This is a genomic window from Enterobacter sp. BIDMC 30 (assembly GCF_000534355.1).
GTDB classification, from domain to species: Bacteria; Pseudomonadota; Gammaproteobacteria; order Enterobacterales; family Enterobacteriaceae; genus Enterobacter; species Enterobacter ludwigii.
The window spans coordinates 1,312,441-1,370,111 of the sequence record NZ_KI973169.1 but is presented as its reverse complement, the minus strand read 5'-3'; the positions used below and the strand labels follow the sequence as shown (position 1 = coordinate 1,370,111).

49 protein-coding genes and 1 tRNA gene (1 of these 50 running past the window's edge) are annotated in these 57,671 nt (G+C 56.9%); 26 read left to right on the top strand and 24 right to left on the bottom strand.

What is annotated here, in order from left to right; genetic code table 11:
• The 5 genes from L466_RS15730 to nudI form a co-directional block, all read left to right on the top strand.
• Positions 1–10,180 carry the 3' portion of a BapA/Bap/LapF family large adhesin gene (locus L466_RS15730; RefSeq protein ID WP_032680439.1) on the top strand. The gene continues 995 nt to the left of window position 1, outside the view, so only the last 10,180 of its 11,175 coding nucleotides appear in the window; the start codon falls outside the window, past its left edge; its stop codon occupies positions 10,178–10,180.
• Between the two features lie 79 nt (positions 10,181–10,259).
• Positions 10,260–11,663: a TolC family outer membrane protein gene (locus tag L466_RS15735; protein WP_014171284.1), complete on the top strand. Its 1,404-nt coding sequence runs from the start codon at positions 10,260–10,262 to the stop codon at positions 11,661–11,663.
• Positions 11,660–13,858, top strand: a complete 2,199-nt coding sequence (locus L466_RS15740; RefSeq protein WP_014171285.1) for a type I secretion system permease/ATPase — start codon at positions 11,660–11,662, stop codon at positions 13,856–13,858. Before L466_RS15735 ends, L466_RS15740 begins: the two co-directional genes overlap by 4 nt.
• A gap of 10 nt (positions 13,859–13,868) precedes the next feature.
• Positions 13,869–15,038, top strand: coding sequence for a putative HlyD family type I secretion protein (locus L466_RS15745; protein WP_086462978.1), 1,170 nt, complete (start codon positions 13,869–13,871; stop codon positions 15,036–15,038).
• A 171-nt stretch (positions 15,039–15,209) separates the two neighbouring features.
• Entirely contained in the window at positions 15,210–15,635 is a 426-nt protein-coding gene (nudI, locus tag L466_RS15750) for a nucleoside triphosphatase NudI (protein ID WP_032680438.1), read from the top strand.
• On the opposite strand, the gene L466_RS15755 is transcribed toward nudI, so the two are convergent.
• Positions 15,607–16,365, bottom strand: a complete 759-nt coding sequence (locus tag L466_RS15755) for an AraC family transcriptional regulator (protein WP_230941209.1) — start codon at positions 16,363–16,365, stop codon at positions 15,607–15,609. The two genes, nudI and L466_RS15755, sit on opposite strands and share 29 nt — an antisense overlap.
• A 69-nt stretch (positions 16,366–16,434) precedes the next feature.
• On the opposite strand from L466_RS15755, the gene L466_RS15760 reads away from it, so the two are divergent.
• A complete protein-coding gene (locus L466_RS15760; protein ID WP_032680437.1) occupies positions 16,435–16,854 on the top strand; it encodes a hypothetical protein in 420 nt (139 codons plus the stop codon).
• A gap of 2 nt (positions 16,855–16,856) precedes the next feature.
• On the opposite strand, the gene L466_RS15765 is transcribed toward L466_RS15760, so the two are convergent.
• The 3 genes from L466_RS15765 to L466_RS15775 form a co-directional block, all read right to left on the bottom strand.
• On the bottom strand, positions 16,857–17,375 hold the full coding sequence (locus L466_RS15765; RefSeq protein WP_032680436.1) for a DUF6622 family protein: 519 nt from the start codon (positions 17,373–17,375) through the stop codon (positions 16,857–16,859).
• 85 nt (positions 17,376–17,460) lie between these two features.
• On the bottom strand, positions 17,461–18,642 hold the full coding sequence (locus tag L466_RS15770) for an aminotransferase-like domain-containing protein (protein ID WP_032680435.1): 1,182 nt from the start codon (positions 18,640–18,642) through the stop codon (positions 17,461–17,463).
• Positions 18,643–18,707: 65 nt separating this feature from the next.
• Positions 18,708–19,616 carry a LysR family transcriptional regulator gene (locus L466_RS15775; protein ID WP_032680434.1) on the bottom strand — a complete coding sequence of 303 codons (909 nt, stop codon included), beginning with the start codon at positions 19,614–19,616 and terminating at the stop codon, positions 18,708–18,710.
• A 97-nt stretch (positions 19,617–19,713) separates the two neighbouring features.
• Here L466_RS15775 and L466_RS15780 point away from each other — a divergent pair, with 97 nt between their 5' ends.
• Positions 19,714–20,316 carry a short chain dehydrogenase gene (locus tag L466_RS15780; RefSeq protein WP_020883882.1) on the top strand — a complete coding sequence of 201 codons (603 nt, stop codon included), beginning with the start codon at positions 19,714–19,716 and terminating at the stop codon, positions 20,314–20,316.
• Here the strand turns inward: L466_RS15780 and L466_RS15785 are convergent.
• The 5 genes from L466_RS15785 to L466_RS15805 all read right to left on the bottom strand — a co-directional run bounded on the left by L466_RS15785 (position 20,310) and on the right by L466_RS15805 (position 25,091).
• Positions 20,310–21,044, bottom strand: a complete 735-nt coding sequence (locus L466_RS15785) for a class I SAM-dependent methyltransferase (RefSeq protein ID WP_032680433.1) — start codon at positions 21,042–21,044, stop codon at positions 20,310–20,312. The genes L466_RS15780 and L466_RS15785 overlap by 7 nt on opposite strands.
• A 73-nt stretch (positions 21,045–21,117) precedes the next feature.
• The gene (locus tag L466_RS15790) at positions 21,118–22,116 is read right to left on the bottom strand and encodes a transketolase family protein (protein WP_014171295.1); all 999 of its coding nucleotides are present in this window, start codon (positions 22,114–22,116) and stop codon (positions 21,118–21,120) included.
• A complete protein-coding gene (locus L466_RS15795; protein ID WP_020883879.1) occupies positions 22,116–22,961 on the bottom strand; it encodes a transketolase in 846 nt (281 codons plus the stop codon). Before L466_RS15795 ends, L466_RS15790 begins: the two co-directional genes overlap by 1 nt.
• 12 nt (positions 22,962–22,973) lie before the next feature.
• A complete protein-coding gene (locus tag L466_RS15800) occupies positions 22,974–23,723 on the bottom strand; it encodes an SDR family NAD(P)-dependent oxidoreductase (RefSeq protein WP_032680432.1) in 750 nt (249 codons plus the stop codon).
• A gap of 36 nt (positions 23,724–23,759) precedes the next feature.
• The gene (locus L466_RS15805; protein ID WP_032678819.1) at positions 23,760–25,091 is read right to left on the bottom strand and encodes an MFS transporter; all 1,332 of its coding nucleotides are present in this window, start codon (positions 25,089–25,091) and stop codon (positions 23,760–23,762) included.
• A gap of 281 nt (positions 25,092–25,372) precedes the next feature.
• Here L466_RS15805 and L466_RS15810 point away from each other — a divergent pair, with 281 nt between their 5' ends.
• A complete protein-coding gene (locus L466_RS15810; protein WP_032680431.1) occupies positions 25,373–26,293 on the top strand; it encodes a LysR substrate-binding domain-containing protein in 921 nt (306 codons plus the stop codon).
• 18 nt (positions 26,294–26,311) lie between these two features.
• On the opposite strand, the gene L466_RS15815 is transcribed toward L466_RS15810, so the two are convergent.
• From L466_RS15815 to L466_RS15840, 6 genes are all read right to left on the bottom strand, one after another.
• Positions 26,312–27,691: an amidohydrolase family protein gene (locus L466_RS15815; RefSeq protein WP_032680429.1), complete on the bottom strand. Its 1,380-nt coding sequence runs from the start codon at positions 27,689–27,691 to the stop codon at positions 26,312–26,314.
• Between the two features lie 16 nt (positions 27,692–27,707).
• On the bottom strand, positions 27,708–28,658 hold the full coding sequence (locus tag L466_RS15820; RefSeq protein ID WP_032680428.1) for a carbamate kinase family protein: 951 nt from the start codon (positions 28,656–28,658) through the stop codon (positions 27,708–27,710).
• Positions 28,659–28,702: 44 nt separating this feature from the next.
• The gene (locus tag L466_RS15825) at positions 28,703–30,247 is read right to left on the bottom strand and encodes a hypothetical protein (RefSeq protein WP_032680427.1); all 1,545 of its coding nucleotides are present in this window, start codon (positions 30,245–30,247) and stop codon (positions 28,703–28,705) included.
• A gap of 11 nt (positions 30,248–30,258) precedes the next feature.
• Positions 30,259–31,674 carry a YlbE family protein gene (locus L466_RS15830; RefSeq protein ID WP_032680426.1) on the bottom strand — a complete coding sequence of 472 codons (1,416 nt, stop codon included), beginning with the start codon at positions 31,672–31,674 and terminating at the stop codon, positions 30,259–30,261.
• On the bottom strand, positions 31,674–33,215 hold the full coding sequence (fdrA, locus tag L466_RS15835) for an acyl-CoA synthetase FdrA (RefSeq protein WP_032680425.1): 1,542 nt from the start codon (positions 33,213–33,215) through the stop codon (positions 31,674–31,676). The genes L466_RS15830 and fdrA overlap by 1 nt, the downstream gene beginning before the upstream one ends.
• 106 nt (positions 33,216–33,321) lie before the next feature.
• A complete protein-coding gene (locus tag L466_RS15840) occupies positions 33,322–33,927 on the bottom strand; it encodes an ankyrin repeat domain-containing protein (protein ID WP_020883872.1) in 606 nt (201 codons plus the stop codon).
• Between the two features lie 320 nt (positions 33,928–34,247).
• Here L466_RS15840 and L466_RS15845 point away from each other — a divergent pair, with 320 nt between their 5' ends.
• The gene (locus L466_RS15845; protein ID WP_020883871.1) at positions 34,248–35,177 is read left to right on the top strand and encodes a LysR substrate-binding domain-containing protein; all 930 of its coding nucleotides are present in this window, start codon (positions 34,248–34,250) and stop codon (positions 35,175–35,177) included.
• Here L466_RS15845 and L466_RS15850 read toward each other — a convergent pair.
• Positions 35,174–35,332 carry a YqaE/Pmp3 family membrane protein gene (locus L466_RS15850; protein ID WP_032678825.1) on the bottom strand — a complete coding sequence of 53 codons (159 nt, stop codon included), beginning with the start codon at positions 35,330–35,332 and terminating at the stop codon, positions 35,174–35,176. The genes L466_RS15845 and L466_RS15850 overlap by 4 nt on opposite strands.
• A gap of 179 nt (positions 35,333–35,511) precedes the next feature.
• Between L466_RS15850 and L466_RS15855 the strand changes: the two genes are divergently transcribed.
• The 3 genes from L466_RS15855 (at position 35,512) to L466_RS15865 (ending at position 36,601) form a co-directional block, all read left to right on the top strand.
• Positions 35,512–35,811 (top strand): ArsR/SmtB family transcription factor, encoded by a 300-nt coding sequence (locus L466_RS15855; RefSeq protein ID WP_032680424.1) that lies wholly within the window; start codon positions 35,512–35,514, stop codon positions 35,809–35,811.
• Between the two features lie 9 nt (positions 35,812–35,820).
• Positions 35,821–36,342: a rhodanese family protein gene (locus L466_RS15860; protein WP_032680423.1), complete on the top strand. Its 522-nt coding sequence runs from the start codon at positions 35,821–35,823 to the stop codon at positions 36,340–36,342.
• A 79-nt stretch (positions 36,343–36,421) separates the two neighbouring features.
• Entirely contained in the window at positions 36,422–36,601 is a 180-nt protein-coding gene (locus tag L466_RS15865; protein WP_014171310.1) for a YodC family protein, read from the top strand.
• A 38-nt stretch (positions 36,602–36,639) separates the two neighbouring features.
• Here L466_RS15865 and stpA read toward each other — a convergent pair whose 3' ends face one another.
• Complete coding sequence (gene stpA, locus L466_RS15870) at positions 36,640–37,044, bottom strand: DNA-binding protein StpA (protein WP_032681950.1); 405 nt, start codon at positions 37,042–37,044, stop codon at positions 36,640–36,642.
• 493 nt (positions 37,045–37,537) lie between these two features.
• On the opposite strand from stpA, the gene alaE reads away from it, so the two are divergent.
• Positions 37,538–37,987, top strand: coding sequence for an L-alanine exporter AlaE (gene alaE / locus L466_RS15875; protein WP_020883866.1), 450 nt, complete (start codon positions 37,538–37,540; stop codon positions 37,985–37,987).
• A 32-nt stretch (positions 37,988–38,019) separates the two neighbouring features.
• Here alaE and L466_RS15880 read toward each other — a convergent pair whose 3' ends face one another.
• Positions 38,020–38,364, bottom strand: a complete 345-nt coding sequence (locus tag L466_RS15880; protein ID WP_006811693.1) for a DUF2002 family protein — start codon at positions 38,362–38,364, stop codon at positions 38,020–38,022.
• Between the two features lie 160 nt (positions 38,365–38,524).
• Between L466_RS15880 and L466_RS15885 the strand changes: the two genes are divergently transcribed.
• The 13 genes from L466_RS15885 to leuA all read left to right on the top strand — a co-directional run bounded on the left by L466_RS15885 (position 38,525) and on the right by leuA (position 53,226).
• Positions 38,525–38,851 carry an ElaB/YgaM/YqjD family protein gene (locus tag L466_RS15885; protein ID WP_014171314.1) on the top strand — a complete coding sequence of 109 codons (327 nt, stop codon included), beginning with the start codon at positions 38,525–38,527 and terminating at the stop codon, positions 38,849–38,851.
• 252 nt (positions 38,852–39,103) lie between these two features.
• Positions 39,104–39,343: a glutaredoxin-like protein NrdH gene (gene nrdH / locus L466_RS15890; protein ID WP_020883865.1), complete on the top strand. Its 240-nt coding sequence runs from the start codon at positions 39,104–39,106 to the stop codon at positions 39,341–39,343.
• Positions 39,340–39,750 (top strand): class Ib ribonucleoside-diphosphate reductase assembly flavoprotein NrdI, encoded by a 411-nt coding sequence (nrdI, locus tag L466_RS15895; protein WP_032680422.1) that lies wholly within the window; start codon positions 39,340–39,342, stop codon positions 39,748–39,750. Before nrdH ends, nrdI begins: the two co-directional genes overlap by 4 nt.
• A complete protein-coding gene (gene nrdE, locus L466_RS15900) occupies positions 39,723–41,867 on the top strand; it encodes a class 1b ribonucleoside-diphosphate reductase subunit alpha (protein WP_032680421.1) in 2,145 nt (714 codons plus the stop codon). The genes nrdI and nrdE overlap by 28 nt, the downstream gene beginning before the upstream one ends.
• 9 nt (positions 41,868–41,876) lie before the next feature.
• Positions 41,877–42,836, top strand: a complete 960-nt coding sequence (gene nrdF / locus L466_RS15905) for a class 1b ribonucleoside-diphosphate reductase subunit beta (RefSeq protein ID WP_020883863.1) — start codon at positions 41,877–41,879, stop codon at positions 42,834–42,836.
• Positions 42,837–43,169: 333 nt separating this feature from the next.
• Positions 43,170–44,372 (top strand): glycine betaine/L-proline ABC transporter ATP-binding protein ProV, encoded by a 1,203-nt coding sequence (gene proV / locus L466_RS15910; RefSeq protein WP_020883862.1) that lies wholly within the window; start codon positions 43,170–43,172, stop codon positions 44,370–44,372.
• A complete protein-coding gene (gene proW / locus L466_RS15915; protein ID WP_014171320.1) occupies positions 44,365–45,429 on the top strand; it encodes a glycine betaine/L-proline ABC transporter permease ProW in 1,065 nt (354 codons plus the stop codon). Before proV ends, proW begins: the two co-directional genes overlap by 8 nt.
• Positions 45,430–45,438: 9 nt before the next feature.
• On the top strand, positions 45,439–46,437 hold the full coding sequence (gene proX / locus L466_RS15920; RefSeq protein WP_014171321.1) for a glycine betaine/L-proline ABC transporter substrate-binding protein ProX: 999 nt from the start codon (positions 45,439–45,441) through the stop codon (positions 46,435–46,437).
• A 149-nt stretch (positions 46,438–46,586) separates the two neighbouring features.
• Positions 46,587–47,771, top strand: coding sequence for an MFS transporter (locus tag L466_RS15925; RefSeq protein ID WP_014171322.1), 1,185 nt, complete (start codon positions 46,587–46,589; stop codon positions 47,769–47,771).
• Positions 47,772–48,085: 314 nt separating this feature from the next.
• Entirely contained in the window at positions 48,086–48,616 is a 531-nt protein-coding gene (gene emrR / locus L466_RS15930) for a multidrug efflux transporter EmrAB transcriptional repressor EmrR (protein ID WP_014171323.1), read from the top strand.
• 127 nt (positions 48,617–48,743) lie between these two features.
• Positions 48,744–49,916: a multidrug efflux MFS transporter periplasmic adaptor subunit EmrA gene (gene emrA / locus L466_RS15935; RefSeq protein ID WP_020883861.1), complete on the top strand. Its 1,173-nt coding sequence runs from the start codon at positions 48,744–48,746 to the stop codon at positions 49,914–49,916.
• 16 nt (positions 49,917–49,932) lie between these two features.
• The gene (emrB, locus tag L466_RS15940) at positions 49,933–51,480 is read left to right on the top strand and encodes a multidrug efflux MFS transporter permease subunit EmrB (protein WP_020883860.1); all 1,548 of its coding nucleotides are present in this window, start codon (positions 49,933–49,935) and stop codon (positions 51,478–51,480) included.
• A gap of 96 nt (positions 51,481–51,576) precedes the next feature.
• Complete coding sequence (gene leuA / locus L466_RS15945; RefSeq protein WP_032680420.1) at positions 51,577–53,226, top strand: 2-isopropylmalate synthase; 1,650 nt, start codon at positions 51,577–51,579, stop codon at positions 53,224–53,226.
• Here the strand turns inward: leuA and L466_RS15950 are convergent.
• The 6 genes from L466_RS15950 to L466_RS15975 form a co-directional block, all read right to left on the bottom strand.
• A complete protein-coding gene (locus L466_RS15950; protein WP_032680417.1) occupies positions 53,223–53,987 on the bottom strand; it encodes an AraC family transcriptional regulator in 765 nt (254 codons plus the stop codon). The genes leuA and L466_RS15950 overlap by 4 nt on opposite strands.
• Positions 53,988–54,041: 54 nt before the next feature.
• A complete protein-coding gene (luxS, locus tag L466_RS15955; protein ID WP_032680415.1) occupies positions 54,042–54,557 on the bottom strand; it encodes an S-ribosylhomocysteine lyase in 516 nt (171 codons plus the stop codon).
• Between the two features lie 152 nt (positions 54,558–54,709).
• Positions 54,710–56,254, bottom strand: a complete 1,545-nt coding sequence (gshA, locus tag L466_RS15960) for a glutamate--cysteine ligase (protein WP_014171329.1) — start codon at positions 56,252–56,254, stop codon at positions 54,710–54,712.
• Between the two features lie 83 nt (positions 56,255–56,337).
• On the bottom strand, positions 56,338–56,766 hold the full coding sequence (locus tag L466_RS15965) for a YqaA family protein (protein WP_032678833.1): 429 nt from the start codon (positions 56,764–56,766) through the stop codon (positions 56,338–56,340).
• Positions 56,763–57,329 carry a fructose-1-phosphate/6-phosphogluconate phosphatase gene (gene yqaB / locus L466_RS15970; protein ID WP_014171331.1) on the bottom strand — a complete coding sequence of 189 codons (567 nt, stop codon included), beginning with the start codon at positions 57,327–57,329 and terminating at the stop codon, positions 56,763–56,765. The genes L466_RS15965 and yqaB overlap by 4 nt, the downstream gene beginning before the upstream one ends.
• Positions 57,330–57,593: 264 nt before the next feature.
• Positions 57,594–57,670 (bottom strand) — tRNA-Arg (locus tag L466_RS15975).
• Between the last annotated feature and the right edge of the window lies 1 nt (position 57,671).

The window sequence follows — 57,671 nt, the reverse complement described above, 5'->3', positions numbered from 1 at the left end:
CGCGACCGACGCGGCAGGTAACACCAGCCCAGCCTCCGGCGCCGTGACCTTTGTGGTGGATACCGTCGCCCCCACAGCGCCGGCCATCACGCTCGTGTCAGACGATACCAATCCGGTCACCGGCTCGGTCAGTAACGGTGGTAGCACCAACGATCAGCGACCACAGCTTACCGGCACCGCGGAATCCGGATCTACGGTCACCATTTATGATGGCGGGATCGCGATTGGCGCCGCTGTCGTTGCCAGCAACGGCACCTGGACGTTTACCCCTTCGATCAATCTCAGCGAAAGCACGCATCAGCTCACCGTCCGGGCAACCGACGCCGCCGGTAACACCGGACCGGCTTCCCCGGTGTTCACCGTTACCGTCGATCTCACCGCACCAACTGCGCCAACCGCCATCGTGCTGAACGATGACACGGGTGCCATCAAAGGCGCAATTACCTCCGGCCTGTTCACTGATGCCGCTAAACCTGTTCTTGCAGGGAGAGGAGAGCCCGGTGGGACAATTACGATTTTTGATAACGGCGTGCCCATTGCGACCGTTAAAGTTCAGCCCAACGGCACCTGGAGCATCACACCGGACAAACCGCTTTCGGAGGGGGCTCACTCAATAACGGTGCAGGTCACCGACGCTGCCGGGAATCAGAGTGGGTTGTCGCAGCCAATCAACTTCATTGTCGATACCACGCCACCTGACACGCCCGACATCACGCTTAATCCGGCAGGCACGCAGATTACCGGCACTGCCGAGCCAAACAGCAGCATTGTCATCACCAGCAGCGACGGCACCATAATTGGCCGGACGACAACGGACGGCAACGGCAACTTCGTTGCCACGTTAACGCCGGCGCAAACTAACGGCCAGCAGATCTCCGTGGTGGCGTCTGATGCTGCAGGTAACCAGAGCACACCTGCGACCGTCACGGCTACGGACACAACCCCTCCTGTCGCCCCCGGCAACCTTCAGGTGGCAGAAAACGGCCAGAGCGTCAGCGGCACGGCGGAGCCAGGCAGCACCGTCACCATTAAAGATCCTAACGGCGCGGTCATCGGTGAAACCATCGCCAACAGCGATGGCACCTTTACGGCGGTTATTAGTCCTGCACAGACCAACGGTGAAGTGCTGACGGTCGTGGCAACCGACGGCAGCGGTAACGCCAGCCTGCCCGCTACAGCCGATGCACCAGATACCACGGCGCCACTGGCTCCGGATAACGTTGTTGTCTCAGATGACGGTACCAAAGTGACAGGTACCGCAGAGCCGGGCAGCACCGTGACCATCCGTGAAAATGGCGTCACGGTTGGCGAGGCGAAAGCCAATGACGACGGCAGCTTCACCGTCACGCTGACCCCACCAAAAGCCAACGGTGAAACCCTGACCGCAGATGCCACCGATCCCGCCGGCAATACCGGGCCAACAACCCCTGCCATTGCGCCGGATATTACCGCCGCGCAAACGCCGGTTATCGTTTCAGTGGACGACGATGCCTCTGCCACTACGGGCCCTGTCGCCCAGAACGGGCTCACTAATGACCGGACGCCAACCATAAACGGAACGGGCGAGCCTGGCACAACCATCACGCTCTCCAGCGGCGGCACGGTCATCGGCACGGTACTCGTTCCGGCATCTGGCGTATGGAGCATCACGCCATCCTCACCGCTTGCTGATGGCGGCCACGTGCTGACGGCAACGGCAGTTGACGCCGCCGGTAACCCAAGCGGGCCATCAAATGCCTGGAGTATCACTGTCGACGGTACCGCACCCGAAGTACCGGTAATTTCGCAAGTGGTGGACGATGTTCAGGGAAGTACAGGCGCGCTCACCGCTGGTGCCATCACGAACGATCCAACCCCGACACTCAACGGCACTGCCGAACCGGGCTCAACGGTCACCATTCGTCTGGACGGTGTTGATATCGGCACCGCGCTGGTCGGTAGCGGCGGCGCGTGGACATTTACGCCAGGCACACCGATTGGTAACGGTGAGCATACCCTGACTGCCGTCACCACCGACGCGGCAGGTAACATCAGCCTGCCGTCAGGCGGCTTCACCTTTACGGTCGATATCACCCCGCCACCGGCGGCGACCATCACAACCGTAACCGATGACGTCGGTGACGTTCAGGGCCCGCTCACCAGCGGCGACACCACGGATGACACGCAACCGTTGCTGCAGGGCAGCGCGCCGGCGGGTACGGTTATTACGCTTTATGATGGCAATACCCTGCTCGGTACCGCCACACTCGACGGTACCGGCGGCTGGAGCTTCACCCCTACCACCCCGCTCACCAACGGCTCGCACTCTCTGACAGTTCATGCGACCGATACCGCCGGGAATACGACCGTCTCCAGCCCGTTTGTGCTGGTGGTCGATACCGTGGCACCCGCCACGCCGGAGACGCCAGAAATCACCGTGAACCCTGACGGCGGCACAACAGAAACCCCGCTGAACCCGGGAGAAACCACCCGCGATACCACGCCGACGCTGAGCGGCACCGGCAATCCGGGCGATACCGTGACTATCTACAACGGCACCGACAAAATTGGTGACGCCGAGGTGGACAGCAACGGTAACTGGACATGGACACCGGATACCCCACTGGCCAACGGTACCTACGACATCACCCTGACCGTCACCAACAAGGACGGCGCGGGCAACGAAAGCGCCCCGTCCCAGCCGGTGACCATCACCATTGACACCGACCCGCCAGCTACGCCAGCAGCACCGGTGATTACGGACAGCGTCAGCCAGATAACCGGACCGGTTGCCGACGGGGAAACCACGAACGATCCGCGTCCGGTCCTGAGCGGCACCGGCACAGCGAACGATGTGGTTATTATTTATGACAGCATTAATGGTCAGCCTGCTACCGAAGTGGGTCGCGTCACCGTAGACAGCAACGGCAACTGGAGCTGGCGCCCTGACGCCAGCATTGATGAGGGAAGCCACGAATTTACCGCCACCGCCACCGACGAAGCCGGTAATGTTTCGGCGGCGTCACCGGGGATCACTATCACCGTTGATACCGTGGCACCTGATACGCCTGTCATTAGCGCCGTTGGCGGTAAGCCAGACGGTGGTGTTACCACGGATACTACCCCCGGTGTGGGCGGTACCGGCCCTGCGGGCGAAACGGTCATCGTTTATAACAATGGCGTTGAACTAGGACGCGTCGAAATCGGCAGCAATGGCGAGTGGTCTCTCGATCTTCCGACCCAGACTGATGGCCCACTCAACATCACCGTTGCGGCAGTCGATGCTGCGGGTAACGTCAGCGGCCTCAGCCCGGTCTTCACCGTCACCGTTGATACCACTGCGCCAGAAATCCCGCTGATTAATACGGTGTCTGACAGCCAGCTCACAAGTAATGTGCTTTATACCCGTGACGGCACGCCGACCCTCACGGGCACCGGCGAACCGGGTACCACCGTTATCGTCTCCGTAGACGGTACAGCATCCACAGTGCCGGTAACGGTACAGTCGGACGGCAACTGGAGCTGGACCGCCGACAGCACGCTGGCGGAAGGCCCGCATACCTTCACCGTCTCCGCGGTCGATCCGGCCGGCAATACGTCCGGTAGCTCTGCACCGCTTAGCGTTAACGTCGATACTCTGGATCCGGCTGCTCCCGCGGTTACTGGCATAGCCGCTCAAGGTACTCCATTGACCGGCACCGCCGAAGCGGGGGCTACCATCACTGTAACCGATAACAATGGTAATGTTCTCGGTACAGGCGTAGCCACCGGTGGCACCTTCTCCATCGCCCTCAGCCCAGCCCAAACGGATGGCGCTGTGCTGACGGTGACCGCGACCGATGCCGCGGGCAACCTCAGTCCTGAGGCATCCTACACCGTCACCGGTACGCTGCCGAATCTTCCGGATGTGCCCATCATTACGGCGATTAACGATGATGAAACGCCTGTCACCGGCGACGTGAAAGACAAAACCACCAACGACATCACCCCGACACTCGTGGGTACGGCCGAAGCGGGCAGCATTATCACCATCTACCAGGACGGCATCGCGGTTCCGCTGATCAACGTGATTGCTGATGCGGACGGTAACTGGAGCTATACCCCACTGATTGCGCTGGGTGAAGGGCTGCACACCTTTGAAGTGACCGCGACGGTCGGGCTCTCGACCAGCGGCCGCTCGCCGGTTGCAACCGTCACCGTTGACCTCACCGCACCGGACACGCCAACCATTGGCTCAGTGATTGATGATGTCGGCCCTGGCACTGGTCAACTCACCAACGGGCAGACCACCAACGACAACCAGCCTACCCTTACCGGCTCCGGCACGGTGGGCGATATCATCTCCGTTTACAGCAACGGAAACCTGCTGGGTACCGCAGAGGTCGGCAATACGGGGACCTGGGTCTTCACACCGCCTGCGCTGGCGGAGGGCAATAACGTTCTGACCATCCGCGAGACCGATCCCGCGGGCAATGAAAGTGGTCTGTCGACAGGCTTCACCATCGTCGTTGATACGGTTTCCACCACGCCAGCGATCACCAACGTAACGGATAATGTGGGCAATGCTGCCACCACGATTGTGAGCGGCGATCCGACTAATGACGCGACGCCAACCCTTTCGGGGACGGCGGAAGCGAACAGCGTGGTGAAAATTTTCGACGGCGGTACCCAGATTGCCGTGGTCACGGCTGACGGCACCGGTGCCTGGACGTTCACCCCTGACACCGCGCTCAGCGAAGGACCTCACGCCTTCACCGTTACCGCCACCGACCCACAGGGCAACGTCAGCCAGGTGTCTAACGGCTGGAACGTCGTGGTTGACCTGACGGCGCCAACGGTTCCAACGCTGGATACGGTTAACGACAATGCCCCTGGCGGCGTGACCGGCAACCTCACCAGCGGGCAAGTCACCAACGACACCACCCCGACGATCGGCGGCACCGGACAACCGGGTAGTACAATCCATATCATGAATAACGGTACGCAAATTGGCCTTGCGACCGTCGACGGAAGTGGTAACTGGACCTTTACCCCGAGCACGCCGCTGGGCGACGGCAACTATCTCCTTCGCGCCTACGCTACCGATGCGACAGGCAATGCGTCAGCAAACTCGTCGGTCTTTGCCTTTACCGTGGATGCAGCAGGCCCTGCTGCGCCACTGGTCAGCAGTGTGATTGACAACGTCGGCCCGGTCACCGGTACGCTCACTACCGGCAACAGCACCAACGACGCGCGTCCGACCTTCAACGGTACGGGCGAAGTGGGTGCCACTGTGCATATCATTGTGGATGGCAACGAGATTGGCACCGCGGTGGTTAATGCCCAGGGGAACTGGACCTACACGCCTGACACCGCCCTGAGTGACGGGCCTCATGCCATCACCTTCAATGCCACCGATGCGGCTGGCAACACCGGCAGCACGACGGCACCGTTTAACCTGACAGTGGATACGGCACCACCGGCGGCACCGGCCATCACGACCGCGGGAGACAACGCAGGCAGCATACAGACGCCGCTGACTTCCGGGCAAAGTACCGACGACACCACGCCAACGTTGACGGGCACCGCGGCAGCCAACGCCACGGTGACCATCTATGAGAACGGACAGCCGGTCGGCACCGCGCTGGCGGATGGCACCGGAGCATGGAGCTTTACGCCGTCATCAGCGCTGAGCAATGGCAGCCATACCTGGACCGCGACCGCGACCGACGCGGCGGGGAACGTCAGCCCGGCTTCGCCTGGCTTTACGCTGGTTGTTGATACCAGCGCCCCTAATGCGCCGGTTATCAGCCAGGCCGTTGACGATGCGGGCAGCATCACCGGCCCGCTCAGTTCAGGACAGACGACCGACGACACCGTGCCACGGCTTGTCGGGACCAGTGAGCCGTTTGCGACTGTGAATATCTACGAAGGCACAACGCTTGTCGGAACGGGCACCGCGGATGCCAGTGGCAACTGGAGTATCTTGCTCACGACCACCTTAGCCACGGGCGCGCATAGCTTCACGGCGCAGGCCACGGATGCAGCGGGTAATACCAGCGTTTCGTCAGCGGCCTTTAGCCTGACTATCGACACGACACCGCCTGCCCTGCCGGTGCTGAGCAGCATTGTGGATGATGTGGGCAATGCGGCTACGCCGATTGCCAATGGCGGATTGACTAACGACGCGCAGCCTACCCTCACGGGTACGGCGGAAGCGGGCGCCACGGTGAAAATTTTCGATAACGGCGTCCAGATTGGTAGCGCGGTCGCGACCGGCGGGGCATGGAGCTTTACCCCTTCTCCGGCGCTGAGCAACGGGTCACACAGCCTGACCTTTACCGCCACCGATGCCGCGGGCAATACCAGCGCCCCGACCACCGCCTATGTGATCAACGTGGATGCCGCCGCGCCAGCTGCGCCGGTCATCAGTGCGGTTGTCGATGATGTCGGCAGCATCACCGGACCGGTAACCGGCAATAACCCGACTAATGACGCGCGTCCAGCGCTGAACGGGACCGCCGAAGCCAACGCGACGGTGCGCATCTATGACGGCACGACGCTTGTCGGCACGGTCACCGCCGATGCGAACGGCAACTGGACGCTACCGCAAACCACCACCACACTGACGGAAGGCACGCATAACTTCACCGCCACCGCCACCGATGCCGCGGGCAACACCAGTACGCCATCGGCCACCACCACCATTACCGTGGATCTGACTGCACCGAACGTGCCGGCAAGCCTTGCCGTGATCACCAACGGTACGCACGTCACCGGGACCGCCGAAGCGGGTAGCACCGTTACCATCACCACCAGTACCGGAACAGTGCTCGGTACCGCGACGGCTGACGGCAGCGGAAACTTTAACGCGACAATCACGCCGGCCCAAACCAACGGTGAATCACTGCTGGTCTATGCCACCGATAAGGCGGGTAACGCCGGTGTCAGCACGTCGGTGATTGCCCCTGCGACGCCGGTGCCGAACGCACCGCTTATCACCACCATCAACGATAACGTCGGCACCGTCACCGGTAACCTGACCAACGGTAAAACCACTGACGACACCACGCCAACCCTGAGTGGTACGGCCCTGCCAGGCACCACCGTCACGCTGTATAACAACGGCGTGTCGATGGGAACGGCAGTGGCAGATAGTTCAGGCAACTGGACCTTCACCACCCCGGCGTTAAGCGAAGGCTCTCACGCCTTTACCGCCACGGCGACGAACAGTTCGGGCACCAGCCCGGTCTCTTCCGCCACCAGCGTGATTGTCGATCTGACGGCGCCAACGGCCCCAACCGGAACCTTTAACGCTGACGGTAGCGTATTGACCGGTAACGCGGAGGCAGGCAGCACCGTCTCTATCCGTCTTGGCGATGGCAGCACGGTGACCACAATCGCGGGCAGCAACGGCACCTACAGCTATACCTTCCTCAATAAACAGACGGAAGGTCAGACGCTGCAGATCACCGCCACCGATGCCGCAGGTAATACGTCGCAGCCAGGCTCAGCCCTCGCACCGGTCGTCCCGCTCTCCGCCAGCAATAACGTCGAAGAGCTGGATATCAGCACCACGGCCACCGTCACCAACAGCCAGTACAGTGATTATGGCTTCCTGCTGGTGGGTGCCGTAGGCAATGTTCTCACGTTGTTGGGTAATGATACTGCCCAGGTGGACTTCACGGTGGGCAGCGGCGGCAATGCGGATATTGTGGTGAACGCCAATGCCACGGGTGCGGTGCTTTCCCTGCTCAATACCCTTGAGCTGGTGGTACAGCGCTGGGACAGCGTCAACGGTACCTGGACTACCGTCGTGGATACCGGACAACCCCAGTTTGCCGATCTGCTGACCCTCGGGGCCACCGGCGTATCGCTGAACCTGACCGGGCTGGCGAACGGCGACTACCGGGTGCTGAGCTATAACACTAACCTGCTGGCGACCGGCTCCTACACCAGCCTTGATGTGGCGGTGAAAGAAACCAGCGCCGGTACCGTGACGGGCGACACCAGCCTGAACGGTAACGTAATTCTCGACGCCGACCCGACCGCGGGCAGCGACAACGCCCCGGCAGGGACCACGATCTCTGCTGTCACCAACGCACTGGGTGTCACCACCAGCGTGAACGCCGACGGCACGGTTGTTCAGGGCCAGTACGGTACGCTGACCATTAACCGCGATGGCAGCTACACCTACAACCTGACCGACACCAGCGCCTCGGTCGTAGGCCGGACGGAGAGTTTCACCTACACCATTACCCATAACGGCGTCAGCGCGTCGGCGAACCTGGTTCTGTCGCTGGGTGCCGGTACTACCGCTAACGGTATTGTGGCGGTAGATGACACGGCCTCGCTGACCTTTGACACCTCGGTCCATGAAATCAATAACGGCACCTCGTCGCAGGGCGGCTTTACCGTGGTGGGGATCAATCTCGGCAACACGCTGGGGCTGAACCTGCTGGACGATCTGAGCAATCCGATCATCTATAACGTGGAGGAAGGTACCACCCGCACCATGACCATTCAGGCTTCCGTGGGCGGTGTGGCGCTGGCGTCGGTATTCGACCTGTATGTCTACAAGTTCAATAACGCGACGCAGACCTTCGAGCAGATGCGCGTCGAACCGGGCTGGCTGCGTGCGCCGTTGCTGGGCGGTACCTCGTCTCAGCTGACGCTGAACCTGCCTGCCGGGGAGTACCTCTTCCTGCTGAATACGGCTGCAGGGATCACCGCCCTGACCGCCTACACGCTGAACGTGCTGGAAGATCATGTCTACAGCGTGTCGAGCGTGGGCGAGACCACCACCGGAGATGTGCTGGATAACGATGTCGCAACCGGCGCGGTGGTATCAGAAGTGAACGGCGTGGCGGTGAACAGCAGCGGCCTGACCGACATCCAGGGGGAATACGGCACGCTGAGCATCAATGCGTCCGGACAGTACACCTACACCCTGAAAGCCGGTGTGGGTGCTGACGCGATCAGTACGCCGGATACGTTTGTCTATACCATCACCGGACCAAACGGGGCGAAGGATACGGCATCGCTCAACATCACCCCAACCGCGCGGGCGATGGATGCGGTCAACGATGTCAGTACCGCGATGGACGTCACCTCGGTACATCACACGACGACCTACTCGGATACCACCGTCGGGACGGCCAGCTGGACAACCGCGCTGCTGTCATCAACCCAGGGCAGCGGGAGTGGAACCTTCGTGGTGGATCCGAACACCGCGCTGCATAACGTGTCGCTGCACTTTAACGTGGCATCGCTGCTGGCATTGGGCGGCCTGACGGTGAACTGGTCAATCAGTGACGGTTCGAATGTTGTTCGCAGCGGCTCCTTCAGCGGCGGTTCGCTGTTGGGTGGCAATATCGACATCGCGCTCTCCGGGCTGGACCTGAATGCCGGAACCTATACGCTGAGCTATACCGGTAGCGTACCGGGGCTCAGCGTGGGGAACATTACCATTACCCCAAGCGTGAACGGTACCACCTACTCGCTGACCCAGTTCGACTCTACCAGCGGCCACACCGTTGACGGCAACATCTTCGATGGCACCGACTCTGCCGGGGCGATGGATCAGTTGCATTCGGTGGATACCCGCCTCAGCGTGACCGGCTACAACGGCGTGACCACCACGCTGGATCCGTACACCGGCAGCGCAACGGTCAACGTCGTCGGCCATTACGGCACGCTGGCAATTGCTGCGGACGGCCACTACACCTACACCCTTAACACCGGGGTGTCGCTCTCAACCATCACCTCGAAGGAGACCTTCAACTACACCCTGACCGATGCCGACGGGAAAACAGACAGTGCCACGCTGACCATCAATATGGCGCCGCAGTTCATCAGTTCGGAACATAACGACGTCATTACCGGCACCGCCTACGGCGACACCCTGATTTACCAGGTGCTGAACGCCACCGCAGGCAACGCAACCGCGGGCAACGTCAGTAGCACTGCCGGCGATCACTGGACCAACTTCTCGCTCACGCAGGGGGACAAAATCGATATCGGCGATCTGCTGGTGGGCTGGAACGGGAGCAGCTCAACGCTCGGTAATTATCTGCATGTTACTAATAGTAATGGCAATACCGTGATCTCCATCGACCGTGATGGTTCAGGGAGCACCTACACTAATACGACGCTCGTGACGCTGGATAACGTCCAGACCACCTACGACGAGTTAGTGAACCAGCAACACATCGTTACCTGATAGCACCTGCACAAATGACCCGGGCGCACAGCGCCCGGGCATAAACAATAAAGCAGTACATTTTTATTAGGGATAAGACATGGGAATGAAGATGCCTTACTGGTGGCTCTCGTGCTGCCTGATATCTGTGCCCGCCCTCTCCGCGACGCCGGCGGCGATGATCAATACCGGACAACTCCGTGAAACGCAGGAACTCCCCTCTCTGAATGGCCGCGTGGCACCTGTCGTCGGCAAGGCTGCCCCCGGCACGCTGCAGCTTGGCGAAGCCGTCAACCGCGCCGTCACCTGGCACCCGGCCATCAGTGAAGCCGTGGGGAAACTCTACCAACAAAGCGAAGAGGTGGACGTCGCCAAATCGAAATACTATCCGCAAATTAATGCCGGCATGGATAACGGTTATACCCATGACGGCGACGATAATGGCTTTACCCCGTCGCTGGTACTCTCCCTCTCACAAATGCTGTACGACTTTGGCAAGGTGGCAAGCCAGGTGCGTGCAGAAAGTGCCGGCGTCGCCCAGCAGCAGGCCAACGTGCTGGTCAGCATCGACACCATCGCTCACGATACCGCCATCGCGATGGTGCAGGTGCAAACCTGGCAGCAAATGGTCGACACCGCCAAAGAGCAGCTTGAGGCGCTCTCTTCGATTGGTACCCTCACCCGCCAGCGTAATGACGAAGGCGCCACCTCACTCTCTGACGTGGTGCAGACCGATGCACGTATCGAAGGCGCGCGCGCCCAGTTGATGCAGTACCAGGCCAGCCTCGACAGCGCCCGTGCTACTTTGATGAGCTTCCTTGGCTGGAACACCCTCAACACGATCAGCAACGATTTTCCACAAAAGCTGGCCCGCAGCTGCGACATTGCCGAGCCGGACGATCGCCTGGTCCCGGCAGTATTAGCCGCCTGGGCGCAGGCTAACGTTGCCCAGGCCAATCTCGACTACGCCGACGCCCAGATGACACCGACCGTCTCGCTGGAGCCGGAGGTGCGCCACTACCTGAACGAACGCTATGCGGGTAATGAAACGCGGGATCGCACCCAATACTCCGCATGGGTGAAAGTGCAGATGCCGCTCTATCAGGGTGGCGGCCTCACCGCCCGGCGTAACGCCGCAGGCCACGCGGTAGAAGCCGCACAGTCCACCATTCAGCGTACCCGCCTCGAGGTACGCCAGAAGCTGCTGGAGTCGCGCAGCCAGGTATTAAGCCTGCTGAGCACGCTGCAGATTCAGGGCCGTCAGGAGGCGCTCAGCGCCCGCACCCGTGAACTCTATCAGCAGCAATATCTCGATCTGGGTTCACGCCCGCTGCTCGATGTGCTTAACGCCGAGCAGGAGGTCTATCAGGCGCGTTTTACCCAGCAGCAGACCCTCGGACAGTTGCACCAATTGCAGCTCAACTGCCTCTATAACACCGGGCAATTGCGTCACGCGTTCGATCTTGATAACCGCACCATCCAGACCGTGGAGATCCAGCCATGAAGCAACGCGATATCCCGCAAGGTGAGACCATGACGGATGAGGCCCTGGCGCAGTGGGCGCAGGCCTTTGGTTTTGTCGCCACGCGCTACCGCGTCGCCTGCTCCCCCGGTGCGCTGGTCGCGGGTGCGCCGTGGCTAAAAGGCAAACCGATGGTGCCCGCACTGACTCAACTGGCCCGTGAAGCAGGGCTGTCGTTTCAGCTGCTGACGGCGGATCAGCAAGCGATCAACAGCTGGCGTCTGCCGGTCGTGGCGGCAATGAACGACGGCAGGATCGGCGTGATCGAACATTTCGATGGCGACGATACGCTGGAGGTCAGCTTTTTCGACGATCAGACCTACACCAACCGGCTTTCGATGACCGCCATGCTGCCCGCCATCCGCCACGTCATTGCCCTGCGTCCACTGGCCGCGCTGAAAGACAGCCGCGTGGATGCCTATATTTCGAAATACCGTCCGGACTGGCTTTACCGGCTGGTGATGCGCGACTTGCGCCCCTACAGCTGGGTGATGCTCGCCGCGCTGTTCATTAACGTCCTGTCCCTGTCGGGGATTGTCTTTTCCATGCAGGTGTATGACCGGGTGATCCCCGCGCAGTCCTACCCGACGCTGTATGTCCTGACCATCGGCGTGCTGATCGCCACCCTGTTTGGCTTTGTGCTGCGCGTGGCACGCGGGCACATTATGGATCTGCTGGGCAAACGCTCCGATCTGCGCGTATCGGATCGGGTCTTCGGTCACGCCCTGCGGCTGCGCAACAGCGCCATCCCTCGCTCGACCGGCAGCTTTATCTCCCAGCTACGCGAGCTGGAGCAGATCCGCGAGATGGTCACCTCCTCCACCATCTCCACAATTGTCGATCTGCCCTTCTTTTTCCTGTTCGTGGTGGTGCTGGCGATCATCGCTCCCCAACTGGCGTGGATCGCACCGGTCGCCGCGGTGATCATGGTCCTGCCCGGTCTGCTGCTGCAGAAAAAGCTGGCAGAGCTCGCGAAGCAGTCGGCGCACGAATCCACCCTGCGCAACGCCGTGCTGGTGGAGAGCGTGCAGGGGCTGGAGGACATAAAGCTGATGCAGGCGGAAAACCGCTTTTTGCAGCAGTGGAACAGCTACATCCAGATCACCGCTGAATCTGGCTTGCGCACCCGTGAACTGACCCAGAACCTGATCAGCTGGGGAATGACTATTCAGAGCCTGGTCTATGCCGGGGTGATCGTGGTCGGTGCGCCGATGGTGATCGACGGTACGCTGACGACCGGTTCGGTGGTCGCCGCCTCGATGCTGGCCTCGCGCATGATCGCTCCGATGGCCACGCTGTGCGGCGTGCTGGCGCGCTGGCAGCAGGTCAAAGCGGCGAAAGAGGGACTGGACAGCATCATGCAACTCCCCACAGAAAACCAGCGTGAGGAGACGCCGATCCGCCAGGATGTACTGCGCGGTCACTATCTTTTCGAGCAGGCACAGTTTCGCTATCACCCGGAAGATCCGCGCATGGCCCTGCGCATTAACCGTCTGGAGATTAAGCCAGGTGAAAAAGTGGCGATCCTCGGGCGTAACGGCGCCGGAAAATCGACCCTGCTGCAGGCGATGGCGGGCGGAATGGATCTTGCCGGCGGTGAATTGCGGCTCGATAACTTCAGCCTCCCGCACCTCGATGTCGCCGATGTCCGGCGTAACGTCGGCTTTATGACCCAGAACGCCCGGCTCTTTTATGGCACCCTGCGCGAAAACATCACCCTCGGCATGCCGCGCGCCACCGATGAGGAGATTTTCGAGGTGCTGGAGTTAACCGGCGCTGCGGGCTTTGTGCAGAAACTGCCGAAGGGTCTGGACTACCCAATTATGGAGAACGGCGTGGGGTTATCCGGCGGCCAGCGGCAATCCATTCTGCTGGCGCGCATGCTGCTTCGCGACCCCAATATTGTGCTGATGGATGAACCGACTGCGTCGCTCGATGAGCACACCGAGCGGGAATTTATCCAGCGTCTGAGCGCCTGGCTTGGCAACCGCACCCTGATTGTCGCCACGCATCGCGTGCCGGTGCTGGAACTGGTGGAGCGCGTCGTGGTGCTCAAAGAGGGAATGCTGGTGATGGACGCGCCGAAAGCGCAGGCGCTGAACAACAGCCGCATGCAGCAACAGCAGCAGCAGGCAGCAACAGGACGGGAGTGGAAAAATGAAAATCAGTCAGCGTGACGTCGCCGCAATGGACGACCTGGACAATGCGCTCGACTCCGAAAGCGGCTACACCGGTGCGCGGCGGATTGTTATCTTCTCTTTACTGATGTTCGTGGTACTTGGCGTCTGGGCGTGGTTTGGCGTGCTGGATGAAGTCTCAACCGGCACGGGCAAAGTGATCCCCAGTTCGCGCGAGCAGGTTTTACAGTCGCTCGACGGGGGGATCCTTACCGAGCTGAACGTCCATGAGGGTGACCAGGTGCAGGCCGGACAAGTGCTGGCGCGGCTCGATCCCACGCGTTCAGAATCTAACGTTGGTGAAAGCGCGGCGCGCTACCGTGCCTCGCTGGCCTCCAGCGTGCGACTGTACGCCGAGGTAAACGATCTGCCGCTGAAATTTCCCCCTTCGCTGGCGAAGTGGACCGATCTGACCGCCGCCGAAACCCGGCTCTATAACTCACGCCGTGCGCAGCTGGAAGATACCCAGCGGGAGCTGCGTGCGGCATTGGATCTTGCGAATAAGGAGCTGGCGATCACTCAGCGTCTGGTGAAAACCGGCGCCGCCAGCCACGTGGAAGTACTGCGCCTGCAGCGGCAGAAAAGCGATCTGGAGCTGAAACTCACCGACGTGCGATCTCAGTACTATGTTCAGGCCCGCGAGGCGTTATCCAAGGCCAACGCTGAAGTGGATATGGTCTCGGCGATCCTCAAAGGCCGCGAGGATTCAGTGACCCGCTTAACGGTGAAATCTCCGGTGCGCGGGATCGTGAAAAACATCAAAGTCACCACCATCGGTGGCGTCATCCCGCCTAACGGCGAGCTGATGGAGATTGTGCCGGTGGACGATCACCTGCTGATCGAAACCCGTCTCTCCCCGCGCGATATCGCCTTTATCCACCCGAATCAGGAAGCGCTGGTAAAAATCACCGCCTACGATTACGCCATTTATGGCGGGCTGCACGGCGTGGTTGAAACCATTTCGCCGGACACCATTCAGGACGAAGCCAAGCCGGAGGTGTTCTATTACCGGGTATTTATCCGCACCAGCCAGGATTACCTGGTGAATAAAGCAGGCAGGCACTTCTCAATCGTGCCGGGGATGATCGCGACGGTGGACATTAAAACCGGTGAGAAAACGGTGCTGGATTACATGATCAAGCCGTTCAACCGGGCGAAAGAGGCGCTGCGAGAGCGCTAATCACTGGCTGTTTGTTTCTCCGGCCCTCTCCTCGTGGAAGAGGGCCGGAGTCATGGCATCCATAACCCGCAACAATACCGCTTAAGCCAGCGGCAAAAGTCTGACCTCGTTTACCTTTTCCCTTTCCGCCTTCTGTTAAAATAGCCCAAACTCATTTTTCAGGAAGAAACCATGCGTCAACGAACTATTGTCTGCCCCATCATTCAGAACGACGGGGCGTATCTGCTGTGCAAAATGGCCGATGACCGCGGCGTATTTCCCGGCCAGTGGGCATTATCGGGCGGCGGGATGGAGCCGGGAGAAACCATGGAGCAGGCGCTGCGCCGTGAAATTCGCGAAGAGCTGGGCGACGCGCTGGAGATCACGGAGGTCAAACCCTGGGCGTTTCGCGACGACATTCGGGTGAAAACCTATGCCGATGGCACCACGGAAGAGATTTATATGATTTACCTGATTTTCGACTGCATCAGCGCAAATCGGCAGGTGACGTTTAACGACGAGTTTCAGGAGGTTGCCTGGGTTCGCCCGGAAGCGATCAAAGCACTGGATCTGAACGAAGCCACACGCATTACCTTCGCACAGAAGGGGCTTCTTTAAGCGCCCACTGCCCGGGCGTTTTGCCGGTAAAGGCCCTGAAAACCTCAATAAACGCGCTGATACTGTTGTAGCCGCACGACAGCGCGATCCAGCCAACCGGTTTACCTGCTGCCAGCCACTCCATTGCCCGCATTACGCGGGCAAGTTGCCGCCAGTTAACAACGTTCATTCCCGTTTCCGCGCTAAACCGACGGTGGAATGTCCGCACGCTCATTCCCGCAAGGGAGGCATAGTGCTCAACCGTCTGGTTGTCGTCCACACGTAGCATCAGATGGCTGGCTACCTTCTTTAATCGGGGATCGGCTGGCATGGGCAGCAGATAGCGCACCTGACGGCCCCGCGCCAGTTCATCCAGCAGCAGGGTGAGCTTTCGCGTATCGTACCCGCTTCCTTCAGCGTTTAAGCGTGAAAACAGCGCGCTGGTGAGCTCGTCGGGTTCGAAAAGCGTCGTTTCACCGGGCAGCGCTTCACACCCTGCGGGATCCAGATAGATCGCATGACCGTCAATCGCACTTCCGGAAAAGGCAGCATGCTCCTGACCAGGCGGGATCCAGCCGATATGTTGCGCCGGTACAACCGAACGCCCAGACGCTGTTTCGACAACCAGCAGACCCGTCGTAATCCGCCAGAGCTGACCGGCCTGATGGCTATGCCACGGCGTATGGTATCCACCTGGATGCAAAAGTGTCTCAAAGCTGACCACGTTATTTGGCCGAAAATCGGTATTCATTGGCTTATTACAGAAACTACGTCTCTGTCTGTCAAGGATAATGGCGGCTCAACGCAACGAGGAGTCATCATGAACATCATCACCCGCCTGCTTACCCAGTCTGACAATGCTATTTTGCGTGAGGAAATGTCCCGTTTGCTGACCGGCCTGTTTAAAGGCGAGATTGATCCGAAAGACGTTTTTTCGCCAGCGTATCAGCAGATCACGGACGGTCATTTGCTTGATTATTCTGGCTTTATTCAGCACCTGGCGCACGTGCGTTCGCAGATCCGCGATATCGCCTTCCGCGTGGAACAGATAGGGTGTCATGACACACTGCTGGCTGACCGGCATATCGTGACCGTCACGTATCCCGAAGGCCATCAGGCTGAAATAGAGGTTTATATGTTTGCCACGCTATGCGCAGGAAAAATCTGCCGGATCCACGAAGTCACGCGAGTAGCCAACGGTGAAGCTTCTGCTCGCGCGCTGGCCCATGCAACGGGCTAACGTTACTCAGCCGGTTGCGGTGCGCTGCTGAGATATACCCCTACATAGCGCGTAAACTTCCCGATAAAGACCCCGGCAAATACCCCGCCGGAGACTATCGCCAGCGCGCTCATGGCGGGCTGTTGCAACGCCTGGGGAGAGAGGGCGTTCATCACCCCCAGCACGTATTTCACCCCAAATGCCAGCATCATAAACGGCAGTGCCGTGTAGTCAGGCTGGCGATAAAGGGTGCGCGGCGCGTCGGTGCGGGTGATGACCGTCTGCTTAATCAGCACATACCCCAGCGCCGCGCCCGCCACAATCCCCGCAACCCAAAGGGCCACCGTCGCGAGAGTAAGATCGCGATAGACCACCAGATCGTAGATATCCCAGATAAGAAAGATGGCAGGAATGATGGCCAGCCTTTCCAGCGTAACGGTGGCAGGCTTACGGGCATTGAGGCCGCGTGAGATAAGAAAGATAAACAGAACCCACACCCAGACGGGGGTGTGCGTGAGGATACCGATCAGAAATTCAAACATGGGATTCACCATGAACGCTTGCGGCGCTGGCCGCACTGCACAAGTAATGCGCATAACAGCACAGGTGCCATTATGCGCAGGTCTGTTACAGCGATTTTTTCAGGCGACGAACCGCCTCTTTCAGCTCTTCATCGGTTGGCGTGACAAACGACATGCGCAGCGTCGTATGGTCTGGCTCATTGCAATAGAAGAACTCACCCGGCACAAAAACCACGCCGTTGCTTAACGTTTTTTCCAGCCAGCGCGTGGTGTTGATGCCATTGTTCATTTTGGCCCACAGGAACATTCCGCCCTTCGGCTTATGGAACGACATGACATCACCCAGTTCCGCCTCCAGCTCATTTGCAAAGGTCTGGTATTTCTGGCGGTAGGCTTCACGGATCATTTTAATCTGATCGGCCAGACGACCGGTTTTCAGGTACTCGTAGGTCATCAGCTGTGACAGCGTGCTGGTGTGCAGATCGGTGGTTTGCTTGAGATTAACCACCGCGCGTTTCAGCCACTCCGGTACCAGCACCCAGCCCACACGAGTGCCCGGCGCGAGGATTTTGGAGAAGGTCGAGGTATAGACGACGTTCTCTTCATTGCCGATATCTTTGGCATGGGCAATTAACGGGCGGAACACTTCATCGGTATAATTAATTTCGCTGTACGGATCGTCTTCGATAATAACGAAGTCATAGCGCTTCGATAATTCCACCAGCTGTTTACGACGCACTTCAGAAAGCGTTACCCCACCCGGGTTACCAAATGTCGGAACAATATAAACCGCCTTGATGGCTTTATTCGCCACCAGCGCTTCAAGTTCATCCACTTTCATTCCGTCGCCATCGGTGCCCACGGATTCAAATTTGGCCTGTGCCAGACCAAATACCTGCAGTGCCGCGAGATACGTTGGACGTTCGACGACGACGGTATCGCCCGGGTTAATTAACGCCCGCGCCAGCACGTCGAGAGATTGTTGCGAACCGGACGTAATGACCACGTCATCGGCCTTGCAGGAGATCCCGCGGCCTTCACAGATGAGCTTAATTTCTTCACGCAGCCCCGGGATGCCTTCGGTCAGACCGTACTGAAAAGCTTCACCAAAATGCTGTGATAATACGGCATCAGCGGCAATTTTCAGGCCTTCATGATCGAACAGTGCAGGGTTAGGAATACCGCCACCCAGCGAAATCACCCCGGCCATTTTGCTATGTTTTAATAATTCACGGATGGCAGATGATTGCAGGCCCTGTGCGCTGCTGGCGAGTTTATTCACAGACATTCTTTGCTTACCTTCTTTTTTATAATGTGCCTAATCTTAGTAGCATAAGTCTGCGGCTTTGATAATTACTTTTCTTCAACTGCATGGCCGAAATATTCCGCGCCCTGCAGAATATGCGCGACAAATTGCGTGAGCTTGGGTAGCGGACGTAAATCCTGGCGCCACAGCAAATGTACCGGTCGTGGCGCAGGCGTGTAGTTCTCCAGCACCTGCACCAGCCTGCCGCTCGCCAGCTCTTCTGCCACCAGCACTTCGGGTTGCAGTAATAATCCCGCCCCCGCTCTCGCTGCCATCCGTAGCCCATAGCCATCGTTGCAGCGCAGAATGGCATCGCGCTTCCAGCGCATCTCGCCTTCAACCCCCGGCAGCCGCCATTCGTTACGTGCGGTCCACACCGTGTGTGACAGGCAGAGATGATCCGCCAGATCGGCAGGCGTTCGCGGCATGCCGTAACGCGCCAGATACGCCGGGGCCGCGCAGATCACCATTCGGTACGGGCAGAGGTATTTCGCCACCAGATCGTCGTTATGAATGTCACCAATTCGAATGGCCAGATCGACCCCTTCATCCACCAGATCCACCATCCGGTTGGTCAGATCCAGCTCCACGCGCACGTCCGGGTAGCGCTGCAAAAAGGTCGCCGTGAGGGGGGCTATCACACAACCGCCAAACGAGGTGGGCGCCGTGACCCGCAAAGTCCCGGCTGGGGCGGCACGCAGTCGCTCAACCGCGCTTTCGGCGATAGAGACCTGCTCCAGCACCCGCTTTGCCTCGTCGAAATAGACCCGCCCGGCGTCCGTCAGACTTTGACGCCGCGTGTTTCGCTCCAGCAGCCGGGTGCCGAGCTGAGACTCCAGCAACGCAATGTACTTCCCCACCATCACCGCCGACATCTCCAGCCGGCCTGCCGCGCCGGTAAAACTGCCGCTCTCAACGACAGCAATGAAGGTCTCCATGCTGCGAAGCTTATCCATATTCCAAACCCCTGGTTAGCAATCCTCTAACTTTAGCCCAGTTTATCTGAGTTTTGATTTATTAAAGAATGAAGGCTCACAACCTAAGGAGTCAGCTATGAAAATCGTGATTATTGGTGCCAGCGGTACGGTCGGTCGTGCGGTAACAGAAGCGCTGAGCCGTCGCCACGACGTGATCCGCGTGGGTCGTACCCAGGGCGACTACCAGGTAGATATCACCTCTCAGGCCAGCGTGCAGGCATTGTTTGAAAACATCGGTGCGGTGGATGCGATTGTCTCTGCCAGTGGCGGCCTGCACTTCGGCCCGCTCGCGACCATGAAAGACAGCGATTTCAACCAGGGCTTGCAGGATAAGCTGCTGGGACAGGTTCGTCTGGCATTGACCGGCCAGCATTATCTCAACGAAGGCGGCTCCATCACCCTGATAAGCGGGATCGTGGCGCATGAGCCTATCGCTCAGGGGGTGAATGCCACCACGGTGAACGCCGCCCTGGAAGGGTTTGTCCGCGCCGCGGCCTGTGAACTGCCGCGCGGGATCCGCATCAACCTGATTAGCCCGACGGTACTTACCGAATCAGCGGAAGCGTACGAAGGCTTCTTCCCGGGCTTTGAAAGTGTTCCCGCCGCAACGGTGGCGCAGGCCTATCGTCGCAGCGTGGAAGGAGTGCAGAATGGACGAGTGTATAAAGTGGGTTACTGAGCCTTAGCGGCAGAAATCAGGACCAGCATCGGACGTTCCGCCTCTTCGGCCAGCGCGGGCCATGCATCAATTTGTGCCTGCGTTGGTCCCCATTCGTTCACTTCCGTTATTGTCAGCCCCGCCTTAATAAGCGCATTGAGCGTGGTACCGAGCGTACGGTGGTATTTGATCACCCCGTCTGCCAGCCAGTTGCTGACGCGCTCGCCCTCATCCTGATAGCGATTAACGCCCCAGAAACGCTCGCCGTTGTCGTCGGTCAGCCAGCCCTGACGTGAGGCGCAGGTGTAAATCGGATGTTCCATTGAAAAGACGAGGCTGCCACCGGGTTTAAGCGCCCGCCGGATTTTCTCAAACAGGGTCTCCAGCGCCGGCAGGTAGTGCAGCGCCAGTGAACTGTAGATCAAATCAACGCTGTGCTCAGGTAACGCCAGAGATGCCAGATCGCTGCGCTGATAGTGTATTTGCACGTCGTCCGTCAGTTCAGCCGCCCGGGCGAGCATCTTTTCGGAGAGATCAACGCCGGTCACTTCTGCCGCCCCCAGCGCGCGTGCAGCGCGACAGAACCAGCCGTAACCGCAGCCAAGATCGATAACTGACTTGCCGGATAACGGTGGCAGCATGCTTTTCAGCGCAGGCCATTCCGGTGCGCCGTCCAGACCCTGCACCGAACGCGGTAGCCGGGCATAGCCTTCAAAAAACGCCGGGTTGTCGTAGATGTTTTGTGCCATGACGGACTCCTTTATCGCAACAGAGGCGAGGGTAAAACACCCCTCGCCCGTTGACAACATACCCGTCTGAAAATCAGAGCCTGCGCCGGATCTTCTCCACCATGGCGGCAGTCGAAATCCCGTAACGCGCGTGAAGGGTCGGTAGCGCACCCGCATCAAGGAAAGCATCCGGCAACGCAACGGTGTCAAAGTCGACGTTAACGCGATGGCGCATCAACAGCGACGCCACGGCTTCACAAAGCCCGCCAACGCTACTGTGGTTTTCAGCCACAATAACCAGACGTCCGGGTTTCGCGGCTTGCGCCAGAATGGTCGCTTCATCCAGGGGCTTAATCGTGGGTGAGTGAAGTACCGCCACGCTGACATTATCCTTGCGCAACTGCTTTGCCGCCTCCAGTGCGCGCATGGTCATCAGCCCTGAGGCGATAATCAGCACATCACTGCCCTCTTCCAGCAGCGCGGCTTTGCCTATTTCAAACCGATAATTGTACTGATCCAGCACCACCGGAACCTTACCGCGTAACAAACGCATATAAACCGGCCCTTCGTGGCTGGCAATGGCAGGCACCGCCTGTTCGGTGTCAATCGCATCGCAAGGATCGATAATGGTCATGCCCGGAATGCCGCGCATGATCGCAATATCTTCCGTTGCCTGATGGCTTGGCCCGTAGCCGGTGGTCAACCCCGGCAGCGCGGCGCAAATCTTGACGTTGAGGTGTTCCTCAGCAATGACCTGATGAATAAAATCGTAGGCACGGCGGGTGGCGAACACGGCATAGGTGGTGGCAAAGGGAATAAAGCCCTCTTTGGCCATCCCACCTGCCGCCCCCATTAACAGCTGTTCCGCCATTCCCATCTGGAAGAAACGGTCAGGGTATGCCTGGGCAAAGATATGCAGGTCGGTATATTTCGACAAATCTGCCGTCATGCCGACAATGTTCTGACGCTGAGCCGCCAGTTTCACCAGCGCGTGGCCAAACGGCGCGGCCCGGGTTTCCTGCCCTTCCTCTGCAATCGAGGCAATCATGGCGGAGGTGGTTAAACGCGGTTTATTTTCGACGGGCTGGCTCATTACAGGACTCCTTCTGGTTTATTCGCATCGAGCACGGCGAGCGCCTGTTGCCACTCATCGGCATCCACGCGAATAAAATGGTTCTTGTCACGCTGCTCGAGGAAAGGCACGCCCTTGCCCATCAGCGTGTCGCACAAGATGACGCGCGGCTGTTGTTCGGGATAGCGTCTGGCATTATCAAACGCCGACACCAGCGCGGGGATATCGTTACCGTTAACGCGTTGTACATACCAGCCAAAGGAGGTCCACTTATCTTCCAGCGGCTCAAAACCGAGGATGTTATGTGAATTACCGTCCGCCTGTTGCCGGTTAATGTCCACCAGCACAATCAGATTCGAGAGCCCATGATGCGCGGCTGACATGGCGGCTTCCCAGGTTGAACCTTCGTCCAGCTCACCGTCAGACATGGAGTTAATTACCCACGCCGTGCTCTGTTTGTGTTTCAGCCCCAGCGCCATTCCCACACCAATGCTGAGTCCCTGCCCCAGAGAACCGCCGGAGATCTCCATGCCGGGTGTATACGTTGCCATGCCGGACATCGGCAGGCGGCTGTCATCCGAGCCGTAGGTTTCAAGTTCCTCTTCAGGAACGATCCCCGCCTCGATCAGCGCCGCATAATACGCAATGGCGTAATGTCCGTGGGAGAGCAGGAAGCGGTCGCGGCCTTCCCACTCCGGCTCCTGAGCCCTGAAGGTCATACCGTGCGCAAACGCAGTTGCCAGCACGTCGGCATAGCCCAGCGCCTGACCGATATAGCCCTGACCTTGTACTTCGCCCATTCGCAGCGCGTAGCGGCGAATGCGCCACGCGGCCGCGGCAACCTGTTGAACTGTCGTATTCGTCATTCTCGTCTCCCCTTAATGGATCAGCATGCCGCCGTTCACGTCGAGCGTGATACCGGTGGAATAAGAAGAGAGATCGCTGCCCAGGAACAGCGCGGCACGGGCAACATCCTGTGCATCACCAAGACGGTTGAGCGGAATACCCGCCAGAATGGCGGTTTTCATCTCATCGCTCAGCTTGCCAGCGGTGATGTCCGTCTGGATAAGCCCCGGGGTGATGCAGTTCACGCGCACGTTATCCGGCCCAAGCTCACGGGCCATGGCTTTGGCCAGCCCCAGCACGCCAGCTTTTGCAGCGCTGTAGTGCGGGCCGCCAAAAATACCGCCGCCGCGCTGTGCCGAAACTGAAGAGATACAGACAATGCTGCCGGACTTCTGCGCGCGCAGAGTGGGAATCACCGCCTGGGACATCAGCAGCGTACCGCGCAGGCTGACATCCAGTACGGCATCGTAATTGTCGCGCTTAATATCCATCAGTTTGAGCGGCTGGGTTATCCCGGCGTTATTCACCAGAATGTCGATGCGCCCATATTGACCCAGAACCTGCTCAATGGCTGCGTTCACCTGCAACTCGTTGCTGACGTTTGCCGCAAGCCCCAGATGCCCTTCACCCAGACATGCAGCCGCACGCTGGCTGGCCTCGGTATCTAAATCAATAATGACCACTTTCGCGCCCTGCTCGGCATATAATTTTGCCGTGGCGAAACCCAAACCGCGCACAGAAGCCGCGCCGGTAATCACGGCGACTTTATCTTTCAGAAGCATATATTTACTCCAGTATTGTAAGAGAGGTTTTATTTATTACTTCGGTTCTTCCAGCAAGATAATCATGACTAATCCAATTGCTGCGCAAATACCGAAATAAATAAAGACAGAATTAAAGCTTCCAGTTTTATCCAGCAGATAACCTGCCAGCATCGGCGAAACAAATCCGCCGAGATTACCGCCGCTATTAATAATTGATGCGGCGATGGGATACGTTTTGCTGTCCGCGACGGCCATTCCATAAGCGGTGAAGGCGGGCCAGCCTATATTCAGACAGAGACCAACAAAAAAGAGGCCGACACAAACCGCAACGGTGCTTTGCGGGATATTCAGCATGATGACCATCATCAGTACGGTGCTGATGGCTGTAAACATCATGGTCGGTTTACGCCTGCGCCCGAGCCATTTATCGGAGACATAGCCGCCAAAAATCGCGCCGATAAAACCGCCGATACACGGCATACTCGCGACGAGGCCCATGCTCATGAACGTAAAGCCTTTTTCTTTCACCAGATAAAGCGGTATCCAGGTCAACAGGCCATACAGCACGCTGACCATCATGAAGTAGGCCACACAGTCACCGAGAATATTTTTCGATGTGAACAGACCTTTTACCGTGCTGATGGGCGACAGATCCCGTACGCGGATCAGACGGTCAAGGCGGGAGAAGCCGGGGGAAATCACGATATTTTCCCGTCTGGCATCCGGTGTCGCCTGACCTGCGGTGATGGTCTCCAGTTCGGCCTTTGACACGAAAGGGCTCTCGGAAGGCCGGGTACGTACCAGTAAATACCACAGGACAGCAATGACCAGTCCCGGAATAGCAAAAGAGAAAAAGACCCAGCGCCAGCCCCATGTCATGGCAATCCACACTGCCAGCGGCGGCACCAGGATGGGGGCAAACATGGTGGCAGCAATATAGACGCCGGTCGCCGTGGCCTTCTCTTTTGGTGGAAACCAGTTATTGATCGTTGATGCCAACCCCACCGGGCATGGTCCCTCGGTTAACCCCAGCCCCAGGCGGATAAACTTCAGGCCCAGCACTGAGGTCGCAGTCCCCATCAACCAGGTAAACGCCGAGAAGCCAAATATCGACAGCGCCACCATCCCGCGAATGCCCTTTTTGGCGATAAAAAAGCCCGCCGGTATTTGGCTCAGGGCGTATCCCAAAAAGAACATACTGGCGATCGCACCGGCTTCGAAATTATTGATATGAAACTCGTCGATGATAAAAGGAAGTACAGCACCAATATTTGTTCGGTCGGCATAGTTAATGGCATACACAATAAATATTAATGCCAGCACAACGAAACGGTAATTGGTTTTCTTTGTCGCTATGTAGGGGGCAACTTGTTCTATACGAGACATGTTTTACCTCATTATTCGAACAACGTGAGTCGTTTTATTTATGCGTTCAACGTCAATATATCGGCTATCGAACGAAACACCATTCAATAAAACTCATTTATTGCTGAGATAAATTTGATACGCGATGCAGGTCATAAAAATAAAATGTAACTCTCATCAATATTCATCGATAAAACACTGTGAACAGGATCATGTTTAATCCATTCAGCCGGGTAAAAATTGCTGACGCGATGCCGCAATGTTATGTTTTTTAAAATTGTCTCGTTTAAAAGGAGTGAGCCATGCCCGCGCAGGATCGCCAGACCCTCCCCATACCCTCGCTGCGAAATATTCAGTCCTTTATCGCCGTGGCCAACTCTCTCAGTATCCATCTGGCAGCCGAACAGCTTAACGTCACCGCGTCAGCCGTCAGTCATCAGATCGCCTCGCTGGAATCCTGGATGGGGAAGAAGTTATTTATCCGCAGCGGCAAAGGCGTGACCTTGACCCCGACGGGGGAAAAATATCTGCGCGACGTCTCCGCAGCGATGAGCGCCATCGGCCGTGCAACCGAACAGGTGATGAAAGAGGCCGATAATCCGGTATTGCGCGTTCACTCTTCACCAACGTTTGGCCTGACGTGGTTATTGCGCCGGCTCGGCAAATTTCGCAGTGAATACCCGGATATTACGGTCAATCTTTCCTGCTCCTACGAGAACCTGCAGTTTGCACGCGATAACATCGATATTGATATTCGCCACGGCATCCCGGACTGGGACGCTTACAGGGTCATGACCATTAAAAACGATGCGCTGGTGGTGCTGGCCTCACCGGCATATCTGCACGCACATCCCGTCAACACGCCGCAGGACCTGCTTTCACAGGCGCTTATCTCGTCGACCAGCACCCTCGTCAACTGGGAAAAATGGTTTGCCTGGCACAATATCGACCGCCCCTGGCTCAACTTCAGCCTGAGTTTTGATCGTTCCTACATGAGCTTTGAAGCCGCGCGTATGGGGCTGGGATTTATTCTGGAAAGCAAGATGATGGCCACCGATCACCTGAACGATGGCTCCCTGGTGCAGGTGCTACCAGATGAAACGGGGATCGCCATTAATGCGCATCATCTGGTGATGCCGCACATGAACGAGCGCACCTGGAAGATCCAGCAGTTTGTTGAGTGGATTGATCGCGAGCTGCGTCTGTCGGGGTATCACCTGTAGCAATACCCCGACGTGGCGTCAGGAGACGGTGCCCCACACAAGATGGCCCTTATGGAAGGTCGCGGTACGCGGTGAAATCCGCGCCACGGCCTCGGCGGAACAGGAAGCGTCCACCAGCACAAAGCTGGCATCGTCCTGCGCTTTGGGCCACACGCGCTCGCCTTTGTCGTTCAACGGCAGCACATCACCGGTAGCGATACCCAGCGCGCGGGAGAGCGTCTGTTCATTCGGGCGAATATAGAGCTGGGCGTAAAGATTGGCTTTTTCCAGCATATCGCCCAGTCCATACGGCGACCAGTGGTCAATGACGCTGTCGGTGCCGGTCATGACGAACACCCCCTTGTCACGGAGTTGCTTCAGCGGCATATGCAGGGTGCCAATCGGCACCGTAGAGGCAATGGTCACCTGCTGCGCCGCCATGCGGGTGGCGATTTCATCGACCTGCTGCTCGTTGAGCGTGGCCAGCGCGAAGGCGTGGCTGATGGTCAGTTTCCCCTTCAGCGCGGGCGTTTTCTCCACGGTCTCTACCATGTAGTTCACCGCCGCGACGCCTGCCGGGCTGGTTTCATGCAGGTGGATGTCCACCCCTTTGTCATAATCCAGCGCAATCTGGAACATCGTGTCGAGGGATTTTTCCATCGCACCGTCCATGTTAGTCGGATCCAGACCGCCCACGTAGTGTGCGCCAGCCTGCATGGCCTCGCGCATCAGCGTTTCGGAGTGCGACAACAGCAAGCCGTGCTGCGGGAAGGCGACAATTTCACAGTCAAACCCCGGCTTGCGGCGCGCTAAGACGGCCTGGAGATTTTCCAGATTCTTCAGGCCGGATGTCGGCTCAATATTGCAGTGGCTGCGGGCGAGGGTGGAGCCTTTCGACTGGATCAGATCGATAAGCTTTTCCGCACGCTCCTGCGTGTAGGGCTGTAACTCTGGCAGCAATTTTTGTTCAAGACGGATCATGTCCTGAATGGTCGTGCCCGCCGGGCGGTTAAGGGAATGCCAGGGACCACCGTAAAAGGTTTTATCCAGGTGGATATGCATGTCGCGCATCGCCGGCAGCATCAGCTTACTGCCTGCATCATAGTGTGGCAGCGTGGCATCGGCATGGCTTTTGTTATCACGCAGGGCGACAATTTTGCCGTCATTAATTTCGAGTGTTTTCAGCTCGGTGCGGGTGCTTGTCGCCACGCCGCCGTCAACGTTGAACCCAGCCTCCAGCAGCACGTTATCCAGGTAGTAGTGTCTGGCGGTAATGTTCATGGGTTTGCCTGTCTCACAACGTGGTTTCGCGGTCTCTGCAGCATACGCGACGGATCCGGTGGTGCCAAACAGGGCGCAGGCGGTAACCATTTTGCCGCTCTGGCTAATAAACTCGCGTCGGCTTTTATTCTCACTCATCTTCTCTTCCTTTTACTTACGCATTCACAATGTGGGTACCGGTCTCACCGCGCAGCGCCGCTGGCAGGCAGTCCGGCGAGGTGATGATCACGCGCTTGCCGCCGTCGTTCAGAAACGCCAGCGAGGCGACGATTTTCGGCAGCATGCTGCCCGCCGGGAAGTGCCCCTCCGCCACGTAGCGTTTCATCTGCGCCACATTCACCGTATCCAGCGCCTGCTGGTCCGGCTTACCAAAGTTGATGCACACTTTCTCCACCCCGGTGGTGATCACCAGCACGTCGGCACGGATCTCGCGGGCCAGCAGCGCGGTCGAGAGATCTTTATCAATCACCGCATCGACGCTCTGGTAATCTCCCTGCGCTGTGCGCACCACCGGAATACCACCACCGCCCGCCCCGATCACCACAAAGCCTTTTTGCGTCAGGGTCTTGATAGCCTCCGCTTCAACGATACGCAGCGGCTGCGGTGAGGCCACCACCCGGCGATAACCGCGCCCGGCGTCTTCAACAAAATGCCAGTCAGGATGGGCGTGCTGGAGCGCATCACGCTGCGTCTCACTGAAAAACGCGCCGATAGGTTTGGTGGGATGGGCGAAACCTGGATCGTGTTTATCCACTTCCACCTGCGTGACGACCGTGACCGCTTTTTGCTCGCCGTGGGCGGCCATGCGGTTATTGAGTGCCTGCTGGATCAAATAGCCGATACCGCCCTGGGTATCCGCCACGCAGTTTGCCAGCGGCGTGAGGGGTAGCCCTTCCCGCTCGTGAGCAATTTCAGCGCGGCGCAGATCCAGCCCCACCTGGGGGCCATTACCGTGAGTGAGCACGATGTCATAGTCAGACGCCAGCATCTCCAGCACTGACTCTGCAACCAATTTCACGGCCTGTGACTGGTGTTCAATGGACTGACTGGCGTTATCTTTGATAATGCTGTTGCCGCCAATGGCGACGACCATGAGCTCTTTCATAGTGTTTCCTTTGAAATGGTGCGGGGTGAGGACATCAGCCATTATCAGGACTCCGAAACCGGCGCTGCCGCGCTCACCGCGTCGCGGCTATCAAGAAAATGCTTCACCACAAACATGCTCCCCATCATCAGGTAGGCCGTGACAAACATCAGCGAACTGCCTTCGGCAAAGCCAACCACTGGCGCGTGGATCACGCCGAACAGCGCCAGCAGCGCTCCAACGGCGGCGGCCACGGCTCCGCGCAGCGGTTTGTTAATGATGGCGAAGATAGCGATGCAGCCCCACAGCATGCTGGCGAGCGGTGCGCCGTTACCCAGATGCACCAGTCCCTGGTAGTAGATACCTTTGCTGTGCAGCACGTCGGTGCCAATTTTCGCCGCACTGGTCCCCGCCGCGCCCATCACGCTGTTCATCATGGTCAGCGCCCAGTTGGCGATCCACGGGAACAGGCAGATGAAGATCACGGGGACCTCCACTTTGGGCGTTTCCCTTACTACCTGGTTGGCGGTCACCACCCCGATAAACACCAGAATCGGCACGATGGCGGTCATCGGTATGATGGCGAGCATAAACGCCCCCAGCCCGAACAGCGGCACGATAAACATGGTCACACCGGAGGCCAGCGTGTAGCCAATGCTAGCCCCCATCGCTTTCCAGCCCGCGTGACCGACGTAAACCGTCACCGGGAACGGGTTACCCATCAGACACCCGAGCATGGAGGCCAGCCCGTTTGCCAGCATCACCTTGCGGGTCGGGTACTCATCCCCCGCCGCGTGGGCGCTTTCGATATTTTCCAGGTCAAAAATGTAGTTCGCCAGACCCAGCGGGACGGCAGAGGCCAGGTACGGTAATGCGTGTGGCAGTCCCTGCATAAAGCTGTCGACATGCACTTCCGGCGGGTTAAAGCCAAACGACGACATCGAGGCTTTGATGGCCTCCGGGCTCTGCAGACCGGAGATCCACGCCAGCGCGGTACCGGCAATCAGCAAGAGCAGGCCGGTCGGGATTTTGGCGAAGATCGGCTTTTTACCAAACCAGTTAATAAAGATCAGCAGCAGCACGATGAACGACACGGTAGGTGCCTCAAACGCCTGCAGCATCGGGTTCATCGCCAGCAGCAGCAGTCCCAGCCCGGACAGGCACGACAGCAGGACGGTGCGCGGGATCATCTTGCGGATGGTTTCCCCCAGGAACGAACCGCCCGCCAGAATCATCGCCTCCACGAAGCACCACACCAGACCAATCTGGATAGCGAAATCCGCATCACCGGTTTGCTGGTAGACCGGCATCAGCACCAGAAAGGTCACGGTGAAAATTGACGGCGCGCTTGGGCCAGACGGCAGCGCGGTGACATCCGTACGCCCGGACTGGCGCGCCATCTGCAGGCCAAACCACGCGTAGCAGACGCTCGCGACCAGCACCGCCAGCCCGAAGGCTGGCGCAATGCGTCCATAAACAATCTCCTTCGGGATGCCGACGACAAAAATGAGCAGCCCCATCATGGTCAGCAAATTGGTCAGGTTGTTGGTCATCAACCCGAAATACGCCGCCCAGTCACCTCTTTTCCACTCCAGTTTCATGTTTTTCATGGATGCATGCCTTATAAAAAGTAGCGATCGCGGAAGGTCAACAGCGCCTTTTCAAAACAGCTAAACGGCGGGTGAACGATGCCCGCCCCAATCATGCCAATGCCTGCATCTTTGTGAGCAATGGCGGTATTAATGACCGGCAGAATGCCGCTGCCCGCGACTTTTGTGATGTCGATGGCGGTTGGAATGCCCATAAACGAGAGCAGCGGAATGGTGACGTTCGGGTTTTCACCGAGGGTGATCTCGCGCATCTGACGGGAGAAATCGATGGCTTCATCCACCGTGCCACCCACCAGTGCGACGATCGCAGGGGCTGTGGCCATCGCAAAACCACCGATACCGTAGGTTTCGGTAATGGCGCTGTCGCCAATATCCAGCCCAGAGTCTTCCGGCCTGTAGCCCGCGAACATGGGCCCTATCACCTGCTGCGCCGGGCCGGTGAACCACTGCCCCGGCAGCCCGGAGATGCGCAGGCCGAACTCGTAGCCGTTACGCGCCATGGTGGTGACCACGGTGCTGTACTCAATACCGTGTGCGGCATCCATGGCGGCTTTACACATCGCCATCCACGTCGGGCCGGAGAAGTAGTCGCTGCTGGCGACGAACTCAAACACCTCACGCTGCTGTGCCACCGGATACCCTGCCTGAATCAGCCCCGGCGTCAGCGCCTGGATCAGCAGCGTGGTGCCGGCGTTGTTGCGGTTATGACACTCGTCGCCCATGTGCAGCGCCTGGGCCAGCATCAGGCGCAGGTCGATTTCACCTATGATTTTCATGGCATCGCGCAGCATCGGGCCGAGCACGTCACGCATCCAGTTCAGGCGGTCAATAACGCTCTGGTCGTTGGCGCCCATGCGCAGGATCTTCGCCATCTGCTCGCTAAGGTTAGTGAACGCCCGGTTGCCGTAGGTTTTGTTCTCAACGATGTGCATAAACATCGATGCCGAAGTGACGCCCGCCATTGAGCCTACGCAGTCGTGCTCGTGGCAGGGCGAGAAGGTGATCGCCCCTGACGCCGCCACGCGCTCCGCGTCGTCGATATCGCGTGCCAGCCCTTCAAACACCAGCGCCCCGGTCACGGCCCCTTTCATTGCGCCACACATGTTTTCCCAGCTGACGGGCGGACCGGCGTGCAGAATGGTGGTGCGGGTCATGCCCGGCACAACGTTGATCGCCTGGTCGTAGCCCACCAGCACCGGATGGGACTGGATAATGCGCTCAAGGGCAATCTTATTGGCGGCGGCGATTTTGTCAGCCAGTGGCGCAAGGGCCAGCTGATCCAGCGCCTCTACAACCTGCAAATTCCCCTGCCCCGGCGGCGTCCAGTCGAGCTGGGTCACGGGGATATGCTGCTTTTTGAGATCCGCACTGAACAGCGCGATACCGACGTTAATCACGTTCAACGGCTGGTTAAATAAGGTCGTCATCAGGCAGTCTCCCCTTTAAAGACAAATTCACGTGCCAGTAATCCGGTGTTGGTGCTGCTGCTCGCCCAGATCACCCCTGCCTCGGTCAGAAGCTGACACTGCTGTGCCAGGGACGGCGAGTCCTGGTCGGTTCCGAGCACATAGCCGAGAATTGCCAGCGGACGGTTATCGGCTTTCGCCGTCGCCTGCGCCTCTTTTATGGCCTCAAGCATCACGCCGACCGGATCCTCGTGCGCGCCAAAACCCAGTACAAAGTCCATCACGATCACCCCCACCTCGGGGTCACGCGCCTCCTGCAACAGGCGGCTGATGCGGTTGGTCGGATCGATCATCGGGTGCGGTTTGCCGTGGGTGAAATCGTCATCTCCAAAATCAAGGAAGGTGTGGGCTTTACTGACGTTGATATCGTCCAGCCGTTTCGCCGGATCGGGTTGAATGTTGCTGTAGACGTCGTCGAATTTTTCCAGCGCGGCGAACATGGCCTCATCGCACAGGGTGCCGCCGCAGAACAGACCGCGGATGTATTTCTGCTGGGGTGTCAGCCGGGCACGCACCTCTTCGATCAGTGGCCAGTTTAGCGGATGCAGGTCGAGAGACTCTTTTTTCACCCCCGTTAACAGCACGGCCTTCAGCGCCGCCTCTTTGGTACCACGGGCGAACTGCAGGTTGCCTTCATCAGCCGGCGGCTGATGACGACCGAGGAAACAGACCACCACCGGTTTGCGGCAGGTGCGGGCGCGGGCCAGCACCTTTTCTGCCACCGACGGCGCAGGCGGTTTAGAGATGAGGGTAATCACCTGGGTGGCGTCGTCAGCGTCCAGCATCGCGATGGCATCCAGCATCATCAGGCCACCAATCTTTTCGCTCAGATCGCGCCCGCCGGTGCCAATCAGCTGCGACACGCCGCCGCCGAATTCATGGATCCGCACGCTCAGCTCCTGGCTGCCGGTCCCGGACGCCCCGATAATACCGATCGGTCCGCGGCGCACCGCATTGGCGAAGCACAGCCCGGTACCGTTGATAATGGCCGTGCCGCAGTCCGGCCCCATCATCAGCAGCCCTTTCTGGTGTGCCAGCTGCTTCAGCGCCAGCTCGTCATCAAGGCTGACGTTGTCGGAGAAGAGCATGACGTTGAGATCGTTTTCCAGCGCCTGACGTGCTTCGCGGGCGGCAAACGTGCCGTTTACCGAAATCACCGCCAGGTTGCTCTCAGGACGATGGGTTTTCGCACTGGCAAGGGTGGCATAACGCGCTTCATGGCTCCCGCCGCTCTCCTTGCGGGTGAAAAGCGCTTCGATGGCTGCCAGCGTTTCGTCATTCGCCGCCTCGCCTTTAATCACGATCATTAAGTCGCCGTTTTTGGCATCCGCTAATTCCGGCGTTAATAGCCCGAGATTTTTTAATACGCCTTTGTTCATTTCTGTCGCCATAGCCACAAAAGCCTGCTCAACGCCCGGCAATTTATTGGCCTTCGTGGAAACCGACATCAATGACACCGAGTCAAAATAAGTATTCTTTTTTATGACGATTTTGGTGGGCATTATTTTCTCCTGAATGAGGATAAAAGGGGGCCGCCGTCGTGCAATAGGCACGTCGGTAAAATACTGTCTGAATGAGCGACCAGCCGGAAAAGGCTGGCCGAAGGAATTACGCGCCTGCAGCCAGCAGCAGGTCTGCTATCTGGTGGTAGCCTTTTTCCCGCGCCAGTTCGAGCGGGGTTTTGCCGTATTTATCGGTCATGTGCGGGTTTGCGCCGTTATCCAGTAACAGCTTTACAATTTCCTGCTGTTTCGCGCCGCCATCGTTGAGGACAATCGCTTCCAGTAGCGGCGTCCAGCCCACGAAGTTGGTGTGGTTGACGTTAATATCGGTTTTCTCCAGCAGCTCGCGCACAATCTCAACGTGCCCTTTCTCGCTGGCAGGCGTAATGCCGACGCCACCGAAGCGGGTCAGGCGATCAAGATCCGGGTTGGCGGGTAAGACTATTCGCAGCAGGGTTAAATCATTTGTCAGGCAGCTAATCAGGAAGGGGTTAAAACAGGTCTGATCCTGTTGATCAATATCTGCTCCGGCGGCAATTAAAAATGCCACGCAGTCATAATGCTTTTTCAGACTGGCAATAATAACGGCCGTTCTTTTCTGGCGTTGAGTGGCATTAATATCGACACCTTTTTCAAGGCAGGCTTTTAGCCCGTCAATATTGCCCTGCTCTGCCGCCAGCAAAAATTCAGTAACGAGTTCGTTCGCAGACATATTCAGACTCCCCATGATGTATTGCTCATGACCTGAGAATAGCAACAGCCTGGTGAGAAAAGAATCCGCTTAAAAATCATTCATCGACAGTCAATTCATTATTGAGTTAAATTCAACAATTCAGCCAAAATGTGCGGCCGTGCAATCTTTTACTTATGTTTTAGCGCTTTTATTCGCCTCAGACAGCATTCTGCTTATGCCTGATGAAGCCTGACATGACGCGGCTCGACGCGAATAATCAGAACTGTGACCGCCGTCATATGCGTTGTAACAGCGCTGTTAAAATATGTTCAAAACTGATGGCTAACAGGAGCCGTAATATGAATTCCATCTTTACTGAAGAGAACCTGCTGGCCTTCACCACGGCGGCACGCTTTGGCAGCTTCAGCAAAGCCGCCACCGAGCTTGGCGTAACCACCTCTGCCATCAGTTACACCATCAAGCGAATGGAGACCGGGCTGGATGTGGTGCTGTTTGTACGCAATACGCGCAGCATTGAGCTGACCGAGTCGGGGTTTTACTTTTACCGTAAAGCGACCGACCTGCTGAATGATTTTCATGCCATTAAGCGCGGGATAGACACCATTTCGCAGGGCATTGAGGCGCGGGTCCGCATCTGCATCAACCAGCTTTTGTACACCCCACGCCATACGGCGCGGCTGCTGCAGGTGCTGAAAAAACAGTTTCCTACCTGCCAGATCACCGTTACGACCGAGGTCTACAACGGCGTCTGGGACTCCATTATCAACAACCAGGCCAATATCGCGATTGGCGCACCGGACACGCTGCTCGACGGCGGCGGCATTGATTACACCGAGATCGGTGCCATCCGTTGGGTATTCGCCATCGCGCCGGAACACCCGCTGGCCTTCGTGCCGGAGCCGATAGCCGAAAGCCAACTGCGGCTGTACCCCAACATCATGGTGGAAGACACGGCGCACACCATAAACAAGAAGGTCGGCTGGCTGCTGCACGGCCAGGAGGCGATTCTGGTGCCCGACTTCAACACCAAATGCCAGTGTCAGATCCTTGGGGACGGGATTGGTTTTTTACCGGAATATATGGCCCGCGAGGCGGTGGAGGACGGGCTGCTGGTCACGCGGCGAATTAATAATCCGCGTCAGGATTCACGCATGCTGCTTGCCACGCAGCATGCGGCGACCGGCCAGGTCACGCGCTGGATCAAACAGCAGTTTGGTCCACAGGGCGTGCTGACCGGGATATACAGCGATCTACTGTGGCGCGCTTAGTTTTTGCTTTGCACCCAAAACGCGTGAATAAGACCAGGGATGTAGCCCAGTAAGGTCAGAACGATGTTAATGATAAACGCCCAGCCAAACCCTTTGCCGAGCAGCACGCCCAGCGGTGGCAGGATAATAGTAAAGACAATACGCCAAAAACCCATAACGACTCCGTGCAAGCTAACCAATTGAAAATAAAAAAGAGAACATTCTCTAAGCGTAGCCAGTTTAACGGCCTGCGCCATCTCTTTATCGCCCTTTTACCCTCTTTTACGCTTTTGACACTGGCTTAATCCTCCCTATTAGTTTAGTCTTTACTTAATTAAGTAAAGACTAAACTAATATGACTGAACTCGAACAACTTCAGGCCAGCGCCGGACAGGCCGCAGCCCTGTTAAAAGCGATGAGCAATCCGCGTCGGTTGCTGATCCTCTGCATGCTGTGCGGTACACCGGGTACCAGCGCGGGCGATCTGGCGCGGGCGACGGGGCTTAGCCCATCCGCCACGTCACAACATCTGGCGCGTATGCGTGAAGAGGGGCTTATCGACAGCATCCGTGAAGCGCAGCGCATTCTGTATTTCATTAAAAACGATGCGGTGCATCAGCTGATCAGCACCCTGAAAAGCCTCTATTGCCCGTAAGGAGCCACCATGTCACTACCGCTCATTTCACCCCAGCAGGCCAATGCGCTCGTTGCTGAAGGTGCAAAACTGATCGATATTCGCGATCCCGACGAATATGCCCGCGAGCATATTCCCGCCGCCCGGTCCGTGCCGCTGGACACCTTACCCGGCGGGCTTGAGACGCACGCGGGCGAAACGGTGATTTTTCACTGCCAGTCTGGCGCCCGGACATCCTCGAACGCAGCCCGCCTTGCTCAGGCTGCCACGCCTGCTCAGGCATTTATCGTTGAAGGCGGAATTCAGAGGTGGAAGCAGGCCGGGTTGATCACGCAGGAAGACACGTCACAGCCGCTGCCGTTGATGCGCCAGGTACAAATTGCCGCCGGGCTGCTCACCCTGTGCGGGGTCGTGCTGGGCTTTACGCTCTCCAGCGGCTTTTTCCTGCTGAGCGGCTTTGTGGGTGCCGGGCTGCTGTTTGCCGGGCTGACCGGGTTTTGCGGAATGGCGAGACTGCTGAAAGTGATGCCCTGGAACCGGCGTACCTCGTAAGCAGTAATCGGTGAAATACGCTGTACCCGGCATCAGACGTGGGCTAAGGTGAAGATCATTGAAACGATGAGGAGGTAGTATGTTTTCTGTCGGTGATTATGTGCAACCGCGTAAAGGCGGCCCAAAACTGAAAGTACTCGAAGTGAACGGCGATAGCGTTGTGGCGGTTCAGGCCAGCAATGAGCAAGGCGAGAAATTTACCCTGAAGGCCGCAGACCTGGCCCTGTATACCGAAGAGGGTGATTTCGGCGTCTGCTAAACAGGCAACCGGGCGGAGTCCTCCGCCCGGCTCATGGATTAAATCAGAAAATCATCCAGTGATTTACCCTTTGCCAGTGCATTGGCAATAGGCTTTGGCGTACGCCCCTGACCGGTCCATGTTTTCTCTTCACCGTTGAGATCAATAAAGCGATATTTCGCTTCACGCGGTTTACGTTTTTTCGCTGGCTTACCGGCCTGCGCCAAATCTGAACCGAGGAGATCGGACGGTGAAATACCATCAGCTTTCATCAGTTCCAGCAGGGCATTAATTTTTTCCTGCTGCTCAGCGCGTTGTTGCTCTAATTCCGCCAGCTCACTCCGTTTCTCTTCAGCAACGACCCTGACTTTTTCCAGCATTTCTTCAAGAACGTCCAGGGATAATTCACGCGCCATCGCACGCAGAGTTCGGATATTATTAAGATTCTGTAACGTCAAAGACATATATTTGAAAACCTTTTCTTTAGGGTAAATCGAAAAATCGACAAGAGAATAATTCATTTCGCCTGGAATATCTACCCGCGGGCACGTCTTGCTAAAAATGTAAATGTTTTAAAATATCGCGTTTAATAATATCGGCGGATAACTGTCGATACCGCCGGATTCAATCTTTATCTCAGTATAAACGGTTAGATTTAATCCAAATCAAAGCATGCCGCACTGTCGTCGTTCGGGCAGAACGTTCGCTTCGGCACGCTCAAGATCAACAGATTGATTTACATACAAAAACTGACGGCAGGGACAGATTATAACGAACCGAACAAAAAACACGCAATCTTAGAGAATTTTGTGGACAAAACGCGACTAAATAAAAATTAATAACTAGTTGTTAGTTCAAAGGCAGAGATATACGCTATACACGACTGACAAACCAACCTAAAGCACTAACCGCTGAGGGAAAATCGTTTCTATTGTGTTCTTCTCAAGGAGTTCAGACATGTTCTCACCGCAATCTCGCCTGCGCCATGCGGTAGCGGATACCTTCGCGATGGTTGTTTACTGTTCCGTCGTGAACATGCTGATCGAAATTTTCCTCTCCGGAATGTCCTTTGAGCAGTCACTTTCTTCTCGTCTGGTGGCAATTCCGGTCAACATTATTATTGCGTGGCCTTACGGATTATACCGCGATGCGGTCATGCGCTTTGCGCGTCGTATTAGCCCGTCAGGGTGGGTGAAAAACCTCGCCGACGTTCTGGCATACGTGACGTTCCAGTCGCCGGTTTACGTGGCTATTCTGCTGACAGTGGGCGCAGACTGGCATCAAATCGTCGCAGCGGTCAGTTCAAATATCGTGATTTCAATGCTGATGGGTGCGGTGTATGGCTATTTTCTCGACTACTGTCGCCGCCTGTTTAAGGTCAGCCAGTACAGCCAGGCCAAAGCATGATGTGAGGCGACTGGCGAATGCCAGTCGCAGATTTACTGTACGTCGCCAAACAGTCCCTTCAAAAACCGCTCCAGTGCCATACGCGAACTGAAGCCATGCGGAATACCATAATGTTCATGCGTTTCACCACCTAAATACAGTGGGAATTGCTGATAATGATCGCAGGTTTTAATATCCGAGGCAGGCTCAGCAAATGACAAACTTCTGTCTTTCAGCGTCGGGTGAATAATGAGAGCGGTACGTCCCATTCTTGCTTCACGATTAACGTAAACATAATTCTCGCCACGGCGATATCCATACGCTTTTGATGTCACCTCATCCATGGTGAATCCCTCTTTTTCAAGAACGCGCGCCACCTCATCAGGTCGTAAATACATATCTTTTCCTCGTTATCTTTTCCTGCCCGGCAACCTTACAGTATTCAGCATTAGCAGGGCTTTCAGAATATTCCATAAACTGCCAGATAACGCGTGACGCGCTTCAGATATTAAATTTCTGGACTAAACTAAACGGGAACGCAAAATTACGGAGGATCGTATGTTTAACAGACCGAACCGAAACGATATTAACGACGACACACAGGATATTCGTAACGATGTCAGCCAATTAGCGGACTCGCTGGAAGAAGTGCTGAAATCCTGGGGTTCCGGTGCGAAGGACGAAGCGGATGCCGCAAAACGTAAGGCTCAGTCTTTGCTACGTGAAACCCGCGCCCGCATGAATGGGCGTTCGCGCACCACGCAGGCTGCCTGCGATGCCATTAGCTGCGCCAATACCTTCGTTCGCGAAAAACCCCTCTGTACGCTTGGTACGGTAGCCGCGGTGGGTATCTTCGTGGGGGCGCTGCTTAGCCTGCGCAAATAGTCGTCTCAGCCTGTCCGTATCCGCCCCGGTCGCGTCAGCCCCCGGGGCTTTTCTTTGCCTGCGCGCCTGAAAAAGCCGTACAGCCCGCCCTGCCCCGCTGTGCTCATCATCGGGGCCATATTAATCTGAAATTCCCATATCTTGTATGGTTGAATCTTAAGACAACTACATCTAGTATTCCCTTTAGCAAGATACACACAACCTGACGCGATGATTCGCGCCGCTCTCTCATTTTAAATGGAAATACGAATCATGAGCATTATTATTTACACTCGTAACGATTGTGTTCAATGCCACGCGACAAAACGTGCAATGGAAAGCCGTGGAGTGGCCTTTGAGATGGTGAACATAGACCTGCAGCCCGAAGCTGCCGATACCCTGCGGGCGCAAGGTTTTCGCCAGCTGCCGGTCGTCGTCGCCGGGGAGACCAGCTGGTCCGGCTTTCGCCCCGACATGATTAACCGCCTCGCCGCCCAGGCCGCCAGGGCATGACTGGGCTGGTCTACTTCTCCAGCAGCTCGGAAAACACGCTCCGCTTTATTGAGCGCGTCGGGCTGCCTGCGATACGTATCCCGCTTAATGAGCGGGAACGGATCCGGGTAGACGAACCCTACATTCTGGTGGTCCCGAGCTATGGTGGAGGTGGCACCGCGGGGGCCGTGCCTCGCCAGGTGATCCGCTTTCTCAACGATCCCCACAACCGACAGCTTATTCGCGGCGTTATCGCGGCGGGCAATCGCAATTTCGGCGATGCCTTTGGCCGTGCCGGGGATGTCATTTCTCAAAAATGCGGCGTGCCGTATCTCTATCGTTTTGAACTGATGGGGACACAGCAGGACGTAGAGAACGTGCGTAAAGGAGTGAACGAATTTTGGCAACGACAACCGCAGAACGTGTAATTCAGGCGACACCGGATTACCACGCATTAAACGCAATGCTGAACCTCTATGACCGTGAGGGGCACATTCAGTTTGGCAAAGATCATGAAGCGGTGGAGGCGTTTATCGCCACCCACGTCAGCCCCAACAGCATGACCTTTGCAAGCCAGAATGAACGTCTCGATTATCTGGTCAAGGAAGGCTATTACGAAGAGCGCGTGCTGGCCCGGTACGATCGTGCCTTCGTGGAGACGCTGTTCGGGCAGGCCCATAGCCGCGGTTTTCGTTTCCAGACGTTTCTTGGCGCATGGAAGTTTTACACCAGCTATACCCTGAAAACGTTCGACGGCAAACGCTATCTTGAAAGCTTCGAGGACCGCGTGGTGATGGTTGCCCTGACGCTCGCGCAGGGCGATGAAACGCTGGCAGAACGCCTGATGGATGAGATGCTCTCCGGCCGTTTCCAGCCCGCCACACCGACCTTTCTCAATTGCGGAAAAGCCCAGCGCGGCGAGCTGGTCTCCTGCTTCCTGCTGCGCATCGAAGACAATATGGAGTCGATCGGTCGCGCGGTGAATTCGGCGCTGCAGCTCTCTAAACGCGGCGGCGGTGTGGCGTTTCTGCTGTCGAACCTGCGTGAAGCCGGTGCGCCAATTAAGCGCATCGAAAACCAGTCCTCCGGCGTAATTCCGGTCATGAAAATGCTGGAAGATGCTTTCTCGTATGCCAACCAGCTAGGGGCGCGTCAGGGCGCGGGGGCGGTCTATCTGCACGCGCACCATCCGGATATCCTGCGCTTCCTGGATACCAAACGTGAAAACGCCGATGAAAAAATCCGCATTAAGACCCTGTCGCTTGGGGTGGTGATTCCGGATATCACCTTTGCACTCGCCAAAGAAAATGCCGAGATGGCGCTCTTCTCGCCATACGACATTGAGCGTATTTACGGGAAAGCGTTTGGTGATGTGGCGATAAGCGCCCTGTATCACGATCTGGTGGCCGACGATCGCATTCGTAAGAAGTACATTAATGCCCGCGATTTCTTCCAGACGCTGGCCGAAATTCAGTTTGAGTCCGGCTATCCGTACATCATGTATGAAGATACGGTCAACCGTGCGAACCCGATTGCCGGGCGAATCAATATGAGCAACCTCTGCTCCGAGATATTGCAGGTGAACAGCGCATCTACGTATGACGAAAATCTGGACTACGCCGACATCGGCAAAGACATCTCCTGTAACCTCGGGTCGCTGAATATTGCCCACACCATGGATTCCCCCGATTTTGGCCGCACGGTGGAGACCGCCATTCGCGGGCTGACCGCGGTGTCAGACATGAGCCACATCCGCAGCGTGCCGTCCATTGAAGCCGGTAATGCCGCCTCGCACGCCATCGGCCTTGGGCAGATGAACCTCCACGGCTATCTGGCGCGGGAAGGTATCGCCTACGGTAGCCCGGAAGGACTGGATTTCACCAACCTCTATTTTTACACCATTACCTGGCATGCGCTGCATACCTCAATGATGCTGGCGCGCGAGCGTAACCAGCGCTTTGCGGGCTTTGAACAGTCGCGTTACGCCAGCGGTGAGTACTTCAGGCCATATCTGGAAGGAGACTGGCAGCCGAAAACCGACAAAGTGCGCCAGCTGTTTGCTGATGCCGGGGTTCTCCTGCCTACCCGCGAGATGTGGCAGCAGCTGCGGGACGATGTGATGCGTTACGGCATCTATAACCAGAATCTGCAGGCCGTACCACCAACCGGATCAATCTCTTACATTAACCACGCCACGTCGAGTATCCACCCGATTGTGTCGAAGATTGAGATCCGCAAGGAAGGTAAGACCGGGCGCGTTTACTACCCTGCCCCGTTTATGACCAACGACAATCTGGCCCTGTATCAGGACGCGTATGAGATTGGCCCTGAGAAAATTATTGATACCTACGCCGAGGCGACAAAACACGTGGATCAGGGGCTGTCGCTGACGCTCTTCTTCCCGGACACCGCCACCACGCGCGACATCAACCGGGCGCAGATTTACGCCTGGAAGAGAGGGATCAAAACCCTCTACTACATTCGCCTGCGCCAGCGTGCGCTAGAAGGTACCGAAATTGAAGGCTGCGTGTCCTGCGCGCTGTAAGGAGAAAGGATGAAACTGTCACGCGTGAGTGCCGTTAACTGGAATAAAATTCAGGATGATAAAGACCTGGAGGTGTGGAACCGCCTGACCAGCAACTTCTGGCTGCCGGAAAAAGTCCCGCTTTCAAACGATATTCCGGCCTGGCAAACCCTCAGCCACGCCGAACAGCAGCTGACGATCCGTGTGTTCACCGGTCTGACGCTGCTGGACACCATTCAAAATACCGTCGGTGCCCCTGCGCTGATGGCCGACGCGCTGACACCTCACGAAGAGGCGGTGATGTCGAACATCAGCTTTATGGAGGCGGTCCATGCCCGCTCCTACAGCTCGATTTTTTCGACGCTGTGCCAGACCAAAGATGTGGACGCGGCGTACACCTGGAGCGAAGAAAGCGAGTCATTGCAGCGAAAGGCCAGCCTGGTGCTGGAGTATTATCAGGCCGACGAACCGCTGAAGAAAAAAATTGCCAGCGTGTTTCTCGAATCCTTCCTGTTCTATTCGGGCTTCTGGTTACCGATGTACTGGTCGAGCCGCGGCAAGCTGACCAACACCGCCGATTTAATTCGCCTCATCATTCGTGATGAAGCCGTACACGGGTACTACATCGGCTATAAATATCAGAAAGGGCTGGAGAACGTCAGCGAAGAAAAGCGCGAAGCGTTAAAAGGTTTTGCCCTCGATTTGCTGATGGATTTGTACGAGAACGAACTGAGTTATACCGAAGAATTGTACGCCGGTACCGGTTGGGAGGAGGAGGTAAAAGCGTTTCTTTGCTACAACGCCAATAAAGCGCTGATGAATCTCGGCTACGAAGCGCTTTTCCCGCCGGAAATGGCCGACGTGAACCCGGCGATCCTGGCGGCACTGTCACCCAACGCCGATGAAAACCACGATTTCTTCTCCGGGTCTGGTTCGTCGTATGTGATGGGCAAAGCGGTGGAGACCGAAGATGAGGACTGGGATTTTTAATGCGCGGGTTAACGTTCATTAATTTAATATAATTCTAACAATTTCCTCCCTAATATTTCACGGGCAACTACACTGTAATTCCCCGCTCATATTCGCCTGAATCACTCCGATTCAGGCGAAATTTCGCTGCGCAAAAGCAAAAAATTCAGAAAAATTCTAACCACGCTCAGCCCTTTACTCATGGGAAATTCAGCCGTTTCGCTTACGGTAAAATTCCTGCCATAAGCAAACCCAGGGTTGTCTCAGATTCTCAGTATGTTAGGGTAATGCCAGTTAACTATTTACCATGGTAATGATATCGACATAAACAAATAACAGGACACTCTCTATTGCATGGCAATTAAATTAGAAGTGAAAAATCTTTATAAAGTATTTGGCGAGCATCCTCAGCGCGCATTCAAATATATTGAGAAAGGCCTTTCAAAAGAGCAAATTCTGGAAAAAACCGGGCTGTCGCTTGGCGTTAAAGACGCCAGTCTGGCCATTGAAGAAGGCGAGATTTTTGTCATCATGGGGTTATCCGGTTCGGGTAAATCCACTATGGTTCGCCTTCTCAATCGCCTGATTGAACCCACCCGTGGACAGGTGCTGATAGATGGCGTTGATATCGCCAGAATATCAGAGGCTGAACTTCGCGAGGTGCGCAGAAAGAAGATTGCAATGGTGTTCCAGTCATTCGCGCTGATGCCGCATATGACGGTTCTGGATAATGCCGCCTTTGGCATGGAATTAGCGGGCGTTACCGCTAATGAACGTCAGGAAAAAGCGCTGGATGCATTACGTCAGGTAGGCCTCGAGAATTATGCGCATGCCTACCCGGATGAGCTTTCCGGCGGGATGCGCCAGCGTGTCGGATTAGCCCGCGCATTAGCCATTAACCCAGACATTTTATTAATGGATGAAGCCTTCTCGGCACTCGATCCATTAATTCGCACCGAGATGCAGGATGAGCTGGTAAAATTACAGGCTAAACATCAACGTACCATTGTTTTTATTTCCCACGATCTTGATGAAGCCATGCGTATTGGTGACCGTATTGCCATTATGCAAAATGGTGAAGTGGTGCAGGTCGGCACGCCGGATGAAATTCTGAATAATCCGGCCAATGATTATGTGCGCACCTTCTTCCGCGGCGTGGATATTAGCCAGGTCTTTAGTGCGAAAGATATCGCCCGTCGTTCACCGAACGGTCTTATCCGCAAAACACCGGGCTTTGGTCCGCGCTCTGCACTGAAACTGTTGCAGGATGAAGATCGGGAATACGGTTATCTGATCGAACGCGGTAATAAATTTGTTGGCATTGTTTCCATCGACTCCCTGAAAACCGCACTCAGCGAAAATCAGGGCATTGATGCGGCGGTTATCGACTCCCCGCTTGCCGTGGACGCCGAAACGCCGCTCAGCGAGCTGCTCTCTCACGTTGGTCAGGCCCCGTGTGCCGTACCGGTAGTCAGTGAGGAACAACAGTACGTCGGCATCATCTCAAAACGCATGTTGCTGCAGGCTTTAGATCGCGAGGGGACAAACAATGGCTGATCAATCTAACCCGTGGGGAACCACCGAGGCGGCGGACAGCGCTGCTCAATCTGCCGATGCGTGGGGGTCTTCCACGCCTGCGCCAACCGATGGCGGCGCGGCGGACTGGCTCAACAGTGCACCGGCCCCTGCGCCAGAGCACTTCAATATTATGGATCCGTTTCATAAGACGCTGATCCCGCTGGATAGCTGGGTCACGGAGGGGATCGACTGGGTAGTGACTCACTTCCGTCCGGTCTTCCAGGGGATCCGCGTACCGGTGGATTACATCCTGAACGGTTTCCAGCAGCTGATGCTCGGCATGCCCGCGCCGGTCGCTATTGTGCTCTTCTCCCTGATTGCCTGGCAGTTTGGCAGCGCCGGCATGGGTGTCGCCACGCTGATCTCACTGATTGCCATCGGCGCGATTGGCGCCTGGTCGCAGGCAATGATCACCTTAGCGCTGGTGCTCACCGCCCTGCTCTTCTGCGTCGCTATCGGCCTGCCGATGGGGATCTGGCTGGCGCGCAGTCCGCGGGCGGCGAAGATTATTCGTCCGCTGCTGGATGCGATGCAGACCACCCCCGCGTTTGTCTACCTGGTGCCGATCGTGATGCTGTTTGGTATCGGCAACGTGCCGGGCGTCGTGGTGACCATTATCTTCGCCCTGCCGCCGGTCATTCGTCTGACGATACTCGGGATTAACCAGGTACCGGCCGATCTTATCGAGGCGTCGCGTTCATTTGGTGCCAGCCCGCGCCAGATGCTGTTCAAAGTTCAGCTTCCGCTGGCGATGCCAACCATCATGGCGGGTGTCAACCAGACGCTGATGCTGGCCCTCTCCATGGTGGTGATTGCCTCAATGATCGCCGTCGGCGGGCTGGGTCAGATGGTGCTGCGCGGCATTGGTCGTCTTGATATGGGACTGGCCACCGTGGGCGGCGTCGGCATTGTGATCCTCGCCATCATCCTTGACCGCCTGACGCAGGCTGTCGGTCGTGATTCACGCAGTCGCGGCAACCGTCGCTGGTATAGCACCGGCCCTGTCGGGTTAATCACCCGCCCATTCAGAAAATAAGGAACAACGATGCGACATCGCGTACTTTTTGCCACAGCGTTTGCCACCCTTGTCTCCACCAGCACGTTTGCAGCAGACCTGCCGGGCAAAGGCATTACCGTGCAACCGGTGCAGAGCACCATTTCAGAAGAGACCTTCCAGACGCTGTTAGTCAGCCGCGCGCTGGAAAAACTGGGCTATACGGTCAACACCCCAAGTGAAGTGGATTACAACGTGGGCTACACCTCGATTGCCTCCGGTGATGCCACCTTTACCGCCGTCAACTGGCAGCCGCTGCACGACGATATGTATGCCGCCGCCGGCGGGGATAAGAAATTCTACCGCGAAGGCACCTTCGTGACCGGTGCGGCGCAGGGATACCTGATCGACAAGAAAACAGCCGACCAGTACCACATCACCAATATCGAGCAGCTGAAGGATCCGAAGATTGCCAAACTGTTCGACACCAACGGTGACGGCAAAGCTGACATGATGGGCTGCTCGCCGGGCTGGGGCTGTGAGGCGGTGATTAATCACCAGAACAAAGCCTTTGACCTGGCGAAAACGGTCGACGTCAGCCACGGTAACTACTCGGCGATGATGGCCGACACCATTGCCCGCTTCAAAGAGGGTAAACCGGTTATCTATTACACCTGGACACCGTACTGGGTGAGCGACGTGCTGAAGCCGGGGAAAGACGTGGTGTGGCTGCAGGTGCCCTTCTCTTCCCTGCCGGGCGAGCAGAAAGATATCGACACCAAACTGCCAAACGGCATGAACTATGGCTTCCCGGTAAACACGATGCATATCGTTGCTAACAAAGCCTGGGCTGAGAAAAACCCGGCGGCAGCGAAGCTGTTCTCGGTGATGAAACTGCCTCTGGCGGACATCAACGCCCAGAACGCGATGATGCACGCGGGGAAATCCTCCGAAGCTGACATCAAAGGCCACGTGGATGGCTGGATCAAAGCCCACCAGCAGCAGTTTGATGGCTGGGTAAAAGAAGCGATGGACGCGCAGAAGTCATAAGAGCCCTTCAGACCTGCCCTCTCCCCACGGGAGAGGGTTAACTCCCCTAAACCGCACGATCCAGCACGTAACAATCCCACCACATTCACAATCATTCGCTATTATGGTTCACGGAAAAATAATCACTTAACTCACGATTCCTGAACCTGATGACTAAAACAACTCAAGGGCTTAGCCCGGCACTCATCCTTTTAATGTCCGTGGCAACGGGTCTGGCAGTCGCCAGTAACTACTACGCGCAGCCACTGCTCGATACTATCGCCCGCGCATTTAACCTTTCTGCCAGCTCCGCTGGCTTTATTGTCACCGCCGCGCAGCTTGGCTATGCCGCCGGGCTGCTTTTCCTCGTGCCGCTGGGCGATATGTTTGAACGTCGGATGCTGATTGTCTCCATGACCTTGCTGGCCGCTGGCGGGATGCTGATCACCGCCAGCAGCCACTCGTTAACGATGATGATTATCGGCACCGCGTTAACGGGTCTGTTCTCCGTCGTGGCGCAGATTCTGGTTCCGCTCGCCGCCACTCTCGCATCACCGGAAAAGCGCGGCAAGGTGGTGGGAACAATCATGAGCGGCCTGTTGCTGGGGATTTTGCTGGCGCGGACCGTCGCCGGGCTGCTGGCGAGTCTTGGTGGCTGGCGTACCGTGTATTGGGTGGCGAGCGTACTGATGGCCGTGATGGCGCTTGCCCTGTGGCGCGGGTTGCCAAAGGTGAAGCAGGAAAATCACCTTAATTATCCGCAGCTTCTCGCCTCCGTTTTCAGCCTCTTCACACACGATAAACTGCTGCGTACGCGTGCGTTGCTGGGCTGTTTGACCTTCGCCAACTTCAGCATCTTATGGACCTCAATGGCGTTTCTGCTGGCCGCGCCACCGTTCAATTATTCCGAAGCGGTGATTGGTCTGTTTGGTCTGGCGGGCGCTGCGGGAGCCCTGGGCGCGCGTCCGGCGGGCGGACTGGCGGATAAAGGCAAATCCCATCTGACGACCTCTGCCGGACTGGTTCTGCTCCTGCTCTCCTGGGCAGCCATCTGGTATGGCCATACCTCTGTGCTGGCGCTGATCGTCGGTATTCTCGTACTCGACCTCACCGTGCAGGGCGTGCATATCACTAACCAGACCGTCATCTACCGCGTGAAGCCAGAGGCGCGTAACCGCCTCACGGCCGGATACATGACCAGCTATTTTATTGGCGGCGCAGCGGGTTCGTTAATTTCAGCCTCGGCGTGGCAGCATGCCGGTTGGTCAGGCGTGTGCGGGATAGGGGCAATCGTCGCCGCGCTGAATCTGCTAGTATGGTGGCGTGGGTACCATCGCCAGGACGTAATTAACTAAGTTTTACATTGCTTTGGGCCTCTTAGGGTGTAAAGGGGCCCTGCAGTCTGTTAATGTAAACGTAATCATTTATCCCAGAAATTTTAATGTGGGTGACATATTTTCTACCGGCATGAATAGTTCAGACCCCCGTCCTCACATCCTCTCTTCCGCGGGTTCACTCCCAACGCTCTCTGTGCTCACCGGGTCACGGACTTACCCGGCGCTTTCTGATGGTGACATAAGTTTGGCGGATATAACCGCACAAATAATTCATTTACATTATTTGTCACTATCGTTACTATATCGGCTGTAATTAATGAGGTTATGCCCAAATGGATAGTTCGTTTACGCCCATTGAACAAATGCTTAAATTCCGCGCCAGTCGTCATGAGGACTTCCCGTATCAGGAGATCCTGCTGACCCGCCTGTGCATGCACATGCAGGGTAAGCTACTGGAAAATCGTAATAAAATGCTGAAAGCTCAAGGGATTAACGAGACGTTGTTTATGGCGTTAATTACGCTGGAGTCTCAGGAAAATCACAGCATTCAGCCGTCAGAGCTGAGCTGCGCGCTGGGTTCATCCCGTACTAATGCCACCCGTATTGCCGATGAACTGGAAAAACGCGGCTGGATTGAACGCCGTGAAAGCGATAACGATCGCCGCTGCCTGCATCTGCAGCTGACCGACAAAGGTCACCAATTCCTGCGTGAGGTGCTGCCACCTCAGCATAATTGCCTGCATCAACTGTGGTCTGCCCTCAGCACCACCGAGCGCGACCAGCTTGAGCACATTACTCGCAAGCTGCTGACCCGTCTGGACCAGATGGATGAAGACGGCGCTGTTCTAGAGGCGCTGCGCTAACGCGACAACACGCTCAACAATCCCAGACTCATAAGAAAACCGACAGGCCAGCACGTCACACTGCTGGCCTTTCTGACAACAGCTCGGCTCAGCCGATGTGAAAATAAGAAGATCGTGGAGAACAACAATGAGCGCAAATGCGGAGAGCACTACCCCGCAGCAACCGGTCAATAAAAAGGGCAAACGCAAAAGCGCCCTTATTGTACTGACATTGCTCTTTATTATTATTGCCGTGGCATATGGGATCTATTGGTTTTTAGTATTGCGTCATGCTGAAGAGACAGACGATGCATACGTGGCAGGGAACCAGGTACAAATTATGGCGCAGGTATCGGGCAGCGTGACGAAAGTCTGGGCTGATAACACCGATTTTGTGCAAAAAGGGGATGTATTGGTCACGCTCGATCCGACCGACGCCCAACAGGCTTTTGAAAAAGCCCAGACCGCGCTGGCCTCCAGCGTCCGTCAGACCCGCCAGCTGATGATCAACAGCAAGCAGCTGCAGGCCAACATCGACGTGCAGAAAACCGCACTGGCGCAGGCGCAAAGCGACCTGAACCGTCGCGTTCCCCTCGGCACTGCCAACCTGATTGGCCGTGAAGAGCTGCAGCACGCGCGTGATGCCGTTGCCAGCGCACAGGCGCAGCTGGACGTGGCGATTCAACAGTACAACGCCAACCAGGCGATGGTGCTGGGCACCAGCCTGGAAAACCAGCCCGCCGTGCAACAGGCTGCCACCGACGTGCGCAACGCGTGGCTTGCCCTGCAGCGTACTAAAATTGTCAGCCCGATGACCGGCTACGTCTCTCGGCGTTCCGTCCAGCCTGGCGCCCAAATTAGCCCAACCACGCCGCTGATGGCGGTCGTTCCGGCGGACAACCTGTGGGTTGATGCGAACTTTAAAGAGACGCAGCTTGCCCATATGCGTATCGGCCAGACCGCGACGGTGATCAGCGATATTTACGGTGATGACGTGAAGTACACCGGGAAAGTGGTCGGCCTGGATATGGGGACCGGCAGTGCCTTCTCCCTGTTGCCAGCGCAAAACGCCACCGGGAACTGGATCAAAGTGGTTCAGCGCTTGCCTGTACGTATTGAACTGGATGCAAAACAGCTGGCGGACCATCCGCTGCGTATTGGCCTCTCTACGCTGGTAACGGTTGATACCGCCAACCGCGATGGTCAGATCCTGGCAAGTCAGGTGCGCAGCACCCCGGCTTATGAAAGTAACGCCCGTGAAATTAGCCTCGATCCGGTCAATAAACTGATCGATGACATCGTGAAGGCAAACGCCGGTTAATCCGAAGGTGAGCGTTATGCAACAGCAAAAGCCGCAAAAACCGCTGGAGGGGGCGCAACTGGTTATCATGACCATTGCGCTGTCGCTGGCGACATTCATGCAGGTGCTGGACTCTACCATCGCAAACGTGGCGATCCCGACCATCGCCGGTAACCTTGGCTCGTCACTGAGCCAGGGGACCTGGGTCATTACCTCGTTTGGGGTGGCAAACGCCATCTCCATCCCTATCACCGGCTGGCTGGCGAAGCGCGTCGGTGAAGTGAAGCTGTTCCTGTGGTCAACGGTATTGTTCGTGCTCGCCTCCTGGGCGTGCGGCATGTCCAACAGCCTGACGATGCTGATCATCTTCCGCGTCATTCAGGGGATTGTGGCCGGGCCGCTGATTCCGCTGTCGCAGAGTTTGCTGCTGAACAACTATCCGCCCGCTAAGCGCTCTATCGCGCTGGCGCTGTGGTCAATGACGGTGATTGTCGCACCGATTTGCGGGCCTATCCTCGGCGGCTATATCAGCGACAACTACCACTGGGGCTGGATCTTCTTCATCAACGTGCCGATTGGTGCGCTGGTGGTGATGCTGACCCTGCAAACGCTGCGCGGTCGCGAAACCCGAACAGAGCAGCGGCGAATTGACGCCATTGGCCTGGCGCTGCTGGTGGTCGGGATCGGTAGCCTGCAGGTGATGCTCGATCAGGGTAAAGAGCTGGACTGGTTTAATTCGACAGAGATTATCATCCTGACCGTTGTCGCGGTGATATCGCTGAGCTTCCTGATCGTCTGGGAGCTGACGGACGATAACCCGATCGTCGATCTCTCGCTGTTTAAGTCGCGAAACTTCACCATCGGCTGCCTGTGTATCAGCCTGGCCTACATGCTCTACTTCGGCGCAATCGTTCTGCTGCCGCAGCTGTTGCAGGAGGTATATGGCTACACCGCAACCTGGGCAGGTTTGGCTTCTGCGCCAGTGGGGTTAATTCCGGTCCTGCTGTCGCCGATTATCGGCCGCTTCGCTCACAAGCTCGACATGCGCAGGCTGGTGACCTTCAGCTTTATTATGTACGCGGTGTGCTTCTACTGGCGCGCGTATACGTTCGAGCCGGGCATGGACTTTGGCGCGTCCGCGTGGCCGCAGTTCATTCAGGGCTTCGCCGTGGCGTGCTTCTTTATGCCGCTGACGACCATTACGCTTTCCGGCTTGCCGCCTGAGCGCATGGCGGCGGCATCAAGCCTGTCGAACTTTACGCGTACGCTGGCAGGCTCCATCGGGACGTCGATCACCACGACCCTTTGGACCAACCGCGAGTCGATGCACCATGCGCAATTGACCGAAGCGGTGAACCCGTTCAACCCTAACTCGCAGCAGATGTACAGTCAGCTTCAGGGAATGGGAATGACGGAGCAGCAGGCGTCCGGCTGGATCGCTCAGCAGATCACCAACCAGGGCCTGATTATCTCGGCAAACGAGATATTCTGGATATCGGCGGGGATCTTTATCATCCTGCTGGGACTGGTATGGTTTGCCCGACCACCGTTTGGCGCCGGAGGCGGCGGCGGCGGTGCGCACTAACGTGCGGTGTCCAGATCGCGACAGCGATTGTCAGTAACGATAAAGCAGCGCTCCTGAAATCGATTCACGATAGTGAAAAGACAACAGGAGCGCACCATGCTGAAAACACCTTCCGACAAATACCAACCTCAACCTGCTATTTCCCTGCCCGATCGCCGCTGGCCTGAGCAACGCCTCACGCAGGCGCCGCGCTGGCTTTCCACCGATTTACGCGACGGTAATCAGGCCCTTGCCGAGCCGATGGACAGCAACCGCAAACTGCAGTTCTGGGCGTTGTTACTGCGTTGCGGATTCAAAGAAATCGAAGTCGCTTTCCCCTCTGCCTCGCAGACGGATTTCAATTTTGTGCGTCAGTTGATCGACGAAAACCGCATTCCGGATGACGTCACCATTCAGGTATTAACCCAGGCGCGTGAAGACCTTATCCTGCGCACCTTTGCGTCGCTGCGCGGGGCGAAGCAGGCCACGGTACACCTGTATAACGCCACCGCCCCGCTGTTCCGCCGCCTGGTGTTCGGCATGGAGAAAGCGCAAATCGTTGAGCTGGCGACCCGTTCCACGCGTCTTATCCGCACGCTGTGCGAAGAGAATCCCGCCACCCGCTGGCAATACGAATACTCTCCGGAAACTTTCTGCTTTACCGAGCCGGAATTTGCGCTGGAGATTTGCGAAGCCGTGGCGGACATCTGGCAGCCGTGCGCCGAACGCCCGATGGTGATCAACTTACCGGCCACCGTTGAGGTCAGTACACCGAATGTCTATGCCGATCAGATTGAGTATTTCTGCCGTCATTTCAGCCGCCGCAGCGATGTCTGCATCAGCGTCCATCCGCATAACGACCGCGGCACCGGTGTCGCCAGCGCGGAGCTGGCCCTGATGGCCGGTGCAGACCGTGTCGAAGGGTGTCTGTTTGGTAACGGCGAACGAACCGGTAACATCTGCCTGGTCACGCTGGCGATGAACCTCTACAGCCAGGGGATTAGCCCGAATCTGGACTTTAGCGACATGAATCACGTGGTGGAGGTGGTAGAAACCTGCAACCAGCTGCCGGTGCATCCGCGCCATCCGTGGGCAGGACGGCTGGCGTATACCGCATTTTCAGGTTCGCATCAGGATGCCATCAAGAAAGGCTTTGATGCCCGCAAGCCTGACGAACGCTGGGAGATGCCCTATCTGCCGGTTGACCCACAGGATATTGGTTGCACCTACGAAGCGGTGATCCGGGTTAACAGCCAGTCAGGAAAAAGCGGCAGCGCGTGGCTTATTGAACAAAATCATGGTCTGAAATTACCCCGCGCCCTGCAGCAGGACTTTAGCCAGCACGTACAGCAGGAAACCGACCAGCACGGTAAAGAGATGACGCAGCATGCGCTGTGGCTACTGTTCCGCACCCGTTATGGGCTGGTAGAGACGCCGGGCTTTGCCCTGCACGCTTACCGTAGCGACAGCCAGCAGGACGGGCAGTTACATCTGACGGCAAGCGTCACGACGCAGGGCGGGATGCGCCAGCTGGAGGGGCAAGGCAACGGGCTGTTATCCGCGGCGGCCAATGGTCTAAGCCGCTGGGTCACGACCCCGTTTGTCATTAAGGACTATCACGAACATACGCTTGGGGAGCGCAGCGACAGCCGCTCGGTGGCGTATATCCGCTGTCTGTTTCAGGATGGTAGCAGCCGCTGGGGCGTGGGCATTGACAGCGACGTGGCCCGCGCGTCTCTTCAGGCCCTGTTCAATGCTGTCAGCTAGCTGTCTTTGAAATAATCGCTGGGTGATATCCCCATCACCCGGCGAAACATCGCCGTAAAGGCACTGTGGCTGCCGTAGCCCAGATCCAGCGCCACGCGTAGCACTGGCTGACCTTGTCCCAGGCGCAGCAGCGCTTCCAGCAGGCGCGCCCTTCTTAGCCACTCACCGTAGCTTAACCCCGTCTGCTGCTTGAAATGGCGGTTCATCGTGCGTTCACTCATACCAAGCGTGTTTGCGGCCTGCATGCTGCCCCAGCTTTCCCCCGGCAACAGCCGGATCTGCTGGCAAAGGGTACGCAACGGCTCGCTTTCCGGCTCAGGCAGGTGAAACGGCAGCACCCGCATCGTGCGGATTTCATCCAGAATGAGCTCATATACGCGCTCATCACGACTGCCCGGCGAGTAGGACGCCTCAAGCGTCAGCGAGGTGAGGATAAGTTCGCGTAACAGACCGGAGATCTGGACTATCTGACAGGTTGCCGGAAGATCGGCTCGCGCGAGGGGATCGATAAACAGCGTGCGCGCCGCAACGTTGCCGGTAATACGCAAAGAGTGCGGAGTGCCCGCGGGTAGCCAGACGCCGCGTCCGGGCGGCACCACCCAACAACCTGATGCGGTATCGACTCTCACCACCCCACTCAGGGTATGCAGCAATTGCGCGCAGTCGTGCTGATGCCACGGCTCGCTGTCGCCATGAAGGTAATCATGGGCATAAGGAACAAGTGGGCGATGGGTAAAGGAGAAGGTTGAGGTTGTGGTCATGAGGTTAAACGCCCCTCACCCTACCCTCTCCCTGAGGGAGAGGGAAAAGGTGCACTAGATGTGCAGTTCCTGCAGTTTTTCTTTTGGCAGCGCCAGCGCTTCATTGCTGTTTACGCGAACGTCACGCTCGATGATATGACGCGCGATCTCCTGGGCTTCTTCCAGAGAGTGCATCTGGTAAGTTCCGCACTGATATACGTTCAGCTCAGGGATCTGGTTCTGCTCTTTCACCTTCAGCACATCTTCCATTGCCGCTTTCCAGGCATCCGCGACGCGTTTCTCTTCAGGCTGGCCAATCAGGCTCATGTAGAAACCGGTACGGCAACCCATCGGAGAGATATCGATGATCTCCACGCCATTACCGTTCAGGTGGTCGCGCATAAACCCGGCAAACAGGTGCTCCAGGGTGTGAATGCCTTTCTCTGGCATCACTTCTTTGTTAGGCACGCAGAAACGCAGATCGAATACGGTGATCGTGTCGCCGTGCGGGGTGTGCATGGTCTTCGCCACACGTACTGCAGGTGCTTCCATACGGGTATGGTCGACAGTAAAGCTATCTAATAACGGCATACGTCACCTCCGATAGTGATTTTTTTTAAAATAAACTGAACTCTTCTACAAAATGCACGTCTGAGTATATGAAAGACGCGCATTTGTTATCATCATCCCTGAATTCAGAGATGTATATTTTGGCCACAGCGATGTGGCCTTTTTCTTTTCTGTTAAGCCTGTTTCGCCAGAAACGCCTCAAACGACTCCGTATCCGCCGCTTCAACCTCTTTCTGACGCACGACAGAGGCGTCTCGTTCTGCCACAAAATCGGCTTCACTCAGAATCTCTAACGGCTCCTGCTTCAGCATCTCGCGGTATTCCGCAGAGAGCGAACGCCCGGTGCCGCCAATACCCTGATCAATCATAGAACGCAGAATACGCGCTGAGAACGTCAGTTCCGGGTTATCAAACGATTCAACCAGCTGGTCGCACACGTTCTGATAGGCTTCCCCACCGTCAATGCTGTCCATGGTCCGGGCAACACGCTTCAGGTCGCGGAACAGATCCTTACCCACTTTCGTCAGTGGGAACTGCGCTGTCTCGCAGCCAATACCCAGCGTCAGACCCGGCTTGCGCCCTTCCAGAATCACGCGGTTCCAGTTGGTACGGGTACAGAGCAGTTCCTCTGAACTCATTTCCGGCGCATCCGCCAGTACGCACCAGACCATAAACAGATCCAGGAAGCGAACCTGCTGCTCATCAACGCCGATGGGTGAGAACGGGTTGATATCCAGCGAGCGCACTTCTATGTATTCAATCCCGCCGCGCTGCAGTGCATCCGACGGGGTTTCACCGCTGCGCGTAACGCGCTTCGGACGAATAGGCGCGTACAGTTCATTTTCAATCTGCAACACGTTGCTGTTGATCTGCAGGCGCTTACCGTCTTTTTCGAGGCCGATTTTCTCGTACTCTTCCGACGGCGTTTTGATCGCCCGCTTCAATCCTGCCACATATTCGTGCAATTCGTTAAACGTAATACCGAGATTGCTTTGCGACTTATTGGTATAACCCAGATCGCTAAGACGCAGGGAGGTGGCGTACGGGAGATAGTACATTCCACACTCTGTCTTCTCGAACGGCAGCGTGGTCGGTTTCCCCTGCAGGAATGACGAGCATATCGCAGGCGATGCCCCAAACAGATACGGAATGACCCAGCCAAAACGATAGTAGTTGCGGATCAGGCGAAAATAACCCGCGGAGATCGCGTCTTTATCCGTTTCGCCGCACTTCGCCTGCCAGAACGCCATGGGTAAAGAGAAATTGTAATGCACGCCAGAAATGGTCTGCATCAACGCACCGTAGCGGTTTTTCAGCCCCTCACGATAGAGCGTTTTCAGCTGACCGATATTTGACGTGCCGTATTGCGCCAGTTCAATCTCCTGGCCTTGTTCGATATAGCACGGCATGCTGAGCGGCCACATACGCTCATCACCCAGATTGCGGGCAGTGTAGCGATGGATGTCGCGCAGAATCGTTAGCATATGATCAATATCACCATCCACTGGCGTGATGAATTCCAGCAGCGCTTCAGCGAAATCGGTTGTGATCCATTTATGTGTCAGCGCCGAGCCTAACGCCTTCGGGTGACCCGTTGTCGCTAAGCTACCGTCCGCGTTAACGCGCAGCGTTTCACGCTCAAGACCACGCTGAATACCCTTCAGTGCCTGAGGGTGATTTTCCAGCCAGGCCAGCGCCTGAGATACGTCCGGGATCAAATTGACCTCCCGCCTGTCAAAGTATTGTTACTCAGCATAATTGTAATGGTTGACGATTGAAGGTCGCGTATTCATTCCACCAATTAGTGCCACCACGTCATACCCTGTAGTGTTGCCCATGCCACGAGAACATAGCGCAACGCCTTGCCAAGGCACAAAAAAAAGAGCACTGGCCCCCAGGAGATGCGCATCCATCCCGCCAGCAGGCACAGTAAATCACCTATTACAGGCATCCAGCTTAATAACAGCGTGGCAGCGCCATAGCGTTTTAGCCAGCCGACTGCCTTTTCCTGCCAGCGCGATTTTTCACGCAGCGGAAAGAAACGCCCAAGAATAACGTTAGTCAGCCCTCCAAAGCTATTACCCATTGTTGCTATTAACACGAGCAACCAGGGCTGACTCACGCCAGACAACAGCATCGCTACCAGCACCACTTCCGAATTTCCCGGCAAGAGCGTGGCGCTTAAAAAACTGCTGGCGAATAATGATAAAAGTGACAGCGCGTCACTCACAGTAAGCGGACGTCCACAACATCCATCCCGGCATCGCGCGCGGCCTGAATACCAAAATCAGCATCTTCGAACACAACACATTTCACCGCAGGCACACCCATCAATTCTGCACAACGCAGGAAGGTGTCCGGTGCGGGCTTGTGATTTTGAACATGATCGGCGGCAACCACCGCAGAGAAATAATGGCGCAGGCCAAGATGGGTGAGCAGCGCTTCCGCAATAGCGCTTTCACTGCCCGTGCCAACGGACATAGGACGACGCCCGTGCCATGCTTTTACGACGTCAATTAACGGTAACGGGCGCACGGTATCTAAAAGCATCGCTTTTACCGCATCGGTTTTTTCACGGGCCAGAAGGTGCGGGTCGAGATCGGCATGATTACGTTCAATCACGGCCTGCGCTATACGCCAGGTTGGGGCTCCGTTGAGGGCGATCATCGCCTGAAGATCGAAACGCATACCGTAACGAGCAAGGACATCAGTCCAGGCTTGACGATGCGTGGGTTCGGTATCCAGGAGAGTGCCATCCATATCGAAGATCAAACCGTCATACTGTGCGTACATCGTGCTCTCGCTAAACGATTAACAAAGCATTACTTTATCGTAAACGGTGGTTTTTGTCGCTCAAAGAGAAATGATTGCTGACGGAACGTCGAAGGAATAACCAGGGAGAAAGAGAGTGGTACAGAAAAGAAGATGGTGCATCCGGGAGGATTACTCGGCTACGCCTCGCCCTTCGGGCCGTTGCTAAGCAACGTTATCTTCCCTGGTGCTTGCGGCTAACCCGCAGACCTTGAAACAACAGCCTTGCTGTTATCTCGGAGAAGATGGTGCATCCGGGAGGATTCGAACCTCCGACCGCTCGGTTCGTAGCCGAGTACTCTATCCAGCTGAGCTACGGATGCA

Coding starts and splice junctions, on each gene's coding strand:
- L466_RS15820 (WP_032680428.1), bottom strand. CDS start 28,658: ATGAAAGAGCTCATGGTCGTCGCCATTGGCGGCAACAGCATTATCAAA.
- L466_RS15760 (WP_032680437.1), top strand. CDS start 16,435: ATGAACATCATCACCCGCCTGCTTACCCAGTCTGACAATGCTATTTTG.
- L466_RS15950 (WP_032680417.1), bottom strand. CDS start 53,987: ATGACCACAACCTCAACCTTCTCCTTTACCCATCGCCCACTTGTTCCT.
- nrdI (WP_032680422.1), top strand. CDS start 39,340: ATGACTGGGCTGGTCTACTTCTCCAGCAGCTCGGAAAACACGCTCCGC.
- yqaB (WP_014171331.1), bottom strand. CDS start 57,329: ATGTACGCACAGTATGACGGTTTGATCTTCGATATGGATGGCACTCTC.
- L466_RS15860 (WP_032680423.1), top strand. CDS start 35,821: ATGTCACTACCGCTCATTTCACCCCAGCAGGCCAATGCGCTCGTTGCT.
- L466_RS15790 (WP_014171295.1), bottom strand. CDS start 22,116: ATGAGCCAGCCCGTCGAAAATAAACCGCGTTTAACCACCTCCGCCATG.
- L466_RS15880 (WP_006811693.1), bottom strand. CDS start 38,364: ATGTATTTACGACCTGATGAGGTGGCGCGCGTTCTTGAAAAAGAGGGA.
- stpA (WP_032681950.1), bottom strand. CDS start 37,044: ATGTCTTTGACGTTACAGAATCTTAATAATATCCGAACTCTGCGTGCG.
- L466_RS15855 (WP_032680424.1), top strand. CDS start 35,512: ATGACTGAACTCGAACAACTTCAGGCCAGCGCCGGACAGGCCGCAGCC.
- alaE (WP_020883866.1), top strand. CDS start 37,538: ATGTTCTCACCGCAATCTCGCCTGCGCCATGCGGTAGCGGATACCTTC.
- leuA (WP_032680420.1), top strand. CDS start 51,577: ATGCTGAAAACACCTTCCGACAAATACCAACCTCAACCTGCTATTTCC.
- L466_RS15735 (WP_014171284.1), top strand. CDS start 10,260: ATGGGAATGAAGATGCCTTACTGGTGGCTCTCGTGCTGCCTGATATCT.
- L466_RS15740 (WP_014171285.1), top strand. CDS start 11,660: ATGAAGCAACGCGATATCCCGCAAGGTGAGACCATGACGGATGAGGCC.
- L466_RS15865 (WP_014171310.1), top strand. CDS start 36,422: ATGTTTTCTGTCGGTGATTATGTGCAACCGCGTAAAGGCGGCCCAAAA.
- L466_RS15825 (WP_032680427.1), bottom strand. CDS start 30,247: ATGAAAAACATGAAACTGGAGTGGAAAAGAGGTGACTGGGCGGCGTAT.
- L466_RS15845 (WP_020883871.1), top strand. CDS start 34,248: ATGAATTCCATCTTTACTGAAGAGAACCTGCTGGCCTTCACCACGGCG.
- L466_RS15810 (WP_032680431.1), top strand. CDS start 25,373: ATGCCCGCGCAGGATCGCCAGACCCTCCCCATACCCTCGCTGCGAAAT.
- L466_RS15770 (WP_032680435.1), bottom strand. CDS start 18,642: ATGTCTGTGAATAAACTCGCCAGCAGCGCACAGGGCCTGCAATCATCT.
- L466_RS15765 (WP_032680436.1), bottom strand. CDS start 17,375: ATGTTTGAATTTCTGATCGGTATCCTCACGCACACCCCCGTCTGGGTG.
- L466_RS15800 (WP_032680432.1), bottom strand. CDS start 23,723: ATGCTTCTGAAAGATAAAGTCGCCGTGATTACCGGCGCGGCTTCTGTG.
- L466_RS15785 (WP_032680433.1), bottom strand. CDS start 21,044: ATGGCACAAAACATCTACGACAACCCGGCGTTTTTTGAAGGCTATGCC.
- L466_RS15745 (WP_086462978.1), top strand. CDS start 13,869: ATGGACGACCTGGACAATGCGCTCGACTCCGAAAGCGGCTACACCGGT.
- proW (WP_014171320.1), top strand. CDS start 44,365: ATGGCTGATCAATCTAACCCGTGGGGAACCACCGAGGCGGCGGACAGC.
- L466_RS15780 (WP_020883882.1), top strand. CDS start 19,714: ATGAAAATCGTGATTATTGGTGCCAGCGGTACGGTCGGTCGTGCGGTA.
- L466_RS15925 (WP_014171322.1), top strand. CDS start 46,587: ATGACTAAAACAACTCAAGGGCTTAGCCCGGCACTCATCCTTTTAATG.
- nrdH (WP_020883865.1), top strand. CDS start 39,104: ATGAGCATTATTATTTACACTCGTAACGATTGTGTTCAATGCCACGCG.
- nrdF (WP_020883863.1), top strand. CDS start 41,877: ATGAAACTGTCACGCGTGAGTGCCGTTAACTGGAATAAAATTCAGGAT.
- L466_RS15815 (WP_032680429.1), bottom strand. CDS start 27,691: ATGAGTGAGAATAAAAGCCGACGCGAGTTTATTAGCCAGAGCGGCAAA.
- emrB (WP_020883860.1), top strand. CDS start 49,933: ATGCAACAGCAAAAGCCGCAAAAACCGCTGGAGGGGGCGCAACTGGTT.
- L466_RS15775 (WP_032680434.1), bottom strand. CDS start 19,616: ATGGATAAGCTTCGCAGCATGGAGACCTTCATTGCTGTCGTTGAGAGC.
- L466_RS15795 (WP_020883879.1), bottom strand. CDS start 22,961: ATGACGAATACGACAGTTCAACAGGTTGCCGCGGCCGCGTGGCGCATT.
- nudI (WP_032680438.1), top strand. CDS start 15,210: ATGCGTCAACGAACTATTGTCTGCCCCATCATTCAGAACGACGGGGCG.
- fdrA (WP_032680425.1), bottom strand. CDS start 33,215: ATGCCCACCAAAATCGTCATAAAAAAGAATACTTATTTTGACTCGGTG.
- L466_RS15830 (WP_032680426.1), bottom strand. CDS start 31,674: ATGACGACCTTATTTAACCAGCCGTTGAACGTGATTAACGTCGGTATC.
- proX (WP_014171321.1), top strand. CDS start 45,439: ATGCGACATCGCGTACTTTTTGCCACAGCGTTTGCCACCCTTGTCTCC.
- emrA (WP_020883861.1), top strand. CDS start 48,744: ATGAGCGCAAATGCGGAGAGCACTACCCCGCAGCAACCGGTCAATAAA.
- luxS (WP_032680415.1), bottom strand. CDS start 54,557: ATGCCGTTATTAGATAGCTTTACTGTCGACCATACCCGTATGGAAGCA.
- L466_RS15755 (WP_230941209.1), bottom strand. CDS start 16,365: ATGAATACCGATTTTCGGCCAAATAACGTGGTCAGCTTTGAGACACTT.
- L466_RS15805 (WP_032678819.1), bottom strand. CDS start 25,091: ATGTCTCGTATAGAACAAGTTGCCCCCTACATAGCGACAAAGAAAACC.
- emrR (WP_014171323.1), top strand. CDS start 48,086: ATGGATAGTTCGTTTACGCCCATTGAACAAATGCTTAAATTCCGCGCC.
- proV (WP_020883862.1), top strand. CDS start 43,170: ATGGCAATTAAATTAGAAGTGAAAAATCTTTATAAAGTATTTGGCGAG.
- L466_RS15840 (WP_020883872.1), bottom strand. CDS start 33,927: ATGTCTGCGAACGAACTCGTTACTGAATTTTTGCTGGCGGCAGAGCAG.
- L466_RS15850 (WP_032678825.1), bottom strand. CDS start 35,332: ATGGGTTTTTGGCGTATTGTCTTTACTATTATCCTGCCACCGCTGGGC.
- L466_RS15885 (WP_014171314.1), top strand. CDS start 38,525: ATGTTTAACAGACCGAACCGAAACGATATTAACGACGACACACAGGAT.